A 57093-nucleotide genomic window follows, 5' to 3' on the forward strand; every position below is an offset into this window, starting at 1 on the left:
TACATCGAGGACCTCGCGTCCGACCTCCCGGACCCGGGAGAGGGACTCGCCGTCCAGACGGATCTCGCCGACGTCGAGCAGATCCGCGAGGGTTTCGAGGCAATCCGTGCGGAATTCGGCCCGGTCGACGTCCTCGTCAATCACGCCAGCGCCGCCTCCTGGACGGGCCTCATGGACACGACCGTCGAGGCGTTCGAGAACGCGTGGGCGGTCAACGGCCGCGGCGCGTTCGTCTGCTCGCAGGAGGCCGTCGGGGACATGCTCGAAACCGGTGGCGGCACAGTGTTGTTCACCGGCGCGACCTCCGCGGTGCGAAGTCTCGGCGGGGCCATCGGCTTCACGGCCGCGAAGTTCGCGGCCCGCGGGATGGCGATGGACATCGCCCAGGAGTTCGGTCCCGAGGGGATCCACGTCGCCCACGTCGTCATCGACGGGCAGATCGACACGCCGGGTGTCAAAGAGCGGTATCCCGACCGCGATCCCGACACCTTCCTCGACCCTGACGAGATGGCCGAGACCTACTGGCACCTCGTCGAACAGGACGACCTCAGCACCCAGCCCTTCGAAGTCCACATAACCAACGGGCCACAGAACACCGAGTTCCTCTAACTCGGACGAGCGATCACAACTCGTGCCCGCAGGCGCACTTTCCGAGACAGTAGGTCGTCTCGCTTGGTTCGTCTTCCAGGCCGACGCGGGCCATCCGGGCCTCGATCGAGGACGCCGAATCCGTCTCCGGGCGGACCTGCGCCGCCGTCGCGCCGTAGGGACTCGACTCGACGGCGATCCGCTCGACGATCCGGCGCTGGTCGTGATCGATCACCGCGACCTCGTCGCTCGTCTGAACCGGGACGTAGAGCTTGGTCCGGGCGGGGTTCCAGGTTCCGACGAACGCCGATCCGCCCAGATCGAGTCGGTCGGTCACGGCCGCCTCGGCGAGGTCGACGACGGTCACGTCGTTCGAGCCGGGCGTGAACACGTAGCCGATCTCGGAGTCGGGCCCGATCTCGCTGGTCAGTGGTCGGCTCCCGAGATTATCGGCTGCAGTCAGCCGCGCCGTCTCTGTCGGCGCGGCTGGATCACTAAGGTCCCAGACACTCTCGGTTCCCGTCTCGCCCTCGTTGTGTTCGACTAACAGTGTCTGGCCGTCGGGCGCGGCGGTGCCCATCCACGGCGCTGCCGGGCCGTCGCCGACGGGCTCGACGTCGATCTGGGTGACGATCTCGAAGGGTTCGATCGACAGGACCGTCAGCGTGTCGCCGAACAGGTCGGGGACGTAGGCGTACGCACCCTCGGGGTGGATCGTCACGTCACACGGGCCGGGACCGTCGTTGCTCCCGCGGCCGCCCTCCGCGGTGCGATCGAGTTCGCCCGTAATCTCGCCGAACGTCTCCGAGTCGGGATCGGCGTCGAGTCGGAACTGCGTGTGAGCGGGCTCGCGGGCGCTGACGAGGAGGTGCTGGCCGTCGGGCGTCTGTTCGAGCCAGTTGGCACCCGACCCCGTCTCGACCGACGCCGTCTCCGAGAGCGATCCGACTTCGAGCGCGCGCACGCCGCGTCCGACGTTGAGCCACAGGGAGTCCGTCGACGCGTCGGTCAGCTCTGGGGTGTACTGGTTCGAGGGGAACGACGAGGACAGCCCCAGCGACTGGGTCGCGACCACGCTGTCGCTACCCGGATCGAGCAGGCTGACCGTCCCGTCACCGGTGTTGAACACGAAGACGGTGGCGCCGTCGCTGTCTGGTTCTCGGTTGTCGTCATCGCCGTCGTCTGCACCGGTGCAACCAGCGGTCGCGGCAGCGCCGGCGGTCGCACCGCTTGCGAGCAACAGCCTGCGGGAGACCCCCCTGGGGCCACCGTCAGCGTCGGACTCGTTCGGATAGAGCATCGGGTCGGGGTCCTGGGTCACGGGCTAGCGTTCGGGCCGGGCCCCATAATCAGTACCGCCTCGATGGTCGGCCGGGGTTCCACTGGCCCGGCCGGACCACGTTCGCGTCCTCGGCCGGGGCGGGTAAGCTCACAGTAACACGGTTTCTCCGGCGTTAGCAACGCGTATACGGGCTGGTTTCGCACTCGTTCGTATGCTGCGTGACCGTTCCTGAGTGTTCCTATGTCCCCGTCACCCCACAGCGTACTCGTCACGATCGTCGAGCGGACCCGAGAGACTGGCGAGGCGGTGACGGCGCGGGAGATCGCGCTGGCGATCGACGCCTCCGAGGCGGCGCTGGATGAACCGATCGACGCGCTCTGTGCGTGTGACCTCCTCGAAGCGACCGCACGGGGATATCGGCCGACGGTCACTGCCCACGAACTGCTCGCGCTGGACGTCGACTTCGAGGACGTCCTCGTCGTGGACGTCGTCGAGGAGTGACTCGAAGTTTCAAGTCCCTGCCCGCTGTATGATACGCCGTGAAGCGGACTGTCCTCTCCCATCAAAACCATGACTGACCACGCCGCAGACGCCGCCGGTCGCTCGATACAACCGGCGGACCGTGACGACGAGCGCCGCCAGATCGATCTGACCGATCGTGAGTACGCTATCTATCGCTGTATCGACTGCAACAACGTCGTACTCACGATGCAGGACTGCGACGGCGGGATGACATGCCACGACGAACCGATGGAACGAGTCACCGAGACGGGACTCGACGTCAGACCGCCCGACATCCGGCAGGTGTTGCTCGACGCCTTCGGCCTGCCCAAGCCGGGTCTGGACATCTGTCTGTGTGTCATCGGTGACGGTCCGCTCTCACCCAGCGAACTGGCCGACCGGCTCGATTACGATACGAGCACCGTCCGGACCTACCTCAACGAACTCGTCGAGTTCGGCCTGCTGGAAAAGTCACAGCTCAATCGCGAGTCCGGCGGCTTCGTCAACGTCTATCACTCGATCGACCTCGAGGAGATGCGCGAGGAAACGCTCGTGGGATTCTACGCGTGGGCGGGCGAAGCCGCCTCGCTCATCGAGGAGGCCAATCTCACCAAAGCGGACTACCGAGACGCGAACACCGAGGACGGACTGAACGAAGTGTTCTGGGAGCGCTTTCAGGACGGCCGCCCGACCGAGTGAACTTATATCTGGCGGTGATGCGGGAGCGTACTCCCGTCCAGAGGGGCCTTAACTATCCATTCGAGTCTCTGTTGAATCAGCATATGAGTTCAGACTCGAGCGCGGTTTCCTGGCAGCGATCGACTACTGAGACCGAGACGCCGCTGTTCGTCGACCCCTCTGAGGTCTTCGACAGCGTCCAGGACGTGCTGGGCCGGAAGTGGCACCTTCGGATCGTCTACCAGTTGCTGGAGCACGGCACCCTCGGGTTCAGCGGGTTGAAGAGCGAGGTCGAGGGGGTCTCCTCGAAGATGCTCTCGGAGAGCCTCACCAATCTGGAAGACGGGGGAATCGTCGATCGCGAGATCGTCAACGATCAGCCCGTTCGCGTCGAGTACTCACTGACTGAACGCGGCCAGGCCTTGGATGGCGTGGTTTCGGAACTGGTCAACTGGGGCAGCGAGCACGGGCTGGAGGACCGAGACGGATGACCCACTACGACGTCCTCGTGGTCGGCGGCGGTACCGGCAACAACGTCGCGGCGGCCGCGGCCGACGCTGGACTCGATACCGCGCTGATCGAGAAGGGGCCGCTCGGGGGCACGTGTCTCAACCGGGGTTGTAACCCCTCGAAGATGCTCATCCAGGCGGCGACCGCTGCCAACCACGTCCGGGACGCCGGGACGTTCTTCATGGAATCGGCTCTCGGCCACGTCGATTACGAAGCGATCATCGACGACATGGACGAGACGCTCTCGCCCATCGCCGAGGGGATGGAAGAACGCTACCGCGAGAAGGACCACCTCACGCTGTACAAGGACGAGGCGGTCTTCGTCGACGACCGCACCGTCGAGGTCGGTGGCGAGAAAGTGAGCGCCGAGAAGGTCGTCGTCGCCGCCGGCTCGCGGCCCCTGGTCCCGCCCATCGAGGGGCTGGACGAGGTCGAGTACATGACCAGCCAGGAGGCGCTGTATCGTCGCGACCAGCCCGAATCACTGGTCATCCTGGGCGGGGGCTACATCGCCGTCGAACTGGGCTACTTCTTCGAGTCGCTCGGGACGGACGTGACGATCGTCGAGATGATGGACACGCTCGTGCCCCGCGAGGACCCTGACATCGCCGAGGCGTTCACCGAGATCGCCGCGGAGCGCCACGAGGTGTACACGGGCCACCGCGCCACGCGGGTCGAGGCAGACGGCGGCGGCGTCACCGTCCACGCCGAGACCGAGGCTGGCGATACCGTTGCGGCACATGGCGATGACCTGCTGGTCGCGCTTGGCCGTCGGCCCAACACGGACACGCTCGACGTGGAGGCAGCGGGCATCGAGACCGACGACAACGGCTTCATCGTCACGAACGACCGTCTGGAGACCTCCGCGGAGAGCGTCTGGGCCCAGGGCGACATCGCCGACAACGCGATGTTCAAACACTCCGGGGACTACGAGACGGGGGTCACGATCGACAACGTCGTCCACGGGAACGCCAGCGAGGCCGACTTTACGGCGATGCCCCACGCCATCTTCACCGAGCCACAGATGGCCGGCGTCGGGAAGACCGAGGCCGAACTGAAAGCGGAGGGCCGCGAGTACGTCGTCGGGCGCGAGGACCTCCCGGGGACGCCGATGGGCCGGGCGAAGAAACTCGAGCACGGCTTCGTGAAGGTGCTGGCGGCCTCCGACGGCGAGATCCTGGGCTGTCACATGCTCGGCTACGAGGCCTCGACGATGCTCCACGAGGTCGTCGTCGCGATGCGCTCCGGATCAGGGTACGTCTCGGACATCACCGACACGATCCACGCCCATCCGACGCTCAACAAGGTCGTCGAGTACGCCTTCGACGACGTAGACATCCAGTAATGATGATCGAAAACGAATGGAGTGGCACGCGGAAAACGGACGATGAGCGCGTCAGTCGCCGAAGTTCTCCTCGTAGGCGTCGGGGTGGTTCTCTTTGGCATGCTCTTTCAGTTGATCGAGTGTCTCGAACGTGGCACCACAGTCACAGGCGTGGACGTCTTCGTCGGACATTACCTCTGATAATTGGCCATCAACGATTAAATATCTCTGTCGTTTGTGTACGCATAGCACACAGTTGGTCCTGCGGCAGTCCCCCCAAATACACCGACAATGTCTGAAGAGACCGGAACCACTGGAATCGAATCGGATCGCCTCGATAGTCTCACTCGCAATCACGCCCAGTTGCTCTCGGTGATCGGGACCGAACTCAGCGAGTCCAGCGACGTCATCGAGACGCTGTCGCGCAACGCCGCGGAGGCCAACCAGTCGAGTACCGAGACCGTCGAGCGTGCCGAGACGGCTCAGCAGTCGGCCCACGAGGCCCACGAAGACGTCGGCGAGGCCCGGCGAGCGGCGACGGAGGCCCACGACCGACTGGAGCAACTCCAGGACGCGGTCGGCGAGATCGACGAGATCACGGCGATGCTCGACGAGATCGCCGACCAGACCAACATGCTGGCGCTGAACGCCTCCATCGAGGCGGCCCGCGTCGGCGCGGAGGGCGACGGCTTCGCCGTCGTCGCCGACGAGGTCAAGACGCTGGCCGAGGAGGCCCAGCAACAGGCCACGGAGATCGAAGCCATCGTCGACGAAGTGCGGGCCGACGCCGAGGACACCATCGCCGAGATCGAGGCCGTCGACGAGAAGACCGAGGCGGCCGCGGGTTCGATCACCGAGACCGTCAGCGACCTGGACGATATCGCCACGAGCGCCGTCGAGACCTCAGCCAGCGTCGACGAAGTCGCCGATACGACCCAGGCCTTCGCCGACGACGTCGACGGTCTCGCCAGCAAGGTCATCGACGCGATCAACCAGGCAAACGAACTTGACGAGCTGGTCGGGCAACGCTGATTCTCGCTCCACTGGCCTGCCGTCTGGGCGGCCATCTCCGTCCACTTCCAGTTGCGCGACTTCCCGCGGAAACCGGAAGAGATCGACGACTTCGGATCGGTTCGCTCGGAGGAAGTGCCGGGGATTCCGGACGCCCTGCTCGAACAGGCCGTGGACTTTCACACCTACGAGTAGAGAGCGTCGTCGATATCTCTGGCACTCATCTTCTCACCCTCGTAGGTTTCTGCGTCCCAGAACCTATCGTCCGGTGAGACATACCGGGAAATATACTCCCGATCGGTATGCTCGGGCTGAAAGTACCCGCGCTCGCCCCGGTTGTTCTCGCCCATAATAGGGTGTATCAACGGGACTCACTTCACTTTTTGTTACACATTGACATCCTCCCCGCCCTAAAGGACGAGGATTCCCCGATGGGGATATTCAGGTTGCGCGTTTCCTCGGTTCTCTAGTACGCTTTCGCGTGGAACGTCGAAGGTCGCCACCGAGTTGTGACCAACGGTGTGCTTTCCAGCGCGTGTAGCCCTGTCAATGGGGCCTTCCCCCCTGCATACAGCAGGCGTCAAAGACGACTGGTTGTTCAGCCAGTGAGGTAGCACGGTTCGCGTCAGCCGGACTGCTACGCCGTGCATGGTTCTCCCTCCCGTTGTGCGATATTCTCCGAAGCGTTCAGGTCAGCGTGGCGTCCCCGGTCACACTCCGAACACGAAAAGTGGTCGCCATCACGGGTTCCCATCGAACCACACGCCGAACACCGCTGGCTGGTATGGTACGCATCAACTTTCTCGACGCGGATACCAGCGCGTTCGGCTTTGTATGTGATGAACTGTTGGAGTTGGTGGAAATGCCACGAGTGGATCCCCGACCACGAGCTGTTCTCACGAATACCTTCGAGGTCTTCCATCCGAATGACGGGGTTCTCGAACTGTTCGGCGAACGTGATGAGGCGACGGGAGAGTTTGTGGTTCAAGTCCGTGATTCGACGCTGTTCTTTGTCACCCACACGGTTACGTGCGCGAAGCGCACCCGCTTCCGAGAGCGAATCGCGTAGGGAACGATATTTGCGCCGAACGTACTTCGCCTCACCACCTGACACCAGCATTGACTCGTCTTCGCCGTAGGCGGTCACGGCGAGGATATGCCGTTCGCCAATATCGACACCGATGGGTGTCTCACCCGACGTGTCGGTGTCGTACTCGATGTTGAACGTACAGTACCAGTCGTCTCCGCGACGGTAGACCTGTAGGCGAGTCTTGTCGGCGTCTCCATCAACCAGTCGGTCTACGGGGTCGGCAATGTCGTCGTACACCTCTATCGGAGTGTACCACCATTGGGAGACGCATGGGAAACCAACGACGACCGTGCTGTTCTTGGTCGTGTCGAGTTCCCAGTTCTGGTTGTTGACGGCGAACGGTTGACTCTCTCGGTAGCGAACCGCTCCATCCTTGCTGTGGTCAGATTTGGCCTCTCGGATGGCTTGGTTCTGAATAGCCGAGTAGAGGTCGTTGTCAATACTGGCCGTGGTCACGGACTTGTCGAAGTCGCCGTTCTCCCATCCGTCGATACAGAACTGCTTGGTATCACGGTAGAGTCGGGTGGCGTGTTGCCACTCTTTGCGCCGTGAGAGGGATGGGTTGTGGAACTTCGCGGTGACAGTCACCGTGACCATTACAATTGTAATTAGGTAGGCTGTGGTAAGTATTTGTTGGAATATCGGGCCGTGCTGTCAACGGTGGTTTGTGTCGTGGGGTATCGGATTCTTCCCCGCGCTAAAGCACGGGGCTTTCTCCTTGATTCTCCGTAACCCGGAGAACGGACTTCGACGTTCAGCTTCCGTCCCGGTCGTCGAGAAACGCCCTCGCACGCTCAGCCCCGAGATTACGGAGTTCGTCCAGAAACTCAGGGTCGCGATCCACTTTCGTCGAGCAGTGGAACCGCTTGCCCATGTTGATTCGTTGGATCTCCGTCCGCTGAAACTCGTCCCCTGGCAACGTCCCGTCCTCGACCCAGTCGTTGACCTGCTCGATGAATCCCAACTCTTGGTTGAGCGAGATATTGCCCGAGAGTTCGTTCCGGCGGTCGGCGATGACCTCGGAGGTGGTCGGCTCGCCCTCGAACTCCTGGGGGTTGATCTGGATGATCCACAGCTCCTCGGGCTTGCGCTCGGGCGGCTGGTGCATGAGGTCGCTCACCGGCGGGTTCTGGGAGAACAGGCCGTCCCAGTGCAGATGGCCGTGAATCTCGACGGCCTCGAAGAGGTTGGGAACGGCCGCCGAAGCCAGCACTGCGTCGACGGTCACGTCTTCGTTGGTGAACGTCTCGAAGACGCCGGCGTTGATGTCGACCGTGCCGACGACGAGCTCCGGCGCGTCGGTGCCACAGAGGTCCGGGATCGTCTCGAAGTCGATGTGGGCTTCGAGCACCTCACGGATGCGCTGCTTGCCCGCTTCCGGGCCGGGGATCTGGTAGGGACTGACGACCGGCAGCGGGAACCCGGCGCTCTCCATGCGCGAGAGGCTCGTCACCATCGAGTTGACCCAGCGGTCCTGCACGCCGGAGACGGCGAGGTCGTCCCAGAGGCTCCCGACGACCTCGCGGGCCGTCTCGGGACCGTCGGTGACCAGCCCGTACCACACCGCCAGTGCGTTGAACGCGCCGCCGGAGGTACCGGAGATCCCGACGAGCTCGTAGTCGTCGTCCCACGACTCGAGTAGCTCCCGGAGCACGCCGCAGGTGAAGGCGGTGTGACTGCCCCCGCCCTGACAGGCGATCGCGACGCGCGTCGGATCGTCGATGTCCGCAGTCGCGCCGTCGGCTTGCGTGTCACTCATACGTGTGCGTGTAACCCCCGTCGAACAGCAGATCACCGCCGTTGAGGTGTTTCGCGTGGCTGGAGAACCCGAAGACGAAGAGGTTGGCCACCTCGACGGGCGTCATCATCTCCTTCGTGCGGGCCTGGCCGAGCATCACGTCCTCGATGACCTCCCGTTTCGAGATGCCGCGCTCGTCGGCGGTGTCCTCGATCTGGTCGACCATCAGCGGGGTCAGGACGTACCCCACACTGACGGTGAAACTCCGCAACGTGCCCTCGCCCTCGGCGGCGATCGACCGGGTGAGCCCGGTCAGCCCGTGCTTGGCGGTGATGTAGGCCGGCTTGTCCTTCGTGGCGTAGTGGCCGTGGACCGAGGACATGTTGGCGATGGCGCCGACGCCGTCACCGGACTGCGTCCGGTTGCCCGAGGCGTCGTCCGACGCCTCGCTGTCCTCGGTCTCACGGATGTGTGGCATCGCGGCCTGAGCCATCTTGAACGGCGACCGGAGCATGATGTCGGTCAGCAGATCGTATTTCTCCATCGGGAAGTCGGGGATCGAGGCGATGTGTTGCATCCCGGCGATGTTCGCGACGAACCGCAACTGGCCTTCCTCCGCCGCGGCCTCGACGACCGTCTCGACGTCGTCGTCGTCGGTCAGGTCCGTCGGCACGCCCACGAACCAGCCCTCGACGTCGTGGTCTTCGACGATGTCGCCCGTCTCGGTCAGGCCGTCCTCGTCGATATCGGCCCCGACGACGGTGAGGCCGTTCGTCGCGAGGGCGACGGCCGTCGCACGACCGATTCCCGAAGCCGCGCCGGTCACGATCGCGACGGTCTCGGTCGTAAAGTACGGGTCGTCGATACGGAGCACGTCCTCGGGCGTCAGTTCCGGCGCACTGAGATCGAGTTCGGAATCACTCATTGGCAGTCACGTTCGACGTATGGACCGCTGCCCGCTTAACTGCCCCTCACAGTCGGGTAACCCCCGAGGCAGGCGGTTACCGGACCGTGAGCTACGGTTAATGGCTGCCGATCCGATGTTCGGGTATGACGCGCCTGGAGTTACTTTCGAGAGACGAAATCCCCGAACAGTACCACTATCTCTTCACCGACGACTACCTCGGCGACCGACACATCTTCCGGGTGTGGGCGCACAACCCCGAAGTGCTCGAAGCGACCCTCGAATATCTCGAGACGCTGTACGACCAGTTGACCCCGCGGACGAAGGAACTGGTCATTCTCACCGTCGCCAGGGCCCGCAGCGCGCGCTACGAGTGGCACCAGCACGTCGACATCGCGCGGGGCAAGGGGGTCGAGACCGACGAGATTCGCGCGATCGGCGGCCGGGACTTCTCTGGCTTTGCCGACGCGGAGTTCGTCCTGTTGCAGTACGCCGAGGCGGTCGCGACCGGCGAGGTCACCGACCAGATCCACGACGCGCTCGCACGGGCTTACTCGCCCGCCGAAATCGTCGCAGTCGGCCTGCTCGTCGACTTCTACGTCGGGCTGTGTAACTACGTCGCCTCGGTCGAGATACCCTTCGAGGGCGGGAAGTTCGTCGGCTGGACGCCCGACGAGGAGACTATCGCCGAACTGTTCGAATGAGACGGAGCGCTATCGGCTTCCTGCTCGGGATCGTCGGGGTCGTCGTGCTCGTCGAGCCGGCGACCGGTGGCGTCTCCGCCGCCGGCGAGCGCGTCGGATCGCCGCTGACAGCCGCCATCGTCGGACAGCTCGACGGACTCTTCGGACCCTCGTTCACGGGGCAGTTCCTCGAACACTGGTGGGTGTTCCCCGCGTCGATCGTCTTTTCCGGGATCGCACTGGCATCGGGCGTCTCCGGGGCGCTGTTCTTCAGCCCCTTTTTCATGCTAGTCGTCGGGCTCACGCCCTCGCAGGCGATCGGTGCCGGCCTCCTGACGGAGGTGTTCGGGATGGGCAACGGCCTGCGCTCGTACGTCAAACAGCGCGTCGTCGACTTTCAGACTGCGAAGTGGCTGCTGCTGGGCGCCGTCCCGGCGGTCGTCGTCGGTGCGCTTGCCGCCCACTACGTTCCGACGACGATCCTGAAAGGGATCTTCGGCGTCGGACTCGTCGTGCTGGGGGCGTTTCTCGTCTACTACGAGTCGCCCGAGAACTGCGAGCCCGGCGAGTGCGAGGGCGACTATCTCCGCGAAAAGAACACCGGCCGGGGGACGACGACGATCGAGGCCGCCGACGGTGAGGTCTTCACCTACGACACCTGCTGGCGAGCGCCCGGCGTGACCCTCTCGACGATCGGCGGCTTCGTGACGGGACTGATCAGCGCCGGCCTCCCCGAGATCGTGACGACCCAGCTGATCGTCCGCTGTCGGATCCCGCCCCGGGTCGCCGTCGCGACGAGCGTGTTCGTCCTCGCCATCGCGGCGACGGCCGGCGCGCTCGTGCACGCCCTGACCGCGACCCCGGTCTGGTACGTCGTCGCGTGGTCGATCCCCGGCGTCGTCGTCGGCGGGACCGTCGGGACCCGCGTCGGCAAGTACGTCCCGAGCGAACTCATGGAGACCGGACTGGGCGTCGTCTTCGGCCTCGTCGGCCTCGTCGTTCTCGTGACCGAGTTCGTCGTCGCGTGATCGACTCGATTTCACTTGTGTATTGCACACAACCGACATACCCTTATCTGAGATGAGCGCGTACGTGATGTATGGGAGATTCACTGACCTGCCCGGAGTGCGGCGCGGAAGTCGACTCGATGGACCAACTCGAAGCCGACCACGAGGTTCACGAGATCGAAGCCCAAGAGGATGGCTCGTTCACGCTCTACGGGAATCGAGACCTCTTCCTCTGCAAGAACTGCAAGAGTCACCTCGGCGTCTCGCGCTCGAAACGCGGTGAGTGACTCACACGGTCTTTCGACGGTGACCAGCACGTAATCCCGTGAGCCGTTGCTTCCCGAGTTACCATAACGTTACGGAATTCTGATATGATGGTCGGACATTCGATGACGTATGTCGAGTCACCAACTCGAGCGCGGGGATATCGCACCGGAGTTCGAACTACCGAACGCGGGGAACGGGCCGGACCCACTGTCACTGGGTCGCGTCGTCGAGCAGGTGGATTTCGCGGTGCTGCTCTTGCTCCGTGACTATCACTGCCCGAAGTGCAAGAACCAGGTGCAGACCCTGGCCGAGCACGCGCGGGAGTTCGCCGAGCTGAACGCGGTCGTGTTGCCGGTGTTGCCCGAGCCGGTCGACCGAGCACAACAGTGGCAAGAACAGTTCGACCTGCCGTTCCCGTTGCTGGCAGACCCCGAGAAGAACGTCGCCGAGAAGTACGACCAGCCGACCCAGTACGGAAAACTCGGCGAACTTCACGACCTGATCGGGCGGCTCCCCGAGAGCGTCGTCCTCGATACGCGGGCCGACGAGGCCGAGATCGTCTTCACCTACGAAGGGGACTCCCCCGGGGATCGACCGGAGATATCGACGCTACTCGACGAGATCGACTCGCTGCAGGAGACGTTCGTCTACGACTGTTCGCTGGTCGATTGCTGAACGAATTCCGCGACGATTATAGTAGCCCGAGCTGGAGCCAGACGCCCAGGACGCCGCCGTAGACGAGGTGAAAGAACAGGAACATCGCGACCATCGGCGGTTCCGCGTCGATATCGAGGACGATCTTCATCCAGAAGATCGCCGCGCCGACGAACAGGACGAACCCGTAGGCGAGCCCGACGCCGGCCGCGACCGCCATCGAACTAACGCTGACGCCGATCGCCGGGAGCGCGAGCACCAACACGACGCCCGCGCCGATGCCGTACAGCATGTGCAAGACCATCCCCTGCATCATGTACGCCTCAGGCCCCTCGCCACCGATATACTGCGACCAGAACAGCGCCGTCGGCGGCGGCGAGTCGTCGCCCAGTGTCAGCATGAATATCGTCATGACGATCGTCGCGACCAATCCACCTGCGAGTCCGTTGAGTATCGTGAGTTCTGCCATTGTTGGAGTCTCCAGTTGTACGTAACCCTTTGAAACTGGGTTACCTATTGTAATCCTCGTCGGGAGGGGGTGTAAGTGTCTGCTGATGGGGGCGAAACCGGGTTACATGTGCGTTATCTGCCGACTTTGGAAACAGCTGTGTCCGACAGTCCATCACCTCGGGTATCCGTCACGTACCCGAAAGCCCTAATCGGGTGTGCGTCCAATTTCGTGTCGAACTGGTCGGCCGCGCCGCGGTCGACCGCTACACATGAGCGAGGGCGAAACCAAACTCTACGACGATCGCGGGCAGTATCTCCTGGCCCAGAAAGACGGCCGGGAGATCCGCGACGCCAGCTGGAACGCCTGTCGGGTGGTCCTGACCACCCAGCGGGTCGTGATGATCGCCGACGAGAAGCACACGGTGGCGATCGACGCCCTCGAACAGGTCAACGATCGTTTCGACGTCAACCAGGCCGCCGCTGGCGAGGGCAGCTACACTGCCGTTCGGACCGACGAGACGGTCTATCTGGTCTCGGTGCCCGAGCAGGACGAGTTCGAGACGGCGCTGTACAAGGCCTCGCTGAACAACGGTATTCTGTTCGTCCAGCACCCGGCCGTCGAGGGCGGGGTCGTCCAGAGCGTCGAGTGGACCAAAGCCAAGGTCAAGATTTCGGCAGAAGCGATCAACCTCGCGATGGCCGACGGCCAGAAGGTGACGATCGACCGGAACGACATCGGCGACGTTGGCACCGACGAGCGCACGATCAAGGGCGAAGAGCGGACCGTCTACGAGGTCGAACACACCGACGCGGAGGGACGCAGCGTCGAGACTCACGTCACGGGCGAGTCCCACCACACCGCAGTTTTGGGGGCGCTTCTGGAGGAAGGCGTCGAGCGCCACCGTGCGAACCTCGATCTCAGCGGGACGGAAAAACAGGTCATCATGGCCCTCCACTCCGGTGTCTCGCCGTTCGACCTCCCCGAGTTCGTCGGGATGGACGTCGAGAAAGTCGAGGCGATCTTCGACGAACTCGTCGAGTACGACGTCATCGAGGTCGAGCGCGAACGCACCGAGGTCGCGCTCACGCCGCAGGGTCGACAGGCCGCCGGCGAGACGATCGGCGATCGGTAGTCTCGTCGACGACTGCACGGCTCGCAACACTCGCCAGCCTCCAGAAGACTTTCCTCACCGCTGGCCCTCCATTCGCCCATGGTCTACACTGCTGTCGTCCTCGCCGCCGGCGAAGGGATGCGGTTGCGCCCGCTGACGCGCAACCGTCCCAAACCGATGTTGCCCGCGGCGAACCGGCCGATCCTCGAATACGTCCTCGACGCGCTGATCGAGGCCGGGACCGAGGAGATCGTGATGGTCGTCGGCTACAAGCACGACCGCGTCCAGAACCACTTCGGCCCGACCTATCGGGACGTCCCGATCACCTACGCTCGCCAGGAAAAGCAGTTAGGAACGGGTCACGCCCTCCTGCAGGCCCGCGAGCACGTCGACGAGCCGATGCTCGTGGTCAACGGCGACTGCCTCATCGAGAGCAGTCTCGTCGAGGACGTCTGTGACACCTACGACGAGGGCGACGGCGAGCCAACCCTCTCCGTTCTCGCGGGACCTGACGCCCGGCAGTACGGCGCGGTCGTCCTCCGGGACGGGTTCGTCGAGGACATCATCGAGAAGCCGACGACCGACGAGTATCGGCTGATCAACGCCGGGATCTACGCCTTCGACACCGACATCTTCGCGGCGATCGACGACACCCCCCGACAGGAGGGCGAACTCGCGCTGACGGATACGCTGTCACGCGAACTCGAAACCAGGCGGGTTCGCGGCGTCGAGACGGGCGGCCTCTGGGTCGACGCGACCTATCCGTGGGACCTCCTCACTGTGGCTCGCGAGGTGCTGGCCCACGACCTGACGGACGAACCCGAAGTCGAGGAGGGAATCTGGATCGACGAGACGGCCATCGTCCACGAGGACGCCACGCTACAAGCGCCCGTCGTCGTCGGCCCGGACTGTGAGGTCGGCCCCGGCGCGGTCGTCGGCCCGCAGACGGCGCTCGGCCGAAACGTCACGGTCGGCGCGAACTCGACCGTGATCAACACGGTCCTGGACGTCGACACGCGCGTCGACCCCGGCTCGACGTTGCTGGAGACAGTGACGGGCCAGCACGTCCGGTTCGGTCCCAGCACCGTGGTTTCAGGTGGGCCGGCCGACGTCCGGGTCGGCAACGAGATCTTCGAGGACGAACGCCTCGGCGCTGTCGTGGCTGATCGCGTCCGGGCAGACGGTAACGTCAGCTTCGCACCCGGCTCGCTCGTCGGGCCGAGCGCGCACCTTCACACCGGCGTGACGATCGACGGCCAGATCCGGGAGAACACGGAGGTGCGTCGCTGATGTGCGGAATCATCGGCGCGGTCGGCCGCGGTTCGGACACGCTGGACGTGCTCGTCCACGGCCTCTCGAAGCTCGAATATCGCGGGTACGACTCGGCGGGAGTCGCACTCGCCAGTGACTCCATCGATGTCTGCAAGAAAGCCGGCGAACTCGACGAACTCCGCACGGCCCTGGAAGGCCGTAGCGTCGCCGGGAGCGTCGGGATCGGCCACACTCGCTGGTCGACCCACGGGCCGCCGACCGACGCCAACGCCCACCCCCACCAGGACTGCTCGGGCGACGTCGCCGTCGTCCACAACGGGATCATCGAGAACTACCAGGAGTTGCGTGACGAACTCGCCTCGGCGGGCCACACCTTCCGCAGCGACACCGACACCGAGGTCGTCCCCCACCTCGTCGAGGACGAACTCCGCGGCGGTGCCGACCCCGAAGCCGCCGTCCGGGCCGCGCTCAGTCGTCTGGAGGGGAGTTACGCCGTCGCCGTCGTGATCGCGGGCGTCGAACGGATCTTCGCCGCACGTAACGACTCGCCGCTGGTGCTCGGAATCAGCGACGACGCGTACTACCTCGCGAGTGACGTCCCTGCCTTCCGGGATCACACCGACCGCGTGGTCTACATGAACGACGGTGAGTTCGCCGCGCTCGATGCCGGCGGCTGGACCGTCACGACGCTGGATGGCGAGCCAGTCGAGAAACCGGTCGACACCGTCGACTGGGACCCCGAGGAAACAGGAAAAAGCGGCTACGACCACTACATGCTCAAGGAGATCCACGAGCAACCCCGCTCGCTCCGACAGTGTCTCTCCGAGCGCGTCGACGAACTCGCCGGCACCGTCGATATCGACGACCTCGCGGATCTCAATCCACGCGGCGTGCAGTTCGTCGCCTGTGGGACGTCCTATCACGCGGCGCTCTACGGCGCAGAGCTGTTCCAGCAGGCCGGGATCCCGGCCCAGGCCTTCCTGGCGAGTGAGTACGCCTCCTCGCCGCCGCCGATCGGCGACGCGCTGGTGATCGGCGTCACCCAGAGCGGCGAGACTGCAGATACGCTCTCGGCGCTGCGGGAAGCCGACCGTCGCGGGGCGCGGACACTCGGCGTGACCAACGTCGTCGGGTCGACGGTCGCTCGCGAGTGCGATCACGTCTTCTACATCCGGGCCGGCCCGGAGATCGGCGTGGCCGCGACCAAGACCTTCGCCTCCCAGCTGGCCGCGTTGAACCTGCTGGCGCTCGGGATGGCCGGCGGCGACGACACCCGCGAGCTGATCGGCGCGCTACGGGACTTGCCCGGGCAGGTCCAGGAAGTGCTGGACGAGTCCGGTGCGCGCGCGGTCGCCGAGACCTATCTGGAGTCGGACGCGTACTTCTTCATCGGCCGGGGACTCAACTTCCCCGTCGCGCTGGAGGGGGCGCTGAAGATGAAAGAGATCACGTACAAACACGCCGAGGGCTTCGCTGCCGGCGAATTGAAACACGGTCCGCTGGCGCTGGTGACCGATCAAACGCCCGTGTTCGCGGTCGTGACTGGCGACGGAGAGCAAGCGCGCAAGACCATCGGCAACGTCAAAGAAGTCGAGGCCCGCGATGCACCCGTGATCGCCGTCACAGACGGTCAGAGCGACGTGGAACGGTACGCCGACCACGTCCTGCGCGTGCCCGAAACCCATCCGCGGACGGCGGCCGTGCTGGCGAACGTCCAGTTGCAGTTGGTCTCCTATCACACCGCGGCAGAACTGGGGCGATCGATCGACAAGCCGCGGAACCTGGCGAAGAGCGTGACCGTGGAATGACTACCATTCCTGCGTGTCGATCGCCGTTTGCTGTTTCAGATACACTTTCTTCTCCGAGCGACAGTGCTGCAGAGAGATCACTCCGATGACGCTGTCGATGCGTACACTGGGATGGTAACAACAGTAGCCACTTTCAGTAGCCTTTGTTTGCATTCAGATCCAACAAATACATCCGAACAGGGGCTATAGCCATCAGTACGTGCATGAGGGACGGTGAGATCGAAGAGAGCGCGCCTGGTGAACTCGTCTCCTACGGGCGGGAGTCGTATTATCGACCGGATCCACTCCCGCCGTCGGGTGATATCGAGCTGGAGACAGACCTGTCTCATCTACTGGCAGACGCCACGTTCTGGCTCGGGAAACTCAGCGGGATCAGTCTCGAACTCGACTTCCCACCGGTTCTGTACACGTCACTCCTCCGAAAAGAGGCGATGGAATCGGCCCAGATCGAGGGCGCGGACGTCGATTACAATGCCCTCTATAGCCTCGAAACACGCAGACTCGGTGCAAGTGACGATGGCCAACCTGGCTCCGAGACGGGCGTGTCTGGGACCAAAGACACGCAGGAAGTCCTCAACTACGAGCGGGCTATCGAGGACGGGATCGCGACGCTCGACAGTGGTGGCGAACTGTCCGTTTCGCTTCTTCACACGCTCCACGAAGCGCTTCTCACGAACGTGCCGGACGAGCGTGTCGAAACCGAGACGATCGGTGCGTACAAGACGGTCCCGAATCACCTCGGGGATTTCCTCCCGCCGGTACCGGGTGAGGTCGATGGGCTGATGGACGCGCTGATGACGTATTATCGGACTGGCGGCCGGTATCACGCGCTCGTAGATATCGCGCTGTTTCACTACCAGTTCGAGACGATCCATCCGTACGGTGACGGCAATGGGCGTCTCGGCCGTCTACTGCTCACGCTCCAATTGTACGACAACGACTTTCTGGAACGGCCCAATCTCTATCTCAGCGAGTACTTCAATCGGAACAAAGCCACGTACGTCGATCGCCTGGAAGCTGTTCGCGCTCGCGGTGACTGGAACGCGTGGGTGTCGTTCTTCCTTACCGGTGTCGCCCAGCAAGCCCGCGAATCGGTCGATCGGACGCTGGCGCTCGATTCGTTGCGACGTCGGTACGAGGAGGAGTACGGCGGTGTCCAGTATGCCAAAAACCGGCTCGCATGCACGCTCTTCGAGCAGCCCTATGTGACCACCAGATCAGTTGCAGACAGACTCGATGTCGAGCGTTCGACAGCCTACCGTGCGATCGACGCCCTGGTCGAGGCGGATGTTCTGGAAGAAGTCACGGGTAACGACCGGAACAAGGAGTATCGTGCGACGGAAATCTTCGAGATTCTGGAGCAGCCACCGCAGACCTACGGAACCTGGCCAAGAGCGTGACTGTGGAGTAGACGACGAGGGACGACTCGGAGTAGTCCAGCAGTGTTTCTCGGCCGGAAACACTGCGAGCGTGGTTTTGTCCGGCGAGACGATACACTCATCGAGAGATGACGGAACAGAATGCTGCTGGCGCGACCACCCGCTCCACTCTCGTGGATGTCTTCGGCGTGGTCACGGACGCACAGACGTATCGGAACCTGCTGTATCTCGTGGTTGCGTTCCCGCTCGGGCTGTTCTACTACACGGTTCTGGTACTGGGATTCACCCTGGGACTCGGGCTGTCGATACTGCTCGTCGGACTGGGAATCCTGCTGGCGACTGTGGTCGGACTGCGATACGTCGCCGCCTTCGAGCGTCGACTCGCCAACAGGCTGCTCGGGACGGCGATCGCCGATCCGGACGATCTCGAACGGGAGGGCGAGGGGATCGTCGCAGCCGTGAAAGCGTATCTCGGGGCGTCATCAACGTGGCGGGGACTGGGGTTCGTACTGGTGAAGTTCTGGCTCGGTATCCTCGCGTTCGTCCTCCTCGTGTCCGTTCTCGGGACGGGGATCGAACTCGCCGTGCTACCGCTGTCTCCCGAGGGCGTGTTCAACGTTCAGGTGGCGGGGTGGCGAGTCGCCGACAGCGTCGGGACGCCGATCCAGCGCGCGGTTGCCGTGCCCGTGGGACTCGTGCTCGTGCTCGTGGCCTTGCACGTCCAGAACGCCGTCGCGCGCGTGAACGCTTCGATCGCGTCGTCTCTGCTTGGGCCCGACACGGACGAACAGGGTGAGACAGAATGAACGGGGAAATCAGCGGGATCCCGGTCGAGATATCCCGAGTACGGGCTGTCTTGCTGCTGGTCGGGCTGGCAGTGACCGCCTATGGCGGGTACGACTACGTACAACAAACGTCTGCGATCGACGACGCCGAGCCCGTCGAGGCGACGATCGAGGAGATGTCTATCTCCGAGACGGACGGGCGCCGAAGCCACTACTACAGCGCATCGGTGACGTTCACCTACGCGTATCAGGGTACGACCTACACGAGCGACGACCTGTATCCGGGGACTCTCGACGCGACGTTCGATACGAGATCGGAAGCCGAATCTGCGCTCGAACCGTACGAGGAAAACGCCACGGCGACGGCGTACGTCGAGCCCGCCACTCCCGGGGAGGGATTCCTGAAACGCCAGACGACGCAGGGCCCGCTCAAGATGCTCGCGGGCGGCGCACTTCTAGTGCTGGTGCTCACGCTCGACGCGGTCGGCGCGCGAAAACCCGGACAGGGGACGGAACTGCAGCCGGTCGACGACCGCGAGCCGAGACGGTATCAGACGCTGTTCGGGATCGACCGTGACACGGTCAACGACACCAGCAAGCGACTGATCAAGCTGGCCGTTATTGTCGTTCCGCTCTCGCTAATCGGCGTCGCAGTGTTGCTGTTCGCCACGGAGACGGGCGCTCGCGAGGAGCCGACGCAGGTCGGGCTGACTGATCCGATCGGCTTCCTGCTCGGGACGGCGTTTCTCGCGATCGTCGTGTTGATCGCCTCGATCTTCCTCTATGGAATCTGGTCGTACACCGAGTATCGACGCCTCCGGGCACGAATCCCGGAACCGAGACCGCCGAGCCCGTTCACGCGGCCCACGCGCCTCGTCTCCATCCTGTTCACGAACGACGGTCTCGATCCCTACGGGACGCGCGTCAAGCGAACCGGCTTCGCGTTCGTGGTGGCGCTGTTCCTCTGTGGCGTGCTCTTCGAGATCCTCGTCCTGTGATCAGTTCCCCTGGATGGCGTCGATGACCATCGCGGCGGCGACGATCGGCTCTTTCGGGACGTCGCTGGTGTCGTCGACGGCGATGTCGTAGCGGTCTTTCAGCGAGAGCTGGCCCGAGATGTTCCCGACGTGGTCGCCGTCGAGATCGGTGATCTCGTACTTGTGGGGGATCAGACCGCCGACGATCGGAATGAGGTTTCGCGCGAGGGTCGTGGCTGCACCGCGGGAGTTGATCTCGGCGATCTTCGCTTCCGTCCGGGGGTGGCGGAGCTTCCAGGTGTCCTGGAGGATCGAGTAGTCGTTGTCGAGGATGACGATCTCCTCGCCGGTCTGGGCGTCGCTGAGGACGTAGTCACCGGCGACGTCGACGATCCCGCCCGCTTTGACGGTGAAGACTTCCTCGCCATCGCTGTCGACGAACGGAAACTCCTCTTTCATCTTGAGCATCTTCTGCTTGCCGCGCAGGACGACGTTGCCCGCCGAATCCTCGGCGCGGTACTTGTTGCGGATCAGCGACTGGACCACGGTGTAGTGGTCGTCCGTGAGTTCGATACCTTCGATCGTGTCGAGTTCTGCTGTCGACATCGTGAGTAGAACGTCGGTCCCCTGAAAGGTGTATCCGGAGGCCGTGTTTCCGGGACAGAAACAGACGGCCCCCTCTTCAGCAATCGAATGTCAGTGTTCGAAAGACGAACGAAACGGGGCTTTCGGTGTGCGATCGAACCGGTAAATCGCTACAGCGAAGATATCAGAGGGAGACAGTCTCGTCGAACCAGCTGTCGAGCAACTGTATCAACACCGTTGCAAACCCGGATTCGCGGCTCCAGATGGCCGCTTCAGAGCTAGTAGAACACTCCGCATCGTCGTACCCGAGAATGCTGAGCAGCACGGCTTCTTGATCGACGATCAGGACCCGGCCACTGTATCTCTCGGTCGTCTCGTCGCTATCGACGAGGAACGTGCGGACGTTCGTCAGTGCGTCGAACTGGTCTACGACTGTCGGATTCGCGCTCAGTCCAGTGACAGTCGGCCCTTCTGTCGCCTTCTCTTCGAGGGCCACGGCAGTGGACTCGGTAAGTCGGTCGGGCGCTCGGACGCCGTAGACGACCGAATCGTCTGCCTCGTCGATCAGTGCCTGGATCCGGTGCTCGACGTTCTCACGCCCGCGAATCGTCCAGACGTCAGCCGAGGATTCGGCGTCGTCGACGCGAGTCGACCGGACGGCTTCGAGAAATTCGAAGGCTTTCGCTTCCGCATCCTCGTATCGTGCCTGAAACCGGGCGCGTGCTTCCGAGAGATCGACGGAATGGTATCGGCGTGGCTCGGACTGTTGCTCTTCGACGAGGCCCTGCTCGGCGAGGCTGGCAGCGGTCTCGTAGACTTGCGAGCGAGGGACATCCGAAACCGCTGCGATCTCACTCGCTGTCCCGGTCTGGAGTCGCTGCAACGCGACGAAGACGCGCGTCTCGTAGGTGGTCAACCCGAGATACTCGAACGCGTCGGTCGGGATCTCCTCGCTCATCTCAATCCTCCGCCGCGGCGGCAGTCGCGGCTGGGGTATCCTCGACACTAGCGTGATCGGGTCCGAAGAACCGCGTCCAGACGACGAGCAGACTCGGCAGAACGAGTACGCTCGCGAGGAACGCGTAGATGATCGTCATGCCGGTGATGATGCCGAACTGCTGGAGCGGCGGCAAGATCGCGAATGCAAGCACGCCGAAGCCGCCGACGGTCGTCGCGGCACTGCCCAGCAGTGCGCCACCGGTCCCGGTGACCGCCGTCTCCATGGCCTCCCACATAGTGTCGGCCCGTTCGAGTTCCTGATTGTACCGCTCGGAGAGGTGGATACTGTAGGCGACGCCGAGTCCCACAGTGAGACTCGTGATCATCCCCGTGAGGATGTTGAACGGAATCCCCAGCAAGAACATCGTCCCCAGGATCCAGGTCACGCTCAACACGACCGGCATGAGCGTGAACGCCCCCAGTGACGCGCTCCCCTCGGTGATGCGGTAGGTAAACATCAGGAAGGCGAACACGGCGACGAGCGTGATGAGCAGACTCTCGATCACCGTGTCGAGCAACTGGTCCTGGATGATCTTGAACAGAATCGTCTGCCCGGTGGCTGTCGCGGTGAACGTCTCACCGTCGACCGTCCCCGCGATGTCCCGCATCTGGGACGTCACCGCACTGCCAGAGGCGCCACCCTCGACGGAGATGACCATCCGGACGGCCTCGTAGGAACCACTCTCAGTGCGGTGGATCACGCCGGCTGCCTCACCAGGAGCGGTGGCGAACAGCGAGTCGTAGACCGCTTCGACGTTCTGGTCAGGTACGCCGTCGCCGTTCGTATCCGCCTGTTGGAAGGTGGCGTTGAACGACTCGTTTTCGGCTGCGACTGACTCCATGACCGACAGCGGGCTCCGGATGTCGGGGTTGCCGTCAGAGAGGACCTGCACGTTCGGTGCGACCGAATCGTTCCCGGCGGCTGTCCGGGCCGCCTGTAACTCGGTCATCCCCTCGGTAGTGGCGACTGGCCCTTCGATCAGGACCTGTGCCTGGGAGTCCTGGCGCAGGAAGTTCTCGTTGACGTACTCGAGGTTTTCCTTCGCGGAGTAGTCCCCGGGCTTGAACGGCTCGGGTAGATTCTTCGTCCAGTCCGGCGGGTCTTCGGCGAGGAAGTCCTCCTGATTGAAGCTGGTATCGACCTGCGAACCGCCGACGGCACCGACCGCGCTGATCAAGACTGCCCCGAGGATGACGACGTACGGCGCTTTCCGAGCAGCGGTCGAACCCGCGCTCAGCAACGAGCTGAAGCGGCCGCCCCCGGTCCCGAAGGCGGTCTTCTTGCGGTCGATCCCTCGACCTTCGAGGAACTCGTCGATCTCGACTTTCAGTGCCGGAATCAGGACGCCGAACACGGCCAGGGCCGCGAGGATACCGACGGCACTGACGATCCCGAAGTCCTGGATCGGCGGGACTGGGCTCGTCAGGTTCGAGAGGAAGCCGATGGCGGTCGTCGCTGTCACCCAGATCAGGGCGACGCCGACGCCAGCTAGTCCTACGCGCATGGCACCGCGGACGTCACTGGCGGTGTACTCGTTGTGTCGCTCCTCGCGGTGGCGCATGAAGGTGTGGATCGCGTAGTCGATACTGAGCCCGATCAACAGGACGGGCACGGCGACGAACATCTGGTTGAACGGAATCTCGGCCCAGCCCATGAACCCGAACGTCATGACGAGGACCGCACCGATTCCGACGATTCCCAGCAAGATATCCAGCAGATCTCGGTAGGCGACCACGAGCGCGAGGACGACGAACAGCAACGCGAGCGGTCCGACGATCGCCAGTGAGTCGGCCATCGAACGGTTGATCTCGTCGGAGATCTTGCCAGTCCCGAAGACCAGGGCATCGTCGTTCTCCTCAGCCGCCGCCGAGACCACCGTCTCCATGGCGAGCTGAGAATTCACCAAGCGATCGCTGGCAGCACCCGTCGCCAGCTCACCCTCGGTCGTCTGGGTGACGATCCACATCGTGGCGCTGGCGTCGGTGCTGCCCGGGTCGTAATCGGTCGGCATGAACGCGAACGCCTGGCCGCCGCCACCGTTCTGGCTCAGAACCTGCGTGATGGTGGCGTCGATCTGAGACTCGTTCATCGAGTCCAACTGCTCACGCTGGGCAGCTAGCGAGGCCGAGCTTGCGTTTTCCAGGCGCGATTGCAACCGCTGGAGCTCCGCACCGAGCGACTGGAGACGGTTGGCCTTCGACTCCAGTTCATTGCCACGGTCTTCGAGTGTTGCTCGATCACGCTGGAGCTGCTGATACTCACTCTGGAGGACACCGCGCGTCCCGAGTCTGAAAGCCGCCTCGACCTGGGACTGGTTCGTCGCGGCCCGGAGCCGCTGGACCGACTGATTGAACGTCGCAAAGTCCTCGGCGTCCAGTTCGACACTCGTGTTCGCCGAGACCTGCTCGAACTGCGTGCGGGCGTCCACGCTAGATTGCTGTTGTATCGTCTGCAAGGCACGTTCGAGTCGGTCGGCAGTCTCGTTCAGCGTCGCTGCACGCTGCTCGAGCCTGGCCGTCTGCTGTTGGATGGCCGAACGCTCACTTGTGACGGTGGCGTTCAATCGCTCGAACTCGGCCGCAGTCGGCTCCAGTTCGCGGGCGATCTCACCCTGGATCCCCGCAGTCGCGACGATGTTCGGGATGCCGACGATGGCGTTCTGTCCGGCGAGTGTCCCGTTTACCGACTCGTTCGCACGGAGCTCCGCCTGCATCTCCAGCATCTCCGTCAACGACTCCTTGTCGAGGACGTTCTCGTCTCTGACGATCACCTGGACCGTCGTCGTGTTCTCCTGTCCGGTCGAGAAGTTGCCCTCGATGTAGCTGAGCTTCTCTGACTCGGTCGTCTCGCTCTGGAACTGATCGAGCGAAGACGACTGTGACACCTGCGTCGCCCCGGCACCGACTGCCAGCGTCAGTACCAGCATCACGGCGATGGCGATCTTGCTGTGTTTCGTCACCTGCTCGAAGGCGTCTTCTATCAGTCCCACTGTCCGACCTCCGTCCCTGTTTGTAGTCGCATACTTACTAACCTCTGTAGCTGACTAAACGTTCAGTTTATATAACCGTGGCGATTTCCTGACCGCTCATTCAGGGAATCTTTCCTCAGCAAGATGGGAGTCGAAAGACGGAGAAGAACCGGCCAATAAGTGAGTAATCGAATCGGCGCGCAGTACGGTCGACGACCGGCTCGAGCTCGGTTTCACTTGGTACCTTAGAGAGTGTCCCCTGTTGTATCGCCTGAGTCAACCTGCACAGTAGAAATTCCGTTGCGTCCATTGCGGTGTCTTCGTCGGCCGTCTGAACCACGATCTGGTCTTCGGATCGACCACTGCTCACTGACAGCGTGTACGTCACGGACCCCGAATCGGACGCCGCACCTCGCAACGTCACGTCCAGAGACTGACTCGCTTCTGTTGCGTACGTGAACTGAAAATCCGTGTCGTCGTATCGGCCGACTGCGGTCTCTATGTTCCACTGCTCGGGGACAGTAATCGACGTTGCCATCGTGGCTGACTAACTATTCAGTCAGTATAGGTGTTTCGCTCGTTCCAGCGACTTGAAAGACCGTCACTACGCGTAGAGCCAACGCTTTTGACCGTCGGCGCTGAATCTTCAGTCAGGAAATGAGCGATTCAGACGGGGAAGGCGACACGAAAGTCGCGATGATGGAGGCGACCTATCGAGCGTTGTGTCAACACGGGTATTCCGATACGAGTATCTCGAAGATCGCCGCTGAATTCGAGAAGAGCAAATCGCTCCTCTATTATCACTACGATGACAAAGAAGAGCTACTCGAAGACTTTCTCCACTACATTCTTGATCAACTAGAAACTGATCTCGAGTCGATCGAGGCGGAGACCGCTCACGAGGAACTCCTCTCGATCGTTGATCGGTTGCTTCCTGAAGACATCGACGGCGAACAGATGCGATTCCGGCGAGCGGTGCTGGAGTTGCGGGCGCAGGCACCGTACCACGACGCGTACCGCGAGCAGTTCGCTCGTTCCGACGAACTGATCCTCTCGACGTTGGTCGATGTTATCGAGCGCGGTATCGAAAACGGTGAATTCAGATCCGTCAATTCGAGAGAGAAAGCAGAATTCGTCTACTCCCTCACTTACGGGGCGATGGAGCGAGGGATTCCACTCGACGATCCAGGGGTCGTCAACTCCACACGTGAGATTGTCGTGTCCCACCTCGAATCGCAACTGGTGAAATTTGCATAGCTCGTTTTCAGTCAGCGATGGAATTAAGGTGACTGAATGGTTAGTCAGTAATGCTGGTAGTAACCAGCATAGATGTCAGAGGCAATCGGGATTTTGGCGCTCCTCCTCTGGCTCCCGACTCCATCCCCCTCTTTCGAATGTTGTGCGAAGGATTAATACTGACTGAATGTTCAGTACAACTATGGGACGTCAACACTCGAACCGGCGCCCAGTGATCGCTGTACTCCTGGCAGCAGTGCTGACTGGGTTGGGACATCTCTATTTGGGGCGGCACAAACGAGCATTCGGTTGGGTCGCTCTATCACTGTCGGTGGTAGCACTCTCGATACCTGACCCGCCACCGGCATCGGTGGTAGCGCTGCTGCCAGCACTGTTTGTGTTCACTCTGAGTGTCCTCGACGCCTTCTGGATCGCTGTACGAGATCGCGGCAACAACGGATTGCAGAGAGATTCGTGGTCGTCTCACTCTCCTGGAGAGTGTCCCGTCTGTGGGGAGGATCTCGATCCCGAACTGGACTTCTGTCCGTGGTGTACTAGCCGACTCGACCGGCAGACGGAGACGGCAGAGGAGTGACGTATCGGTGTCTGGTATCCTGTACCCGGTTGCAGACGATCTCGAACTCATCCGGATACTCGTTGGTGAGCATCGAGCGATCCGAGGAGGAAACGCGTGAGTGAGACTGATCGGTCGGTCGACGTGACCGATGGCGACCTCCTGAAACCACTGGTCGTCCTCTCGCTGCCGATCGTGCTCTCACAGTTGTTGCAGGTCGGCTACAACCTCGCGGATACGTTCTGGGTGGGCCGACTCGGACAGGAGGCGGTCTCGGCGTTGTCGTACTCCTGGCCGCTGGTCTTCCTGATGATCTCGGTCGCAGGTGGATTCACAGTCGCCGGGACTGTCCTCGTAGCACAGAACAAGGGCGCGGGCAAAGAGGACCGTGTCGACTACGCCGCGGGCCAGACTATCGCCTTCGTCGGCCTCGTAGCCGCTGTCTTCTCTGTGCTGGGATACGCCTTGACTCCTTGGCTGGTCAATCTCATCGGTGCGACGCCCGGTACCGCAGAGTACCGACTCTCTGTCGCATATACCCAAACGATCTTTGTCGGGGTCGTCTTCATGTTCGGGTTTTTCGTCTTCCAGGCGCTGCTCCGCGGTTGGGGTGATACGCGAACGCCGCTGTACCTGATGGCACTCGGTGTCGCACTGAACGTCGTCCTCGACCCGTTCTTGATCCTCGGATTCCAGGAGAACGTGCTATTGAGCGGACTGGGTCTCGACGGCCTCCAGGCGTGGTTATATGCGGTTACCGGATTCGAGGGCTACGGTGTCCAGGGAGCCGCGATTGCGACAGTCCTCTCACGGGGGCTGGGTGCAGTGCTAGGTCTGGTATGGCTGTTCTCCGGGCGGATTGGGATCCACATCTCGCTGTCTGACCTACGGCCCGATCCCACGATGGTTCGTCGGATCGTCTCAATTGGGGCCCCATCGTCGATCGAACAGTCCACACGAGCACTGGGTATCGTCGTCCTCACCGCACTTGTCGCGTTCGCCGGGGACGACGCCGTCGCGGCACTCGGTATCGGCAACCGGATCAACTCCTTGGTGTTCCTCCCGGCAATGGGGCTAGCCCGGGGTACCGAGACTGTCGTCGGGCAGAACCTCGGCTCCGACCAATCGGGACGGGCCAAGCGTGCTGTCGGCTACAGTGCGGGTATCGTCGCCACCGTTCTCGCGGTCATTGGCGTCGTCGCCTACGCCTTCGCTGAACCCATCACAGCCGTGTTTATACCGGGTGCAGAAGACGTTATCTCGATCGGCGCCGACTACCTCCGGATCATCGGTCCGACGTTCCTGTTCATCGGCGTCTTCCAAGTCGTCCAGGGGGCCTTCCGCGGCAGCGGATCTACGAGGGTCGCGATGGTCTTCGCAATCCTCTCGCTGTGGGTGTTCCGTCTTCCGCCCGCCTACGTATTCATGGAGTGGGTCGGACTCGGCGCGACCGGCGTCTGGTTCGCTATCGCGCTCTCGAACGTGCTCTCGATGGTCGCGGCGACGCTCTGGTTCCTTCGTGGAACCTGGACTGAGTCCGTGATCGAGGACCGCCCTACGCCAATGGTCGAGGACGACGCCTGATGTTTCCACCGAGATTATGATAAGTAATATCACAGTATCGCCTGATACGGACTGCTGTACGTCTGTTTCGCATTGACCGCACGACTGTGCTCGTCACGGTACATCGCTACAGCGGTCCGTATGATACGTCCACGGTGGTGGGGAGCGCCATCCGAAGTCGACTGATCAGACCCTCCACGAGACGATGTACGCCAGGAACCCGAGCCCGAACAGCCCGATCCCGAGAGGGACAGTACTCGCCTCGGGAACTCCGGCCACGACGTCGAGTCCACCGACGAGTCCCGCCGCGATCGCGAGGCCAGCAGGGAACGGAACCGCGTCACGACCGAGCGATCGACCGGCAGTAACGGACTCGAACAGACGCGAGGCGACGGCCAGCCCCATCGCACCTCCGAGGACGACTGCGATCGTCGACAGCGTCGAGAGGAAGATTCCCGCGAACACTGTCAGGATGCCGCCCACGGCTACCCCTGAGGCAACCCCACCGAGCAGCCGGCCGACCGTCCAGGATCGGTTGTCGACGGTATCGTCTGGCTCCGTCTCCGTGGCTGTCTGGTCCAGCTGGTCGGCCTGGCTGACGCGCTGGCCGACGTGGACGTACTGTCGCTCCTCCTCGGTGTCGGGAGCCGTCCAGTCGGCGGTCTTCGTGACGTCGGTACCCGGCGTCTCGACCTCGATGTCGTCGAAGGCGATCGGGAGCCCGGCAGCGAGTTCGAACGCAGGGTGGTCCTGCATCTGAAAGTGCAGGTGTGGCTCCGCGGAGTTGCCCGAGTGGCCACAGCGCCCGATCTGTTCGCCCCGCTCGACGCGGTCGCCGGGTTCGACCGCGATACTGCCGGGGACGAGGTGGACGAGCGTGCTGTACTCCGACTCGGCGTGGCGGATCGTCACGGAGTTGCCGACGACCGAGCGCTTGAGCGGGTGGGAGAAGCCGCCGCCACGGGGAAACTCGGGGTCGCCGTCGCCCACTGCGACGACGGTGCCGTCCGCGGGCGCGACCACGGGCGCGTCGTAACAGTAGTAGTTCTCGATGGACGTGTCCGCGTCTTCAGGTCGAGTCCGGCCTTCCTCGTCGGTGATCACGAAGTCGTAGGCGTAGCGCTGGGTCGCGGGGAACCAGGAGTGCGAATAGTCCTTGATCGGGCTGCCGTTGACGACGGCCCAGTCCCCTTCGACGGGCAGTCGGTAGGACGCCGACTGGGCGTACGTCTCCGGACTGGGGAGCGATCCGCGGTGGCGGACGATGGCGACGACGCTTCCCAGCAGTTGCATCACGTCCTGGCGGAGCACGAGCGGGTTGAGAAACGTCGGGATCAGACTCCCGAGGAAGGCGAGCGTCGGTCGCAAGCCGTCGTCCATCACGAGCCAGTCGCGCGGATCAGTCTCGTCGGCCTCGTCAGTCTGCTCCTCGTCGCTGAACGCGTCTCGTACGGCGCTCACCAGCATCGCGGCGAACGGCCAGAACGCGAACAGGCCGAACAGGTAAAACAGTTTGAATATCTCCAGCGATGGGAACTGGTCTCCAACGAAACCCAGCGGGCCGAGCAGGGCGAGCGAAAACGGGCTGATCGACGTGAGTCGATCCAGCACCCGCGAGTGAACCGGTGGGGGATCCGATTCGGCAGCGGGGTCCGATTCGGTGGCGGTTTCAGTCATAGTCGATGACACGGCCGAGCGATAGTTAGGTATTCTGCGAACTCGAATTCACAAGAAGTTCTAGCACACCAGTCGGGAGATTCAATGTCGTGCCCGAGAAACGATGGATATGGCCGACGAGGGCGATCCCAGTACCTCTGACGACGAGCAGGTCGTCTCGAACGCGGCGTTCGCGCTGCTCGGCCACCAGGTTCGCCTGGACATCTTGCGGGCCTTTTTCGATTCCTACGACCCCGTCGACCCGGACTCGAGGGACGACGTCCGAGCCGACCGAACGCGGTCGTACTCCGAGCTGATGGCTAGCGTCGGCTTGCGAGACAGCGGGAAGTTCAACTACCACCTGGAGAAGCTTCGCGGGGTCTACGTCGAACAAGTCGAGGACGGCTACGTCCCGACGGCGAGCGCGGTCGCGCTGTATCAGGCCGTCGTCGCGAACCGGCCGACCGAGTCCGTCGCGGTCGACGTCGATATCGACACCCCGTGCCCCGCCTGTGGGGCCGACCTGACGTGGGGATACGAGCAGGAGTATCTCACCATCGAGTGTGAATCGTGCGAGCAGTTCTGGGGACTCACCTATCGCTTTCCCAAGAACGGACTGCTCACGCAGGACGCCGAGGACGTCTACGAGGCGCTGTACGACCGGCTGATGCACCACGTCGGGCTGGCGCGAACGGGCCAGTGCCCGGCCTGTGCCGGCGTTGTCGAGCGAACGATTCCCCCGTCCCGGCTGGACGGCTCGGCGACGCCCACGGTCGAACTCGACTGCGGGACCTGCTCGTGGCACGCCACGGTCGATATCGTGAGTGCCCTGCAGTTCGAACCTCGCGTCATGCGGGCGCTGTTCGAGCTCGGGATCCCGCTCGACAGCGGGACGCAGGCCACGGAGGAAGTCTTGCCGACGGTGACCGGCCGGGAAGCCGAGGAGTCGACTCACGCGACCATCGAGATCGCGACCGACGAGGGGACGGCGACTGTCATCGTCGACGAGACGCTTGGTGTCGAGAGAGTCGAGGTAGACGGAGAGACCGGCTCATCAGCGCGGTGATTCTTCACGGCCGATCCCTTCGAAGCGGTCGAGGACGGTTTCGTCTCTGAGGAGTCGGCGGGCGCGATTACGAAGCCGATCCGCTCGCTCGACGACCGCCGCATAGCCGTCGTGATCCTCCCGGTGGTGCTCGCTGGTCTGGGCGTCGACGACGGCCCGTTTCGACTCGGCGCTGAAGTACGCACCGAGCACCTCGTAGGCGAGGATCTGGCGCTGCTGGTCGATCACTGTACGCAGATCTTCGCGTTCGACCGGCTTGCAGAGGTAGTCGTCGAACGGGAGTTCGAGCACGTCGAAGTCCGGGTCGACCGCAGTCACCATGACGACGCGACCGTCGTACTCCCGGTCTGTGAGTTCGGCGAGGACCTCGTCGCCCGACAGCCCGGGCATGTGCCGATCCAGGAGGACGATGTCGATCTCTTCGTCGTCGATCGTCGCCAGTGCCTCCTGACCGCTGTAGGCCGTCTCGACGTCACAGAACCCTCTCAGACGAAGTGCATAGGCGTCTGCGACCTCGCGCTCGTCGTCGACGACGAGCACGCGAAGAGCCTCGTGTGGATCGACAGCAGACATGACTGGACGGCGAGTATCCGTGTGTCGGTGCTGGCGCTACATAATAGCTCCCGTAGCGCCCCAGCGCGGGCCACCGCTCTCGCCGCTGCCTCGATGTCTGCATAGCTAGAGTGTCGTGCACCCAATCGTCTGGATAGCTAGCCATTCGTTCCAGTACGGAAGGGGGTGATCACACTAGTATGTCTGCCCACCCCTCCACGTCGAAGCGCGCAGTCGAACGAGACGACGCGACAGACCTGTCTGCCAGCGAGTTTCTCGATCTGTTCGGCGACGAGTACACGCGGCAGGTGTTCGAAGTCGTCGCCGAACAACCCCGAAGTGGTCGTGCCGTCGCCGAGGCGGCCGACATCTCTCGCACGACTGCTTACCGTCGCCTCAACGATCTCCGTGACGTCGGCCTCGTCCGCAGTGAGATCACGCTCTGTCGCGACGGCCACCACAGAGAACAGTTCGAGGCTGTCAGCACGTCGTTCTCGATCTCGCTCGACGGCGACGGCATCGAGACGCGTGTCCGTGACGGTGGCCGATCGTGAGAGACGGTATTGCTCTGACGCCGTGTCTGCCCACACTGGACGCCGCCCGTGGGGGCCACCGTTTAGGGGCCCGCGGTTCGAGTCCCGCATAGCCAGTCGATATCGACGCATGGCACGGAATAGACTGTCAGGATTCGGTTCCAGGGTTCGCCGATGAGTTCCGCGACGTCGATGGCCGGACTGTTCGGCAGCGTCACAGCGGTAGTCGCGAGTGCGGCGTTTCTGTCGGCCGTTCTCCGCTCTCGCCGACAGCCGACGGCACGACCGCTGCTGGCCGTTGCTGCCGTCCTGGTCGCTGGCGCGGTCGCACACCTCCTGCTGGTCGAACTCGCGCCGTTCCGAGCGGCGTTCGGACTCGCTGCCAACTCTGCGACGAGCGGTGGTCTCTGGCTGCTCGTGGCGGTCGACGTAGCCGCGCTCGCGAGTGTGGCGTGGTTCGTATTCGCGCTCCAGTACACCGGCCGGGACGATCGGGCGTCCTCGATCGCGGCTGTCGCCGTCGCGGTCGTGGTCGTCCCGTTGCTCGTCCCGCACGCCGTCCTGACAGTGTCGGGATCCGTCGTCGGGTTCGAGACGGCGACGCCGAATCTGGTGCTCGGCGCTGCGGTCGTCCTCGCCGAGGCGCTGGCGCTCGTCGGCGTCTTTCTCGTGGTCGACGCGACCTTCCAGCACAAGGCCTTCTCGGCGTCTCAGACCCTCCTTCAGGTCGTGGCAGTCGGCTGCATACTCCTGCTACCGTTCGTAGCGACGACCGTACGACGCCCCGTGGCGACGCCGCTTCTGATCGCCGTCGCGAGCGCGCTCTTTGCCGGACTGGTGTCCCGATATCGGCTCTTCGAGACGCTGCCCGTCGTCTCGGTCGTCGGCCGCGACCGCGTCATCGAGGAGATGACCGACGGCGTCGTCGTCGTCGGCGACGACGGGCGACTTCGTGATCTGAATCCCCGTGCAGAGTCGCTGTTCGACGTCGACCGGTCGACAGCGATCGGCGAGCGCCTCGCGGCGGTCGCGCCAGCCCTCGCGGAGGTCTCGACGACGGGCGAATCCCCCAGCGACGTGCGACTCGACTCCGGTCGGACGGTGTCGGTCAGCACCGAGACGATCCCCGACCGTCGGGGTCGCGTCCTGGGACGGCTGCTCGTCTGTCGTGACGTGACCGAGCAGCGACGCCAGGCCCAGCGTCTCGGCGTGCTCACGCGTGCCCTCTCGGGGGTGACGAGCGAGCAGCTGCGGAGCGTCACCGACGTGACCACGGCGATCGCTGCCGACGAACTCGATCCAGAAGACGGCGGCGACCGCGTGCGCGAGGCGGCGACAGAGACGGCCACGCTGGTCGCCAGCGTGCGGGAGATCGAACGCGCGCTCTCGACGCTCGATCCGGCTGCTGATGGCCCCGGGCGGCGCTCGTCGACCGATCTCGACGCCCTCCTGGACTCGCTGTCGGTTCCCGAAGAGGCGGACCTGCTAGCCGAGACGGCCGACCAGCCAGGCCAGATTGTGGCAGACACGACTCTGGCACGAGCGACGCTCGAAACGCTGGCTGCCGGGCCGGACGAACCGACGATACGGGTGGCAGACGACGCGGATGCGATCACGATTTCGATCGCGCCGTTCGACCCCACGGGAACGGACGCTCTCGAGTCTCACGCCCTCCGGATCGCCGAGCGTGCCGCAGCGAACACGCCGTGGGACCTCGACGTCGAGGCGGATTCGACGCCACCGAGAGTCCGGCTTCGCTTCCAGCGGCCCGCCGGCGAGACGCCGTCGCCGGGTGGTGACGCTGGATGAGTGTCACACTGCTCGCGATCGATCTCGCGACCGTCGGGACGGTGTGTCTGCTGGCGGTCGTCGGACTGCGTGAACGGGATCGGCCGGGCGCGCTCGTCGCGAGTGGGCTGTGGCTCGTCCTCGCGGTCGTCGCCGCGGGAGCCGTTACCGCCCGACTGGGGCTTCTGCCGATTCGACTGGCGCTCGCTCTCGCACTCGGTGGCTGGCTCGTCGCCGTCCCCCTGTGGGCCGGATTCGTCTTCGCCTACACCAGTCGCGGGCCGGCGCTCACTCGTCGAAGTGCCCTGCTCGCAGTGGGATACGTCGCCGTGCTGGGACTCGGACTGCTGTGGAGTTCGACGGCCGGGGAGACGGCCGGCGGATTCGTCCAGGTCGTGATCGCCGCCTTACAGACGCTGTTGCTCGGTGTCGGGCTGTTCGGCGTGTTTCTGGTCGTCCGTGCCTGGCGGATCGACACCGGGCTCTCGGGCGGCCAGGCACTCGGACTCTCACTGGGCGGGATCTGCCTGACGCTGTTGCTGTTCACCGTCAGCACGCTCGACACGCTGGCCGCCGAGACGATTCCCCCGACGCTGTCGGCTGTCCTCGCGACGGCCGCATTCGGATTCGCGACCTCGACGGTCGGCGCAGCGCTGTTCGAGGACGCGCCAGCGACCGGACCGCTGGCGCGACAATCCGTCCTGGAGACGATGCGCGAGGCGGTCGTCGTCACCGATCGTGAGGGGCGGCTGGTCGACGCGAACGCGGCCGCCGAACGGACGTTCGGGATCGCGCTCGGTTCGGACGCCGGACGGGCGGCGTCCGCAGTCGTCGGCCACGATCTCGACGACCTCACCGACGAGACGGTGACGATAGCGACGCCCGGCGGCACTCGTGAGTTCGACGTCGGTCGATCGGTGCTGACCGACCGCCGGGGCGAGACGATCGGCCGGTCCTATCGGTTTCGAGACGTGACCGACCGCCAGACCAGACGCCAGCGGCTGGAAGTGCTCGAACGCGTCCTGCGACACAATCTCCGCAACGATCTCGACGCGATCCGCGGGTTCGCCGAAGCGCTCTCCGACGGCGTCACCGACGATCCAGACACTGTTACCGACCGGATCGACGCGATCGCGACCGATCTCGTCGAGATCGGCGAGACCGTCGCGCGCGCCGAGCAAGTCATGGCGCGCAACTCGCTGGAATGCGAACTCGTCGACCTCGAAGTGCTCGCCGCCGAGGTTCTCACCGGGACCGACAACGAGGCAGTCGAGTCGACGATCACAGTCACGGGTCGGAAACGGCCGCTCCGGACGGATCGAGAAATCCTCCGGACGGCGCTCAGGGAAGTGGTCGCGAACGCCGTCGAGCATAGCTCGCCGAGCCCGACCGTGGCGATCGACATAGAGAGACGTGACGAGGGGGCCCGGATCGCCGTCCGTGACGACGGGCCGGGCATCCCAGCGCGCGAACGGCGCGTCCTGCTCGATGGCGAGGAAAACCCGCTTCGACACGGGTCGGGCGTCGGCCTCTGGTTCGTCTCGTGGGCGGTGACGCGTCTCGGCGGCGACCTCGCGGTACGGACGCCCGACGAGGGCGGGAGCGAAGTGATTCTGACGATCCCCGATCGCAGTGAGTCGGGCCGATAGGGGCGTTTCACTCCCGAAAGAACGTCTCTAGCAGTTTTCGCTGGCCGGCCCGGAGGTGATACAGCAGCGTCGAGCCGGTGATGTCCAGCGACGCTGCCACTTCCTCTGCCGAACTGCCCCGCGGCGACTCGAAGTAGTCGGCGAGATACGCGGTGTGGAGGACGGTCTCCTGGCGGTCGGTGAGACGGTCGGCGAGTTCGTCGCGGAACTCCCGGGCGGTCGTCACCGACCGCTCGCGGTCGTGTTTGGCGCGGACGTCGACGTCGAACTCGCTCGTCACGGTCGAGACGATCCGTCGCACGTCGCTCTCGGGCGGGAGGTCGACGACGAGCTGGCCGCCGTCCGGCTCGTAGGTCGCTCGCCTGACAGTCCCGCCGAGCGAGCTGACGGCGAGCAAGGGCGTCGAACCTCGAATTTCGACCTCGACAGCTCCGCTTTCGTCGATTTTTCTCACGTGGACTACCTCGGGGCTGTCGGCCGCTGCGTCTGCGACGGCGTCGAGACCCGCTTCCTCGGGCGTCAGGTAACACAGGATTGCGTCGTTCTCGTGGGGGACGAGCCCGCCGAGCGCGAGCGTCGTCTCTAGGGTCGCGGCTACGTCTCGAAGTGGCGAATCCGGGCCGACGCCGAAGGTCACTTCCGTGACGGTGTCCGAGAGGAGGAGATTCCGGTTTCTGGCGGCCGTGACGGCGAAGCCGGCGACCTCGCCGAGCGTCTCGAAACTCGCCCGCTCGCGTTCGGAGAAGGCGTCGGTCCGGCCGGCGTAGACACCGACGACGCCGTCGGCGGTCGAGCCGTACGACAGCGGGATCGCCAGCATCGACTGGACACCGTCGCCGAACGCTGCCAATCGGACACGTTCGGGTACGGCCGAATCTTCGGCGATCGGCTGTGCGACCTGGACGCTCGCCTGTTCGATGGCACGCTCTTCGGGCGTCGTCGCCGGTCCGTCGATGGCCTCGCGGATGGCCTCGAAGGTTTCGCCAGTCCTGCCCGCGACCGACCGGACGGCGAGCCCGTCCACGTCGAGTCTCCGTTCGCCGACCCAGGCGAACGTCCAGAGATCGCGCTCGCCGAGTTCGCGAGCGAGGGTCTCCTCGATCTCCGCTCGTGACGAGGAGGCGACGAGCTCCCGCAGGACCGCCGACCGCGTCTCGTCGACGATGGCAGTTCGACGACGCTCCGCCCTGAGTTCCGCGACGGTTTTCTCGGCCCGTCGACGAGCGGTGACGTCCCGCAAGTACACTGTCGCCCCCGTCTCGGCAGGGACGACCGACACGTCGAGCCACCGTTCGATCGGTGGATAGTACTCCTCAAAAGACGTCTCGGAGACGCTCGACCCTTCGAGTGCCGACAGCAGCGAGTCCTCGACGGAGTGGGGGACGACCTCGGCGACGGCAATTCCCGTCGGATCGCTGTCGACGTCGAGCAACTCCCGGGCGACGTCGTTGCACTCGGTGAGAGCGCCGTCGCTCGACACTGCGAGCACGCCGAACGGAGCCGCCTGGAGTCGATCGTCCATGTCTGTGCCTCTCGGTGTTCAGGTATCGGTCTGGTGGTCGAAACGGATCTCGAAGCGAGCGCCGCCGCGCTCGGCGTCGGTAAGCCTGATATCCCAGCCGTGGGCCTCGACGATCCGCTCGACGATCGCCAACCCCAGTCCAGTCCCGCGGTCGTGGGTGGTGTATCCGGCCTCGAAGACGGCGTCGCGTTCCTCGCGCGGGATGCCCGGGCCGTCGTCGGCGACTGCGAACCCGTCTTCGAGCGCCTCGACGACGACTGCGACCGTGTCGTCTGCTGGGTCGGCGTCTCCTGCGCTCGGAGAACCGTGCTCGACTGCATTCCGAAACAGGTTCTCGAAGAGCCGACGGAGCCGGTCTGGGTCGGCCGTCGTCTCGGCGAGTCCGCTCGCGACGGTCAGCGACGCCCCTTCTGTGTCGACGGACTGCCAGGCGTCTTCGGCCGCACGCTCTATCGAGACACCCCTCGCGGGATCGATCACTGCCTCGCCACGGGCCAGCGTCAGCACGTCACTGATGATGGCTTCCATCCGGTCGTGCGCGTCGGCCATCGCCTCGAAGTGCTCGCTATCGCCGGTCTCTGCGGCTGCTCGGCGATGCGCTTTGGCGACGTCGAGTGGGTTGCGGAGGTCGTGGCTGACGATACTGGCGACGTGGTCGATCCCGACCGGCTCGATGGGTGGCGTCTCCGCCAGCGACGTGAAGACGAGCGTTCCCGAGTCATCGTCCGACCGAACGTGTCGCACGGCGTACGAACCGGGTGGCCCGTCGAGGGCGATCCCGACCGAGTCACCACGAACGATGGCTGCTCGGGCGTCGCGCTCGCCGGTCGATTCGACGCGGTCGAAGCGCTCGAAGAGACCCGAGATCGACTCGGGTAGCGGTGCGTCGACGGCCGCTTCGAACGCCTCGTTGACGTCCGTGACGACTGCGGCGTCGTCTTCGAGGGTGTAGGCGAGCGCCGGGTCAGGGTATGAATCGAACGGGATCGCCGGTCGGTGATCGTCTGTCATTGGTGGTCGGTTCCGGTTATTCGATCGCTCGCGAACACGCGCGAGCGGCGGCCATACAGAACCCTGTGACGGATTCGGGTTTAGTGTTGTGCCCGCGTTGCTGGCGGAGAAACACTGCGACTCGGGGCTGCCCGCGAGGCGCGACTCTCCATGCTCATCCGTACGGGTTAGCCGTTAGTACGCGTGGTCGTCACGTTTTCGAGATCGGAGAACTCGTCGATGACGGTGACGAACACGCCGCCGCTACCGTCTTCGACGCCGATCGCGACGACGATGTGCTGCTCGGACGGGTCGGTCACCTCGACGGTTCGTTCGGCAGTGATCGCAGCGTCGGTCCCGGGACCCTCGTCGAGCGTGACCGACACGGTGTACGTGCCGCCTCCAGTGAAGACGCCGCCGTAGGTGGTCGCCGAGTCCTCGCTCTCGGCGTCTTTCTCCGGCGGGATGTCGAACGTCGTATCGAGCCCGGTTTCGCTTGCGGGGTTCGTGACTGTGATCGATCCCGTGACTCGGTGGTTCGTGGTGTTGAACACGTTCACGTCTTCGAGGACGAGTTCGCCGAAAAAGTCCAGAATCTCCGAACAGCCGGCCAGCAGGAGGGTGGTCGTTCCGCCTGCGGCGGTGAGAAAACGGCGGCGATCGATCGGTCGGTCGGCGAGACGATCCAGGGCGGACTGGTGGAGGGTGTCCATACGAGAGCGATGGCGCGCTCGAGATATCAACCCGCAGCGCGTGTTTCGCGTCGAGCAACACGCACCCTCGACCGGGTAGTGGGGAGCGGCCGGGTCACAGTTCGGTCCGCGCGACGATGCCCGAGGCGTCGTCGACGGTAGCGATCACGACGACTTCCTCGTCGTCCGACGCGACCTGCACGTTCACGAAATTCATATTCTCCGGCGTCGACGTCGAGATCTCGCCCCCGGAGGGTCTGGCTCTGATCGTCACGCTATCGGCCGCGACCGTTCCGTGAAACTCGACGCGGACGTGCCCCTCGTCTAGTCTGGGTTCGAACGCGAACGTCACGTCTTCGACAGCCTCGGTGACTTTCTCGGGAACGTCCTCCCCGGAGGGGACGGGCGTCCCTTCGGGCGCGCCGGGTTCGGCGAATCCGATGTCGAGGACGTCGTCGGTGTAGGTCCCTTCGAGGGACAGTCGGTTCTCCTCGATCGACAGCGACGTGTCGCCGGCTGCGGAGCCGAACCGGTTCTCGATCCGGTCGGTGTGGTCGTCGTCCAGAGACGAGTCTTCGAGCGCGAGCGTCGCGGTGAGTTCGCCGTCTTCGGGCGCGAACGAGAGCGTCGAGAGGACGTGGTCGTGCTCGGCGAGCAGTTCCGTCGACTGACTCATCGACTGGTCACCCCAGAACTGTTCCGCGAGGTCGACCGAATCCACCCAGCCGACCGAGAGATTGCCCGTGCCTGCGGTGTCGAACAACCACCCCGCTGTCTCGTCGGTCTCGGCGAGTCTGTCGTGGTCGCCGCGTCGCGTCTCGATCGCTGTTCTGACCGTAGATTCTGTGTCGGCGATGACGACGGCGTCGGAGCTGAGCCCGAGGATTTCGCCGTCTTCGGTGCCCGCCTCGTACAGCGTGTACCCGCCGATGTCGTCTGTCGGCGTGAACTTGATCTCGCCGAGGATTCCGTCCGTGCCGGCTCGCAGCGATTCGTCGGCCGCTTCGACGTCGATGTCGCCGACGCCAATGGTGGTGTCGTTCGTCACGTAGAGTTCGGTCACGCCCTGGGTCGGCCGGTCGGGATCGACCAGACGACCCAGTCCGCTGGCTGCGATCGCCAGTGCGCCGCCGGCGATCACCTGCCCGCCGACCGCGAGCGGGGTTCGGACGAGCGGGTCATCGAGTTCCTCGGCTCCGGGGAGGTCCGGAACGTACTCCGTGGAATCTGATCCCCCGTCTGAGGGCAGAAACAGCGGGATGACTGGGTCGACGCCGGTGTTTTGCGACGTGACCGTCAGATCGAGGTAGGCCATCAGGAACGGCGTCGCGTCTGCCGGGAACCACTCGGTATTCGGGTCCGATCTCGGCTCGCCCAGACAGCCCGCGAGTGAGAGTCCCGCGGCTCCGACTCCAAATTCGAGCAGTCGACGGCGGGTGAGTTCGACCATCGCTGTGGAGGGGCGGTGCGTGTACAGACATCCTCGTTCCCGCGATAAAGAAATTCCGGACGGACGCGTCTGCGAGCCTGCCGGCGACTGTTGCTGTATCTGCAACACTGCCTCGTCGTTGAATACCGTACAGGCCCACCGAACGAGTATGACGGTCAGCAAGACCCGACTCGCCGGTATCGTCCTCACGATCGCGCTCGCGTACAGCCTGTTGCGCTACCGCACTGCCGACCCCGAGGAGGTCAGCAGCTACGTCGACTAGCGGCGTCGGCAGTGCAGTCGTGACAGATGGCGGATCAGCGTACGATCTCGCGAAACACACGCTGTTCGACTTTTCGGAGGTGTTCACCGGCTGTCCCGGGAGCGATCCCGACGGCCTCGCCGACGGCTTCGAGTGACGCCCGGCGAGGGTCGTTGTAGTAGCCCAACTCGACCGCCGCTTCGAGCACTTCCTCCTGGCGAGTGGTGAGCAGTCTGCCGAACGTCGAGTCGTCGGCCTCGTACTCGCCCATCTCGAGAACCTCGACTGTCATCGAGTCCAGCTCCTCGACGTACCCCGACAGCGCCTGGAACGTCTCGTCGGTCCCGATGTACGTCACCGTGAGATCGTCGTCGTCGGTGAAGCGAATCGGCGTGTCGACGACCAGTAACGATTCACGCTGGAGTGTCAGCGCCCGACGAACCTCCTCCGTCGGCTCGAAGTGGCTCACGGCCATCCAGCGGTCCTCGCCAGCGGTCAAGTAGTTGCGAACGTGTGGGGACGCTGCCATGATCTGTCTGTACCGCTCCTGGCTGCCACTGGCTTCGGCGAGCAGCAGAACAGTATCGTCAGCGAGCAGATCGACGTGATGGATGGCCCGCCGCTCGATAGCCTGCTCGTCGGTCAGTTGTCTCCCGAGTGGATGAAACGCGCCATCCCCCTCGGGTTTGACGACCACCGTGAGATACCGCATAGGCTTCCCCTGGGACGCGTGGGAGTAAATTGTCACGAAGCGTTGCCAGTGATCGCTGTCGCGACGTACCGCGACGACCGCACGAGTGGGTGCGGTCGATGTGGAACGACCCCCATCGATAACCCTCCTCACGAACGCAATCGCAGAGAACCGGACGAACGGGACGAACGCCAGGGGGACTCGGACGGGATCAGTTCTCCTGAATCGCGTCGATGACAACTGTGGCCGCCACGATCGGACCGACCGGGACTGAACTGCGATCGCGAATCGTGACCTCGTATCGGTCGAACACTGCGAACCCGCTCTCGACGGTCCCGACGGAGGACCCTTCCGGATCAGCGATCTCGAACGAATGGCCGATCCACTGGCCCGCTGGCAACAGCTTTCGCGCCAGCGTGTAGAGCGCGCCTCGCGAGTTGATCGTGGCCAGGATCGATTCGTCCTCCGCGTCGCGGATTCGCCAGGTGTCCTGCAGGAGCGAAACGTCGTTGTCGAGCACGACGAGATCCTCTCCCGTCTGACCGTCTGTGAGCAGGTAGTCCCCGGCGATGTCCCAGTTTCCAGTGGCCTCGACAGTGAACAGTTCAGTGCCGTCGGTATCGACGAAGGGGAACGTATCGTTGCCCTCGTACATCTCGTGAGTACAGCGGAAGATCGTCTCTCCCGTGACGTCTCTGACCTCGTATTCCGGTCGAAAGTTCTTGTCTGTCCCCGTCTGCTCGACAGTGTACTCGGTCCCGGAAAGTCCGAGTGCGCTGATTTCGTATCGCTGAGGGTCCCGCATCATGTGAGACGGTAGGTCGATCATCCAGGTAAATCCAGCACGACTGTTTCACCGCGAGCAACAGACTGGTGGGATCCGTACCGATAGATGAACGTTCGCACTCTGCTCGCGTCGACACGGTCGCCACGGATCGAATCCGCTGTGTCTCCACGCGCTCTCACTTAAATAACAGCGCTGGTGAGGCAGCGCGCCTACCGCTGTCCGTCGGCTACCATTGCTCGTGAACGATGCAACGTCAGCGACAGTCGACCGTCGACGAAGACGTGGCGAAAGCGGTCACGACTCTCCACGACGGCGCCGTCGTCGGCCGTGACTCACACGAGAATGCCTCCGCGGTCGTGATCCGGGCCGATCGCGTCCAGCAGGTGCTTTCGACGCTTCGCTCGGAGCTGGGGTTCGATCACTGCTCCTGCGTGACAGCTCAGGAGTACGCAGACCGCTTCGAGACGGTGTATCACCTCACCAGCTACGACGACCGGACGCGCGAGTTCTCGGTCGTCGTTCCGACGGCGAAAACCGACCCCGTAAGCGAGTCGGCCGCGCCGGTCTATCCGACGGCCGAGTGGCACGAACGGGAGGCCTACGATCTGGTCGGGATCGAGTACGCCGACCATCCGGATCTGCGGCGAATTCTCTTGCCCGAGACCTGGCAGGGCCATCCGCTCAGAGAGGACTACGACCAGAACCGGCCGCAGATCGTGCCGCTGCGTGAGCACGCCAACCCGCTTCAGGACGACCACCGCGAGGGTGGGACGGACACGATGTTCCTCAACATCGGGCCACATCACCCGTCGACCCACGGCGTGCTCCATCTGGAGGTGACGCTGGACGGCGAGCAGGTGGCCGACGTCGAGCCGGACATTGGGTACATCCACCGCTGTGAGGAGCAGATGTGCCAGCAGTGTACCTATCGCCACCAGATCATGCCCTATCCCGATCGGTGGGACTGGGGCGGCGCGGGCCTGTGCAACGAGTGGGCTTACGCCCGCGTCATCGAGGACCTGGCCGACGTCGAGGTTCCCGAGTACGCCCAGGTCATTCGGACGATGTGCACCGAGTTGTCGCGCATGCTCAGCCACTTCCTGTTCACCGCGATGTACGGGCTGGACGTCAGCGGCGAGTTCACGGCCACGTTCATGTACGGCTACCGGGATCGGGAGGTAATTCAGGACATCCTGGAGGACCTGACCGGCCAGCGGCTCATGTTCAACTACTTCCGGGTCGGCGGCGTCGCCTGGGACGTTCCAGAACCCCGTGCGGAGTTCTTCGAGAAGGTGCGCGCGTTCACGAGCGACCTCCCGCGAAAACTCGAAGAGTATCACGCCCTGCTGACGGGCAACGAGGTCTTCCAGCTCCGCTGTGTCGACACCGGCGAACTCTCGCCCGACGTTGCCAGAGCCTACGGGGTCACGGGGCCGGCTGCTCGCGGGTCGGGTATCGACTACGACCTCCGGCGAGACGACCCCTACGGCTACTACGACGAACTCGACTGGAACGTCGTCACCGAAGACGGCTGTGACAACTTCTCGCGGGTGCTCGTCCGACTTCGGGAGATCGAGGAGTCGGCGGCGATCGTCGAGCAGTGTGTCGATCTGCTCGAAGCGTGGCCGGCAGACGAGCGCGCCCTCCAGGCCAACGTGCCGCGGACGCTCAAACCCACTGGTGAGTGCTATCGGGCCGTCGAGGGTGCCAAGGGCGAACTCGGGATCTACATCCGTGCGGACGGAACGGACACCCCTGCGCGATTCAAGATTCGTGGGCCGTCGTTCTCGAATCTGTCCGTGTTGCCGGAGATGGCGGAGGGAGAGTCCGTGGCCGACCTCGTGGCGACGCTCGGGAGTCTCGACGCGATCATGGGCGAGGTGGACCGATGACCCCCACGGAGTTGTGGAGCGCCGACACCGACCAGCAGGTGACCTGTCTCGCCTGTGGCCAGACGCTCGACCGTGAGGAGGCTCGCGAGTACGACAAATACGGCGACCGCTGGGATCGCGATGGCAAGACCTTCGAGTATCTCTGCAAGCCCTGTGACCGTGATCGCTGTCACCAGCCTCGCGACGGACTCGAAGCGACGCTCGTCGCGGCCGACGCCGGCCGAACCGATCGCGAATCGTTCCTCAGACGGTACTGCGAACTCGACGCCGGCGATACCGAGTCGGCCCGGAGGCGCTCCTGACGAGCGATTACGACAGTGACAGGTTCACGCTGTCGAGAACGCGTCCCTGAGACGGCCGATCCCGTCGACGACCGCCCGCAGTACGTCCCGCAGCCCGGGCACGCCGTCGTGAATCCACAGCGCGACGGCGAGGACGAACAGCAGGATCTCGAACCCGCTGGTGAGCGTAACTTCGAACGCGAGGAAGTGTTCGACGATCCCCGCAGACTCCGAGGGATATTCGATCGGCTCGATCAGCGGCCAGCCCAGGAAGCCGACGTAGTACCACTCGCCGGTCAGTGCGGGATAGAGCGCGTCCGTCCCGAGGTGGGTCAGGTAGCCCGTCGCCAGCGCTGCCGCGACTCGGCGTCTCCGTCCGTCTAACACCACGATGAGGCCGACCAGCAGCGGGAGGGCGAGGACCAGCGAGTGCCCCAGCGAGCGCCCGTTCGGGAGTAGCGGGATCGTCCACGCGAAGGGCTTGTCGATCAGATCCGGCAGTTGCGTCCCGAGCGCCAGCGCGAGCAGCGAGACCGTCGATCGCGCCCCGTTCGAATCGAGCGCGCGATAGACGAGATAGCCGGCGGCGAGATGTCCCCAGGGCCACATGACTCGCTCTGGGACGCGGGGACACTTACGCGTTCCAGTTTTGGTTCTGTCGGCGGCGATGTCGACACATTCTAAGGCGATTCAGCGCAAACTGGATGTGAATGGCGACACCGAGGCGGCAGCGATTCGTCCACGGCCAGGCAGCCTGGATGCTGACGGCACTCGTCGTGTTAGCGGTGCTCGACGCGCTGTCGCTGTCGTTGTTCTTCGTCGTGTCGTTCGTCGGCTTTCTCGTCTTGGTCGAACTCACGGCTCCGTTTCAGGTGACGCCGCGGTGGCGATCACGACTGAAGTGGCTGATACTCGCCGGATTGATCGTCTTCGTGGCGATCGTGATTCGGCGGATTCTGTCGATTCTCCCACCGGGGGTGCTCTGAGTGGTCGACTGGCAGGTCGTCGGACCGCGTGCGGTCGTACTGGTCGTCCTGCTCGTCGCCAATGTCGCACTGGTCGGGGCGATGAGCGCCTCGGACACGCCCTATGGAACGTACAACGGCGACTGGGACGGGACGGCGGATCTCCGGGAGACGGTCGAGGAAGCGGGTCTCGAGACGACGGTCGCGATCGGCGCGGCCGCCTACGAGGACGTCTCAGCGGGCGAGGCGACGGCGTTCGTCGTCGCGCCACAGCGCGAGTACGGTCCCGTGGCGACCGCCCAGCTCCGGCAGTTCCTCTCGCAGGGTGGCACGCTCGTCGTCGCGGCCGAGTCAGAACGGACGAACGGGCTTCTGTCGGCACTCGATGCGAAGGCGCGGATCGGAAACGGGACGATCCGTGACGAGCAGTCGAACTACCGTTCGACGGCGTTGCCGGTCGCGACGAACGTCTCCGAGCACGCGCTCACCGACGGCGTCGAGCAAGTGACGCTCAACTACGCCAGCCCGCTCGTCCCGAACAACGCGAGCGTCCTGGTCTCGACTGCGCCGACCGCCTACGTCGACCGCAACGGGAACGCGACGCTCGATCCCGACGAGTCGATCGGTACCGTCCCGGTCGCGAGCGTCGAGCGCCTGGGATCGGGGCGGCTCGTCCTCGTGAGCGACGCGAGCGTGTTCACGAACGCGCTGCTCGAACGCGAGGGCAACGAGGCGTTCGTCCGCGCACTGCTCGACAATTCGAGTGCTGCCCTGTTCGACCAGTCACACGGCGGTCCGGTCCCGCCGCTGCAGTACGGACTGCTCGTCCTCCGGACGACGCCGGCAGTCCAGTTCGGCCTCGGGCTGGTGGCGTTCGGGCTCCTCGGGTTCGTCGCGATGGGCGGGCCGGGCCTGCTCGCACGGCGAGTCCGGGCGCTTCGTGCGGACCAGCGGCCACGTCGTGTCGAACTGAACGACGCAGAGATCAGGGCCTACGTCGCGAGCCAGCACCCCGACTGGGAGCAGGATCGGGTGCGCCGTGTGACGGAAGCGATTATACGTCGCCGGGAGATACCGGAGAACGATGACTGATCCGTCGGCACTCTACGAGCGCGTCCAGTCGGAGGTCGGGACCGTCCTCATCGGCAAGGACGAGCTCGTCGAGGCACTCACCGTCTCGCTTCTGACCCGGGGGCACATCCTCCTCGAAGGCGTGCCCGGCGTCGCGAAGACGACGCTCGCGAATCTGTTCGCCCGGGCGACCGGCCTGGAGTACAACCGGATTCAGATGACGCCCGACATCCTCCCTGCGGACATCACCGGGACGTACATTTACCGCGAACAGGAGGGCTCGTTCGAACTCCAGCGCGGGCCCGTCTTCGCGAACCTGATCGTCGCCGACGAGATCAACCGTGCGACCCCGAAGACCCAGTCCGCGCTGCTGGAGGCCATGCAAGAACGCCACGTCACCATCGAAGGCAATACCCTGGAGTTGCCCGACCCGTTCATGGTGATCGCGACCCAGAACCCTATCGAGATGGAGGGGACCTTCGAACTGCCCGAAGCCCAGCGCGACCGCTTCCAGGTCAAGCTTTCTGTCGATCTACCCGACCGCGAGGAAGAGGGCGAGCTGCTCGAACGGTTCGACGCCGACCCGACGCTCGGCCCCGACGGCGTCGAGCGCGTGGTGACGATCGAGGAGCTTCAGGAAGCACGCGAGGTCGTCCAGAGCGTCCACGTCGCCGACGCCGTCCGCGAGTACATCCTCGATATCGTCGCGGCAACGCGATCGAACCCCGATATCGACCACGGTGCGTCGCCGCGGGCGTCGATCGCTTTTCTCAACACCGCGAAAGCCCGGGCGGCGATCCACGGCCGCGAGTACGTCATCCCGGACGACGTGAAGACGATGGCCGCGCCCATCCTCTCACATCGACTCGTGTTGAGCACGGACGCCGAACTCGGGAACGTCTCCCGCAGCCAGGTCGTCGAGGACGTCCTCTCGACCGTCGAGACGCCGAGTTCGAAGGCCGTCGCCGAAGCGGCGCCTTATAGGGAGTAAATCAGGCATGACGTTTAATTATTGAAAACAACTATAAAGTATGGAATTTACAATCTAACAATAAGTGGTGTAATCTGGGGAGAGTGTACCCATCTATCGTGATGTATGGGCAAGAGGATTAGTCGATGCTATTAACTTCATCGCATAGGTTTGACTGTTTTAATGACAGATCTCCGTTCGATACGATACGGGCAAACAAAAGATGGCCGTATTGGGGGAACAGATCCTAACTACCCAGACCTAGCACAGTGGTATTATGAACCTGTTTCTTTTTATGGAGAGAAGGGGGATAAAGTCAAACTAACTATTTCTAGTGATATCTTCACTCCGATAGTAGAGATAGTACTACCGGATGGCTCAAAAGAACCGTTCGGTACTTTGGTTAATCCTCCATTTGAAGATCCGCCTCTAGAAAGGCAGGAAACTGAAATCCTTGAGCAAACCGGCACGCACACACTTTGGATAAGTCATGAAAGATATACTAGGCTGGGGCCTTATCAACTCACTCTCGAAGCAATTGAGACACCTAATCTCAATGCGAGGTTCGACTATAGCCCTCTGTCTACATCGCCTTCAAGCGACGTAACTTTCGATGCAAGTCCATCTGACGGGACGATTGACGAATTCGTCTGGGAATTTGGAGACGGTACAGAAGCTCAGGGTACTCAAGTCACCCACCACTATGATACTTCGGGAGAGTATAAAGTTCAGTTACATGCCAAATCGAGTGTAGACAGTATTAATATTGAGGATATAGCCAGCGCGACCGTACGAGTTGAAGCGGACGGCAACGACTTGGTAAGTGGCTTTAGCATCAACAATACTGTACCACAGACCAACGATACAGTGCAGTTCGATTCGGGGCTCACTGAAGATGAACTTGAGAATGAAGACATAACGCTCACGTGGGAATTTGGAGATGGCTCAACTGCAAAGGGGCCACGTGTCAGCCACACATACGCCACATCAGGCACGTACACCATTACCTTGACTGCCGATGGAGAGACGTTCACCCGTGAACTCACTGTCGGTACCCCACCCGTTGAAATTACCGGCCTCGACCGTGACATCGGTGGCACACTGCTTCCACAACTCGGCATCGACGAAAGTGTCGAGGCCACTGTCGAAGTACCCGAAACTAGTGATATTGAACAAGTCCAATTCGAGTTCGCTGGCCAGCAATCGATTGCCACTAACCCTCCCTACGATGCTTCTCTCACCATCGGTGATGTCGTTGCTCCCGCTACCCCACTAATTGTCCAGGCAGTCACCTCCACTGGTGCAACGCGGGAAATCGAACATGAAATCCCCATCCAACGTCTACCCGAGTGGCTCGAATTTCTCCTCAAGAGCACCGATACTCTCGGTGTCGAACTGACTGACGGGGAGATTGAGATTACTTATAGTCCGCTAGCAGATCTCGACGTCGGGTTCGATATTCCGAAAGACGTCCTCAGTGGTGACGATCGTCCCGACGAGGGTGGCAATGGTACGTACGACTTCGATGTCGGCATGGGTGGTATCTACGATCCACTAGTTAACGAAGCGGAACTTACCGCAGCCGGTACCATTGCTGCCGAAGTCATGGCCTTGGCCTTCGAGATTAAGGTCGCTCTCACCGGAACGGTCCAATCAACCACCTTGGCGTTAGAGAGCGCTCAAGCCGATATTGACAGCCAGCTCGAATTTGATATTGAACCGCCAACAGTCCCTATCCCGGTGAGTATCCCTATCCCTGGCACCAATAGTGCCATCGGTATCGTCCCGACTGTAATCGTCTCTGCGGACGGCACCTTTGATTTTAACGCTGACTTCTCGTTTGATGCTGGGACTGTCAAACCTGGGATCGAACTGGAAGTCTCGATCGGTATTGATCTTGAACTACCGTTGTTACCGGATGGCGAACTCAAAGGTGTTCCAAGTGGGGGAATCGACGGAGAGTTTGATGTCGGCACTGACGACTGGAACCTCCGGGCCACTTTTTTCCTCGCTGGAAAAGTCGTGCTCGACATCCCTGGCACTGAGATTGTTCTTGAACAGGACCCCATCTGGGATCAACCACTCACCGGTGACGGTGCGAGCGGATCTAGCCAAGTGACGGCCTCATCGCTCTCTGATCCGCGTGTGCGCCAGACCTCCACAGGAGGACCACAACCACTCCCGGAGATTGACAGTGTCCAGACTGCCTCTCTGAGCACACAAAGTATCTCACCACGGGAGTCATTCCGGTTAACTGACCGCCCCTACGAAGACATCCAACCAGCACTGGCCAGCCCAACCGACAGCAAGCAACTGGTCGTCTGGAGCCAGCAGGACGAAGACAAGTCCGCCAAAGCCGGGAACGATCTCGTCGCGCAATGGTACGAAAACGGCTCTTGGAGCGACCAGTTCGTGATCACTGACAGCACCTATGCCGACGCTGATCCGGTCTGTGCTGCGATCGAGACTGGTGAGATACTCGTAGCCTGGAAACGCTTCCCTGAAGATCGTACTACCAGCAGTGACCTCGAAACTCTCTCAGATGTCAATGATACACGCAATAAGACTGAAATCGCCTACAGTATCTACGATGGGAGTTCCTGGTCAAACCCGACACTCCTTACATCGACGAGTATCACCCAGCGACGCCCGACGGTAGCGACAGCTGACGGCGAGTGGTACCTCGCCTGGGAGGCCTTCGACCGCGAGGTCGGCACCTCGACGGTCCGCTCGACAGTCGTGTCCCCGGACGGGTCGACGACATCGATCACCGACCAGGGTGGGGCCGCTAGCCCAGATCTCGGAAGCCGCGACGATGGTACCGTCGACCTCGCATATCTCGTAATGGACAATGGGCAAGTTACGGATATTACGCATAGAGTCCGCGATGGGACCTCGACTATCTCTGAGCAGACCTACAGTGCCCCGGAAGCGGCGACGGTCGTTGTCGCGAACGGTCGAGTCGTCTGGGCAACCAATATCGACCGAAACCCGACATTAGTCGAGGCCGCTGACAGCTCGACGACAGAGCTCTCACTTCGAGAGGATGTCATCGAAGTGCGGGAATTATCGCTGTCGGCACGGGCCGACCAAGCTATCCTGTCGTACGTTTCGATCCTGGAAGGAGGATCGACTCGAGACCTAGTATATCGGTTAGATAGGGGCAACGGATGGATTTTCGATCGCAGTATCACCGAGGACATTCAGGACGGTATCCGCGTTCGATACACGGACTTGGTGTTTACCGGCCCTGCCTCGTTCTTATCGGGGTATTCAGTTCGAGATCCGGGAACTGACACCGTTAGCGACGTGTTTGCGACTACTCAAGAGTTCGGGCCAGCCTATGCCATTGATGGCAGTGTCGACAGTGGTGTCGCTGGCGACCAGACAACTTTGTCGTACGAACTGGAGAATCGAGGTGACATCGACGGCTCTGAGCAGGTCACGGTCAAAATTCTGCGCGATGGAACAGAGATCGATTCGATCACTCATGATCCAGTGAATAGTGGAGGTACTCTGACTCGCGACCGTGACGTTACCATTGGTGACGGTGGGGAGTTCACCATCACAGTGGACGTGCCCGAACCATCGCTAGAGACCGAACCACGGGATATCTCGCTGGTGGCTGCTCGAGCGAAGTTACGGGTCGACGAAGTCTCCGCACAGCGCCCAGGTCCCAACGAAGCGGTGGTCCAGATAGCATTGACGAACAACGGTGGCGCAGTAGCTGACAAAGTTCCGGTGGTGTTGAACGACGCCGCAGAGACAGTGGCAGCACCAACAATTAGTCAAATCGGGGCGAAATCGACGACGACAATCGAGACGACCCTTGACCCACAGGCACTGGACAACTCCGATACTCACGAAGTCCGTATCGATCCTGATGGGACGCTCCCCTCGCAAGCCGAAACGACGCCGTTGCGACAAACATATCTAGTTCGTCCGGAGTTGCGCGTTGAAGACGTGCGCTATCGAGAAGACAACGACCGATTTGTTCGAGTACTGGTTTCGAATCATGGTCCCGGTGTGGGAATGGCGACAGTGACCGTCAGAGATGGGACCGATAACGAATTGAACACGACGCAGGTGTCGGTACCTCCCGCGGAACTGGACAACGGTCAAGTAGTCTCAGTACACCGAACGATTGACATCTCGACCCCCTCGTTGGTAGAGGGTCAAGCGGTGGCTGTCGAGATTGATCCAGAGGTGAGTAATCGTCGTCAAGAGGGCCTGACGACAGTTCAGAACGTTGAGACTGTCTTGCCCAGTGAATATCAAGGCACTGTCGGTGACGTGGTCGTATCTGCGACTGGAAGCTCCCTCCCGGTCGGCGGTCAGGGAACTGTCGATATTACAGCCGAGAATGCTAGTCAGGTGACACTCGAAGGCCTTTGGACCGACTGGGGTGTCGAGGTCGATGTGCCGAGCGAAATTCTTGAAGTGGACATTGCAGAGTCAGGAACAGTGACACTGAATTGGGGGGCTGCACAATCCTCAGTAACACCGACAGTCACGATATTGATACCAGACCGTTATGTCGGTGGCGAATATCTCGTCAATATCGTAGCTTCGAACGATAATGGGGCTGTTGAAGCAACTGCAACACTGACAATCGAGTAGTATCACGCAGTGAAATAAGTGGATATCTATTTTACAGGTTATCACATATACACGTGTGGGTCGTTCCCACACGGCTCGCAGAACAGTGGTGACCCAGGACGTGGCCCACGATCAGCAACAACGAGAGGCGTATTGTCCAGTGTGCGACCAGGAGGCGGTCGTCGAGATAACGGTTCCCTGGCAGGACGACATCTGTACGAACTGTCGGAACTCGATTCCCGAGTCGGGCGACGCCTAGGCGTCGTCAGATTCGAGGTCGTCCCATCGACAGACAACCAGCGCGTCGGCCTGGCGGTCGGGCGAGCGCTCGACGCTCACCGAGATGGGGCGGTCGAGTCCGCGTGCCAGGCCGGTAGCCAGCAGTGACGGGACGGGGTGGTCGAAGCTGTCGATCGGTCCGTAGGAACCCCCGGAGACGGCGACCGCGACTCGGTCTTCCTGAGCTTCGACGTCGGTCGCGTCGAGCACTTCGAACTGTTCGACGAGCGCGCCGGCCAGCTGGGTCGCGATCGACTCGGCGTCACCCTCGAACGAGCCAGATTTCGTCTCCGCGAAGCGTTCGAACAGCGTCTCACCCGTGGGATAGGTCGCGAACCCACGCTGGCGGTCGCTCTCGCCGAGGACGAACGCGTCCGAGAGCGCGTCGTCGTCGGGCACGTCGAAGGTGGTATGCTGGGGGACGAACAGCCGGACTGACTGCTCGCCCGCAGCGTCGATCGGGACGTAGAGCCGCTCCTCGGTGAGTCCGAGTTCCGCGGTGATCGACGTCTGGGTCCGCGCCATCGCGCGGTAGACTGCCTGCCCGACGCTCGCGGGCTGGAGTCGCTCGGGCGTGAGATAGTAGGTCAATACGCCGACGAACACGCCGGTCCCGCCCAGAGCGAACAACACCGTCTGTGCACTCGTGAGGAGGACGCCCCCGAGGCCGCTCAGGAGGCCCGCTCCGATGAGCACGAGTGCCGCCCGTCGATACTCACTCTGTCGTGCCCGGGCGTACTCCGCACGGAGCCGTCGATTCTCCTCGCGGAGGACCTCGATCTCGGCTCGGAGCGCCGCTTCGTCGTCCGATTCTGCCGTCGATTCCTCAGAGATGTGTTCGTTCATGGCGTCGCCTCCTCGGCGATGTGTTCGGTCATCGTGTCTCCTCCAGCAGCCCCATCGTCAGGAGTTCGTAGCGGTGGATCGCATAGCCCGTGATCGTCGCGAGGACTGCCCCGCCGATCGCGACAAGCCACAACTGGGCCTGGGTCGTGGCGAGCCACGTCGCGGTCGCGCCGGCCGCGCTCGCGACGCCCGTCGCCAGCGCCCACGGCCAGTCTTCGCCGCCCGCGAGCAACCCACCCGCGACGACGATTCCGACCACTCCTTCGAGTGCGACCAGGGGGAGGAGCGCCTCTTCTATCAGGACGAGCGCCAGGAGATGAATCACGACGAGCAGCGTGACGCCGCCAGCGAGGCCGAGCCACGCTCGCGTGAGCGGATCGTCGTCGGTCGATCCGTCTTCGCTCACACTCATACGCGCTCCCTCCGTCGAGTAGCCAGCAGCGCGTCGATCCGGTCGGCCGGCCCGACCTCGTAGGCCGTGACGCCGGGCAGTCGATCGAGATCGCGTCGAAAATTCTCGAAGTCGCGATAGCGCTCGTACGCCGATTCGAGGTCGCTCAGGCCGCCGGGTTCGAACAGGACGCGCGGCGTCACGAACACGAGGACGTGGCCCGGGCCGCGACGCGCCAGATCGACTGTCTCTCGCAGTTCCGCCCGGTCGATGTCGTCGGTGAGGACGACCGACCAGACGCTTCCCTCAAGGTGCGCTCGCTGGGTTTTCACTGTTCGGAAGAGCGGCTTCTCGGTGAGCTGTGTCAGATACTCCGTCCGCGACGAAAAGTACGGTCGCAGCGTCCCCTCGAAGGCCGAGGTGCCGTCCAGGCTGGCCGCCCGTCGGGTCGCCGCCGCGGGACCGAGGGCGTCTGTCTCTGCCGCGGGACCGAGACTGTCCACGTCGACGCTCGCGTCACGCTCACTCGTCGGACCGAGATCGAGGAGTTGCGAGCGGATCCGTTCGTAGTGGCGCGGGTTCGTGCTCGGGGCGAACTCCGCGGTCGTCCCCCCGTCACCGACGGTGTACAGCCCGAGCGGGTCGTCGAGATCGCGTGCGGTCGCGGTCAGCGCGAGGGCGACCTCCCGGAGGTACGCGAGCATCGTTTCACCCTCGCTGTCGCGCCCGAGTGAGTGACGATGGTCGACGAACAGCAGCGTTCGTCGGTCGGTCTCGACCTCGTACTCCCGGACGTGGGGATCGCCCAGCCGTGCCGTCGCTTTCCAGTCGATGTCCCTGACGGTGTCGCCGGGGACGTACTCTCTGAGTTCCGCAGGATCGATCCCCTGGCCGAGCTGGCCCGAGCGATGGCCGCCCAGCGTCGAGGTCGTCCGCTCGCCACCCTGGCCGACGTGGACCGCCCGCGGTTGGGTCGGTTCGACGGTGATCGTCGTCGGCTCGCCCCGCGTGACGGTCTCGTGAAACAGGCCGTAGCGATCCTCGACGGCGATCTCGACGCCGTCGATGGTGCTCGTCCCGGCGACGGGAAAAGTGAGTTCGGCTGTAGTCTGCCCGTCGTGTTCCGCTCGATCGAGACTGATCTGGATCGGCGTCTCCTCGGCCGAGACCGACGGCGGGAGGTCGACCGTCGCGGTGAGTGGCCCCGGGTACTCGGCTCCCGCAATCGACAGCGTGAGCGGCGCGGTTTCGTTCGTCCGGACGTTCGTCCGGCCGACGCCGACCTCGACGGCTAGCCGGTCGTCCAGGGCTCGCAACTGCCCGAGAAACCGAAGCTGGACGGCGAGGACGAGGACGGCCGTCGCGGCCCCTCCGGCCAGCAGGAGCGGGCGCTCGGTGAGGACAGCGAGCACTGCCAGCAGCCCGCTCGTCGCGCCCAGCCACTGGAGCCGCCGGGTCGCTCTCATTACATTCTCGGAGTGCGCTCCGGCAGTTGAAGCTATTGATCCCACGGCCAGAGTGATCACGACCGGGGGGTCGGAGCGAGCGCGATCCGGGCCTGGAGAGAAGACGTTATATCCGCGGCTGGGCTTGTCGTGAGTGTGTTCGGCCCTGACGACGCCCTCTCCAGCCGGCTCTCGACGCTGTTGCTCGTCAGCGCCGTGTGCGTCCTCCTCGCCGGCCTCGTCCTCGGAAGCGTCGCTGCCGGTGCTGTCGGCCCCGGAATCCTGGATCGTGGGTCAGACAGTACCGAGGGGCTCACCCAGGAAGATCCGGCGGGCCTCCAGTCTGAGCGCGATCTCAGTGCGTTCGAGCGCCAGCTCGCCCAGCGCATCCAGGGGCAGGTCGAGAGCGGCGCGATCAATCTCAGCCAGGGCCAGTACGGCGACGTTCGCGAGCGACTCGACTCCTCGGAGTACGAAGAGTTACTCGACTCCTATCGATCAGTCTCCGAGGAGACCGGCAACACCGAGCGCGCCCGGAACGTGACGGCGTTCCGCCGGGCGCTGGCCAACTACACGGGGCTGGCAGAACGCTACTCCCAGACCTACAGCACCTACCGACTCGTCCAGTCGAGTCGTGACCTTCGCTTCGGCGAGACCTGGGCGGGGTCGACGGGCCACGACGACGTCACGCGGTCGGTCGCCCGACGGCTCGAACGGATCGAGTCAGCCCTCGAAACGAACGCGTCCAGAGTCGCCGCGGTCGCCCGGACGTTCGACGGCGATGTCCAGCTCGATTTCGATCGCACAGTCGAATCAGTACAGGCCAGTTTCTCGAACATCTCGGCTCGACAGGCCGAGGTCCGGGCGGACGCGTTCGTCCAGACTGAACTCGCTCTCGACGTTCGGTCGACGAACGCCTCCTTCCGGGAGCCGCTGACCGTCTCGGGGCGACTTCGGCTGGCGAACGGGACGGCCGTCACGAATCGCTCGATCCGTTTCGAGGTGGGCGAGCAGACGATCACGACTCGGACCGACGCCGCCGGTGCGTTCTCCTTCGCGTATCGGCCCGTCACGCTCCCGGTCGACACCGAGGAACTGTCGATCCGGTACGTCCCTGACGAGATGGAGCCGTATCTCGGCGCCAACGCGACGGTCGACATTTCGGTCGCGTCGGTCGAGCCGACGGTCGATGTCTCGGTTGCCTCCGAACCGACGGTCGAGGTCTCCCCAGCGCCGGCTCGCGTCGGATATAGCGACACAGTCGGAGTGTTCGGTCGCGTCTCCGTCGACGATGTGGGTGTCCCCGATGCGCCGGTGCTCGTCTTCGCCGACGGGCGATTGCTCGCCAATGCGACGACCGGGAGCGACGGCACGTTCGAGCGTAACGTCTCGATCCCGGCGACTCTCGAACCCGGCAATCGCTCGCTGCAGGCTCGGCTCGCGCTGCAAGGCCGATCGATCCAGTCTGCCGACGGGTCGACGACGATCAGCGTCCGCGAGCGCTCGACTGAGCTCTCGCTCACCACTACCGCTCTCGACGATCGCACTGCCCGGGTGACTGGGCGATTGACCGCTGCGGACGGTCGAGCGATCCCGAACCAGACGGTCACGATCACGGCTGACGGGGAGCAGGTGGCGACCGTCTCGACCAACGCTTCCGGGTGGATCGACACGACGGTCCTCGTGCCCTCGGGCGCGGTGTCGGACGGGCGCGCGGAGCTCGTGGCCTCCTTCGACGGGCGCGGGCTGAACCTCGGTTCCTCGGACGCGCGGGCAACGGTCTCAGTCTCTGCGTCTGGCTTGCCGCTGTGGCTTCTCGGTGGTGGGCTCCTCGTCGTCGCGGTCGCTGGCGTCGGGATCGGCGGGTTCGTCTGGCGACGCTCGCGATCGGAGTCCAGCGAGCCCGAGGCAAGCCCGGACGTCATCGAAGACGACGCTGTGGCCGACGATTCTACCGATAGTGGTCTCGATCCCGAGGCGCTGTTGGCGGCTGCACGCGAGTCCGCGCCCCAGGTGGCTGTCCGACTCGCGTACGCGGCGGTGCGCGTCTCGCTCGACGGACCACGTGACGGGACGCACTGGGAGTTCTATCGGGCGTGTACCGCTGACGCCGACGACGCGGAGCTCGCCTCGACGTTGCGGACGGTCACCGAGGGCTACGAGCGAACGAATTTCGCGGGAGATTCGGTCTCGGAGTCGGAAGCAGAACGAATCGTGTCGGCCGCCGATTCCCTCGTCCGGTGAGAGACGGCGCGGGCGGTGTACCGTACGCCTTATGCCCGGGCTTCGCCAACGTCCGTCGTAATGGCCGCCGGCCGGACACTCTGGCTGCTCCTCCCGCGACAGCTCCGGGAGTTGCCAGCCGATCTCGCCGCTATCGCGGTACTCGTGGTACTGGCGAATCTCTCGGTGTTCGCCCCAGTCCTCGCAGACACGCCGCTTCGGATCGGCCTCGGGTTCGCGTTCGTCCTGTTCGCTCCTGGATATACGTTCGTGGCGGCGCTGTTTCCCGAGCGTGGTGAACCGCCCGAGAGTGACGACGACGGCGGGATCGACGGGATCGAACGACTGGCGCTTTCGTTCGGGCTGAGTATCGCGATCGTTCCACTGATTGGGTTAGTATTGAACTTCACGCCGTGGGGGATCCGCCTCGGCCCGATCATGGTCGCGACCTCTGGAGTGACGCTCGGGTTCATCGCTCTGGCTACCGTTCGACGCTGGGACTTGCCGGAAGCCGAGCGATTCCGAGTCCCGTATCGGTCGTGGCTCGCAGACGCTCGCGCGGAGTTGT

General features: G+C 63.5%; 52 protein-coding genes and 1 pseudogene (2 of these 53 cut by a window edge). 32 read left to right on the forward strand and 21 right to left on the reverse strand.

Annotation, left to right across the window (positions count from 1 at the left end):
* On the forward strand, positions 1-609 hold the 3' portion of the coding sequence (locus DV733_RS10665; protein ID WP_049994710.1) for an SDR family NAD(P)-dependent oxidoreductase. It extends 111 nt beyond the left edge of the window; only the last 609 of its 720 coding nucleotides appear in the window; the start codon falls outside the window, past its left edge; its stop codon occupies positions 607-609.
* 13 nt (positions 610-622) lie between these two features.
* Here the strand turns inward: DV733_RS10665 and DV733_RS10670 are convergent, their stop codons facing one another.
* A complete protein-coding gene (locus tag DV733_RS10670; RefSeq protein WP_202594302.1) occupies positions 623-1909 on the reverse strand; it encodes a hypothetical protein in 1287 nt (428 codons plus the stop codon).
* A 201-nt stretch (positions 1910-2110) separates the two neighbouring features.
* Here DV733_RS10670 and DV733_RS10675 point away from each other — a divergent pair, with 201 nt between their 5' ends.
* The 6 genes and pseudogenes from DV733_RS10675 to DV733_RS10700 all read left to right on the forward strand — a co-directional run.
* Entirely contained in the window at positions 2111-2371 is a 261-nt protein-coding gene (locus tag DV733_RS10675) for a helix-turn-helix domain-containing protein (protein WP_049994709.1), read from the forward strand.
* Positions 2372-2440: 69 nt separating this feature from the next.
* The gene (locus DV733_RS10680) at positions 2441-3070 is read left to right on the forward strand and encodes a helix-turn-helix domain-containing protein (protein ID WP_049994708.1); all 630 of its coding nucleotides are present in this window, start codon (positions 2441-2443) and stop codon (positions 3068-3070) included.
* Positions 3071-3153: 83 nt separating this feature from the next.
* Entirely contained in the window at positions 3154-3540 is a 387-nt protein-coding gene (locus DV733_RS10685; RefSeq protein ID WP_049994707.1) for a winged helix-turn-helix transcriptional regulator, read from the forward strand.
* Positions 3537-4904 carry a dihydrolipoyl dehydrogenase family protein gene (locus DV733_RS10690; RefSeq protein ID WP_049994706.1) on the forward strand — a complete coding sequence of 456 codons (1368 nt, stop codon included), beginning with the start codon at positions 3537-3539 and terminating at the stop codon, positions 4902-4904. Before DV733_RS10685 ends, DV733_RS10690 begins: the two co-directional genes overlap by 4 nt.
* 270 nt (positions 4905-5174) lie before the next feature.
* Positions 5175-5915 (forward strand): methyl-accepting chemotaxis protein, encoded by a 741-nt coding sequence (locus tag DV733_RS10695; protein WP_049994705.1) that lies wholly within the window; start codon positions 5175-5177, stop codon positions 5913-5915.
* 27 nt (positions 5916-5942) lie between these two features.
* Positions 5943-6089 (forward strand): annotated as a pseudogene (locus DV733_RS10700) (NAD(P)/FAD-dependent oxidoreductase); the annotation flags it as partial.
* Here the strand turns inward: DV733_RS10700 and DV733_RS17345 are convergent.
* From DV733_RS17345 to DV733_RS10715, 4 genes are all read right to left on the reverse strand, one after another.
* A complete protein-coding gene (locus DV733_RS17345) occupies positions 6080-6244 on the reverse strand; it encodes a hypothetical protein (RefSeq protein WP_170178701.1) in 165 nt (54 codons plus the stop codon). The pseudogene DV733_RS10700 and the gene DV733_RS17345 overlap by 10 nt on opposite strands.
* Positions 6245-6531: 287 nt before the next feature.
* Entirely contained in the window at positions 6532-7581 is a 1050-nt protein-coding gene (locus tag DV733_RS10705) for an RNA-guided endonuclease TnpB family protein (RefSeq protein ID WP_049994704.1), read from the reverse strand.
* Positions 7582-7738: 157 nt separating this feature from the next.
* Positions 7739-8743 (reverse strand): patatin-like phospholipase family protein, encoded by a 1005-nt coding sequence (locus DV733_RS10710; RefSeq protein WP_049994703.1) that lies wholly within the window; start codon positions 8741-8743, stop codon positions 7739-7741.
* Positions 8736-9647 carry an SDR family oxidoreductase gene (locus DV733_RS10715; protein WP_049994702.1) on the reverse strand — a complete coding sequence of 304 codons (912 nt, stop codon included), beginning with the start codon at positions 9645-9647 and terminating at the stop codon, positions 8736-8738. Before DV733_RS10715 ends, DV733_RS10710 begins: the two co-directional genes overlap by 8 nt.
* Positions 9648-9772: 125 nt before the next feature.
* Here DV733_RS10715 and DV733_RS10720 point away from each other — a divergent pair, with 125 nt between their 5' ends.
* From DV733_RS10720 to DV733_RS10735, 4 genes are all read left to right on the forward strand, one after another.
* Positions 9773-10330, forward strand: a complete 558-nt coding sequence (locus tag DV733_RS10720; RefSeq protein WP_049994701.1) for a carboxymuconolactone decarboxylase family protein — start codon at positions 9773-9775, stop codon at positions 10328-10330.
* Positions 10327-11337, forward strand: a complete 1011-nt coding sequence (locus DV733_RS10725) for a sulfite exporter TauE/SafE family protein (RefSeq protein WP_079979510.1) — start codon at positions 10327-10329, stop codon at positions 11335-11337. Before DV733_RS10720 ends, DV733_RS10725 begins: the two co-directional genes overlap by 4 nt.
* Positions 11338-11408: 71 nt before the next feature.
* The gene (locus tag DV733_RS10730; protein ID WP_049994700.1) at positions 11409-11603 is read left to right on the forward strand and encodes a hypothetical protein; all 195 of its coding nucleotides are present in this window, start codon (positions 11409-11411) and stop codon (positions 11601-11603) included.
* Between the two features lie 109 nt (positions 11604-11712).
* Entirely contained in the window at positions 11713-12258 is a 546-nt protein-coding gene (locus DV733_RS10735; protein WP_049994699.1) for a peroxiredoxin family protein, read from the forward strand.
* Positions 12259-12274: 16 nt separating this feature from the next.
* Here the strand turns inward: DV733_RS10735 and DV733_RS10740 are convergent, their stop codons facing one another.
* The gene (locus DV733_RS10740) at positions 12275-12706 is read right to left on the reverse strand and encodes a hypothetical protein (protein WP_049994698.1); all 432 of its coding nucleotides are present in this window, start codon (positions 12704-12706) and stop codon (positions 12275-12277) included.
* A 250-nt stretch (positions 12707-12956) separates the two neighbouring features.
* On the opposite strand from DV733_RS10740, the gene DV733_RS10745 reads away from it, so the two are divergent.
* The 6 genes from DV733_RS10745 (at position 12957) to DV733_RS10770 (ending at position 20041) form a co-directional block, all read left to right on the forward strand.
* On the forward strand, positions 12957-13820 hold the full coding sequence (locus DV733_RS10745) for a CheF family chemotaxis protein (RefSeq protein WP_049994697.1): 864 nt from the start codon (positions 12957-12959) through the stop codon (positions 13818-13820).
* A gap of 78 nt (positions 13821-13898) precedes the next feature.
* Positions 13899-15089, forward strand: a complete 1191-nt coding sequence (glmU, locus tag DV733_RS10750; RefSeq protein WP_049994696.1) for a bifunctional sugar-1-phosphate nucleotidylyltransferase/acetyltransferase — start codon at positions 13899-13901, stop codon at positions 15087-15089.
* Positions 15089-16879 (forward strand): glutamine--fructose-6-phosphate transaminase (isomerizing), encoded by a 1791-nt coding sequence (gene glmS / locus DV733_RS10755; protein ID WP_049994695.1) that lies wholly within the window; start codon positions 15089-15091, stop codon positions 16877-16879. The genes glmU and glmS overlap by 1 nt, the downstream gene beginning before the upstream one ends.
* Positions 16880-17082: 203 nt before the next feature.
* Positions 17083-18279 carry a Fic family protein gene (locus DV733_RS10760; protein ID WP_079979509.1) on the forward strand — a complete coding sequence of 399 codons (1197 nt, stop codon included), beginning with the start codon at positions 17083-17085 and terminating at the stop codon, positions 18277-18279.
* Between the two features lie 107 nt (positions 18280-18386).
* Complete coding sequence (locus DV733_RS10765; protein ID WP_049994694.1) at positions 18387-19064, forward strand: sensor domain-containing protein; 678 nt, start codon at positions 18387-18389, stop codon at positions 19062-19064.
* Positions 19061-20041 (forward strand): DUF3592 domain-containing protein, encoded by a 981-nt coding sequence (locus DV733_RS10770; protein ID WP_049994693.1) that lies wholly within the window; start codon positions 19061-19063, stop codon positions 20039-20041. Before DV733_RS10765 ends, DV733_RS10770 begins: the two co-directional genes overlap by 4 nt.
* Here DV733_RS10770 and DV733_RS10775 read toward each other — a convergent pair whose 3' ends face one another.
* From DV733_RS10775 to DV733_RS10785, 3 genes are all read right to left on the reverse strand, one after another.
* Positions 20042-20626: an LURP-one-related/scramblase family protein gene (locus tag DV733_RS10775; RefSeq protein WP_049994692.1), complete on the reverse strand. Its 585-nt coding sequence runs from the start codon at positions 20624-20626 to the stop codon at positions 20042-20044.
* 163 nt (positions 20627-20789) lie between these two features.
* Positions 20790-21563: a TrmB family transcriptional regulator gene (locus DV733_RS10780; protein ID WP_049994691.1), complete on the reverse strand. Its 774-nt coding sequence runs from the start codon at positions 21561-21563 to the stop codon at positions 20790-20792.
* A 1-nt stretch (position 21564) separates the two neighbouring features.
* Positions 21565-24594 carry an MMPL family transporter gene (locus DV733_RS10785; protein WP_049994690.1) on the reverse strand — a complete coding sequence of 1010 codons (3030 nt, stop codon included), beginning with the start codon at positions 24592-24594 and terminating at the stop codon, positions 21565-21567.
* A gap of 636 nt (positions 24595-25230) precedes the next feature.
* On the opposite strand from DV733_RS10785, the gene DV733_RS10790 reads away from it, so the two are divergent.
* The 3 genes from DV733_RS10790 (at position 25231) to DV733_RS10800 (ending at position 27967) form a co-directional block, all read left to right on the forward strand.
* On the forward strand, positions 25231-25830 hold the full coding sequence (locus tag DV733_RS10790) for a TetR/AcrR family transcriptional regulator (RefSeq protein WP_049994688.1): 600 nt from the start codon (positions 25231-25233) through the stop codon (positions 25828-25830).
* Between the two features lie 181 nt (positions 25831-26011).
* Positions 26012-26404, forward strand: a complete 393-nt coding sequence (locus DV733_RS17925; protein ID WP_079979554.1) for a zinc ribbon domain-containing protein — start codon at positions 26012-26014, stop codon at positions 26402-26404.
* A gap of 96 nt (positions 26405-26500) precedes the next feature.
* Positions 26501-27967: an MATE family efflux transporter gene (locus DV733_RS10800; RefSeq protein ID WP_049994686.1), complete on the forward strand. Its 1467-nt coding sequence runs from the start codon at positions 26501-26503 to the stop codon at positions 27965-27967.
* A gap of 165 nt (positions 27968-28132) precedes the next feature.
* Here DV733_RS10800 and DV733_RS10805 read toward each other — a convergent pair whose 3' ends face one another.
* Positions 28133-29623 carry a M23 family metallopeptidase gene (locus DV733_RS10805; protein ID WP_049994685.1) on the reverse strand — a complete coding sequence of 497 codons (1491 nt, stop codon included), beginning with the start codon at positions 29621-29623 and terminating at the stop codon, positions 28133-28135.
* A 109-nt stretch (positions 29624-29732) separates the two neighbouring features.
* Between DV733_RS10805 and DV733_RS10810 the strand changes: the two genes are divergently transcribed.
* Positions 29733-30668, forward strand: coding sequence for a DUF7351 domain-containing protein (locus DV733_RS10810; RefSeq protein ID WP_049994684.1), 936 nt, complete (start codon positions 29733-29735; stop codon positions 30666-30668).
* Here the strand turns inward: DV733_RS10810 and DV733_RS10815 are convergent.
* On the reverse strand, positions 30657-31241 hold the full coding sequence (locus DV733_RS10815) for a response regulator transcription factor (RefSeq protein ID WP_049994683.1): 585 nt from the start codon (positions 31239-31241) through the stop codon (positions 30657-30659). The genes DV733_RS10810 and DV733_RS10815 overlap by 12 nt on opposite strands.
* A gap of 179 nt (positions 31242-31420) precedes the next feature.
* Between DV733_RS10815 and DV733_RS10820 the strand changes: the two genes are divergently transcribed.
* From DV733_RS10820 to DV733_RS10830, 3 genes are all read left to right on the forward strand, one after another.
* A complete protein-coding gene (locus tag DV733_RS10820; protein WP_049994682.1) occupies positions 31421-31774 on the forward strand; it encodes a winged helix-turn-helix domain-containing protein in 354 nt (117 codons plus the stop codon).
* A 153-nt stretch (positions 31775-31927) separates the two neighbouring features.
* Entirely contained in the window at positions 31928-33562 is a 1635-nt protein-coding gene (locus DV733_RS10825; protein WP_049994681.1) for a PAS domain-containing protein, read from the forward strand.
* Positions 33559-35190 (forward strand): ATP-binding protein, encoded by a 1632-nt coding sequence (locus DV733_RS10830; protein ID WP_049994680.1) that lies wholly within the window; start codon positions 33559-33561, stop codon positions 35188-35190. The genes DV733_RS10825 and DV733_RS10830 overlap by 4 nt, the downstream gene beginning before the upstream one ends.
* Before the next feature lie 7 nt (positions 35191-35197).
* On the opposite strand, the gene DV733_RS10835 is transcribed toward DV733_RS10830, so the two are convergent.
* The 6 genes from DV733_RS10835 to DV733_RS10860 form a co-directional block, all read right to left on the reverse strand.
* Entirely contained in the window at positions 35198-36712 is a 1515-nt protein-coding gene (locus DV733_RS10835) for a bacterio-opsin activator domain-containing protein (RefSeq protein ID WP_049994679.1), read from the reverse strand.
* 18 nt (positions 36713-36730) lie between these two features.
* A complete protein-coding gene (locus DV733_RS10840) occupies positions 36731-37723 on the reverse strand; it encodes a sensor histidine kinase (protein WP_049994678.1) in 993 nt (330 codons plus the stop codon).
* Positions 37724-37890: 167 nt separating this feature from the next.
* Complete coding sequence (locus DV733_RS10845) at positions 37891-38415, reverse strand: hypothetical protein (protein WP_049994677.1); 525 nt, start codon at positions 38413-38415, stop codon at positions 37891-37893.
* A gap of 94 nt (positions 38416-38509) precedes the next feature.
* Positions 38510-39844, reverse strand: coding sequence for a hypothetical protein (locus tag DV733_RS10850; RefSeq protein WP_049994676.1), 1335 nt, complete (start codon positions 39842-39844; stop codon positions 38510-38512).
* 296 nt (positions 39845-40140) lie between these two features.
* The gene (locus DV733_RS10855) at positions 40141-40797 is read right to left on the reverse strand and encodes a helix-turn-helix domain-containing protein (RefSeq protein WP_049994675.1); all 657 of its coding nucleotides are present in this window, start codon (positions 40795-40797) and stop codon (positions 40141-40143) included.
* A gap of 190 nt (positions 40798-40987) precedes the next feature.
* The gene (locus DV733_RS10860; protein ID WP_049995334.1) at positions 40988-41581 is read right to left on the reverse strand and encodes an LURP-one-related/scramblase family protein; all 594 of its coding nucleotides are present in this window, start codon (positions 41579-41581) and stop codon (positions 40988-40990) included.
* Between the two features lie 227 nt (positions 41582-41808).
* Here DV733_RS10860 and DV733_RS10865 point away from each other — a divergent pair, with 227 nt between their 5' ends.
* Together DV733_RS10865 and DV733_RS10870 are read left to right on the forward strand one after the other, a co-directional pair.
* On the forward strand, positions 41809-43455 hold the full coding sequence (locus tag DV733_RS10865; RefSeq protein ID WP_049994674.1) for an NADH-quinone oxidoreductase subunit D: 1647 nt from the start codon (positions 41809-41811) through the stop codon (positions 43453-43455).
* Positions 43452-43757 (forward strand): DUF7562 family protein, encoded by a 306-nt coding sequence (locus DV733_RS10870; protein WP_049994673.1) that lies wholly within the window; start codon positions 43452-43454, stop codon positions 43755-43757. The genes DV733_RS10865 and DV733_RS10870 overlap by 4 nt, the downstream gene beginning before the upstream one ends.
* Positions 43758-43781: 24 nt before the next feature.
* Here the strand turns inward: DV733_RS10870 and DV733_RS10875 are convergent, their stop codons facing one another.
* A complete protein-coding gene (locus tag DV733_RS10875) occupies positions 43782-44345 on the reverse strand; it encodes a metal-dependent hydrolase (protein ID WP_049994672.1) in 564 nt (187 codons plus the stop codon).
* A 101-nt stretch (positions 44346-44446) separates the two neighbouring features.
* Here DV733_RS10875 and DV733_RS10880 point away from each other — a divergent pair, with 101 nt between their 5' ends.
* The 4 genes from DV733_RS10880 to DV733_RS10895 all read left to right on the forward strand — a co-directional run bounded on the left by DV733_RS10880 (position 44447) and on the right by DV733_RS10895 (position 51362).
* The gene (locus tag DV733_RS10880) at positions 44447-44722 is read left to right on the forward strand and encodes a hypothetical protein (protein ID WP_049994671.1); all 276 of its coding nucleotides are present in this window, start codon (positions 44447-44449) and stop codon (positions 44720-44722) included.
* Entirely contained in the window at positions 44723-45793 is a 1071-nt protein-coding gene (locus DV733_RS10885; RefSeq protein WP_049994670.1) for a DUF4350 domain-containing protein, read from the forward strand.
* The gene (locus tag DV733_RS10890; protein ID WP_049994669.1) at positions 45786-46763 is read left to right on the forward strand and encodes an AAA family ATPase; all 978 of its coding nucleotides are present in this window, start codon (positions 45786-45788) and stop codon (positions 46761-46763) included. The genes DV733_RS10885 and DV733_RS10890 overlap by 8 nt, the downstream gene beginning before the upstream one ends.
* Before the next feature lie 162 nt (positions 46764-46925).
* Positions 46926-51362 (forward strand): PKD domain-containing protein, encoded by a 4437-nt coding sequence (locus tag DV733_RS10895; RefSeq protein ID WP_079979508.1) that lies wholly within the window; start codon positions 46926-46928, stop codon positions 51360-51362.
* Positions 51363-51596: 234 nt separating this feature from the next.
* Here the strand turns inward: DV733_RS10895 and DV733_RS10900 are convergent, their stop codons facing one another.
* Genes DV733_RS10900 through DV733_RS10910 form a run of 3 tightly spaced genes read right to left on the reverse strand, consistent with a single transcriptional unit; the run spans position 51597 to position 54323 of the window.
* Complete coding sequence (locus tag DV733_RS10900) at positions 51597-52466, reverse strand: hypothetical protein (RefSeq protein ID WP_049994667.1); 870 nt, start codon at positions 52464-52466, stop codon at positions 51597-51599.
* Between the two features lie 28 nt (positions 52467-52494).
* Complete coding sequence (locus DV733_RS10905) at positions 52495-52878, reverse strand: hypothetical protein (RefSeq protein ID WP_049994666.1); 384 nt, start codon at positions 52876-52878, stop codon at positions 52495-52497.
* Positions 52875-54323, reverse strand: coding sequence for a DUF58 domain-containing protein (locus tag DV733_RS10910; RefSeq protein WP_049994665.1), 1449 nt, complete (start codon positions 54321-54323; stop codon positions 52875-52877). The genes DV733_RS10905 and DV733_RS10910 overlap by 4 nt, the downstream gene beginning before the upstream one ends.
* A gap of 135 nt (positions 54324-54458) precedes the next feature.
* On the opposite strand from DV733_RS10910, the gene DV733_RS10915 reads away from it, so the two are divergent.
* Complete coding sequence (locus DV733_RS10915) at positions 54459-56546, forward strand: hypothetical protein (RefSeq protein WP_049994664.1); 2088 nt, start codon at positions 54459-54461, stop codon at positions 56544-56546.
* 60 nt (positions 56547-56606) lie between these two features.
* Positions 56607-57093 carry the beginning of a DUF1616 domain-containing protein gene (locus DV733_RS10920; RefSeq protein WP_049994663.1) on the forward strand. The gene runs 509 nt beyond the window's last position, so only the first 487 of its 996 coding nucleotides appear in the window; its start codon is at positions 56607-56609; its stop codon lies beyond the right edge, outside the window.

The organism is Halapricum salinum (assembly GCF_004799665.1).
In the GTDB taxonomy this organism is placed as follows: domain Archaea; phylum Halobacteriota; class Halobacteria; order Halobacteriales; family Haloarculaceae; genus Halapricum; species Halapricum salinum.

Excerpts from the sequence above, each read along its gene's own strand:
- DV733_RS10675 (WP_049994709.1), top strand. The coding sequence starts at position 2,111 with ATGTCCCCGTCACCCCACAGCGTACTCGTCACGATCGTCGAGCGGACC.
- DV733_RS10680 (WP_049994708.1), top strand. The coding sequence starts at position 2,441 with ATGACTGACCACGCCGCAGACGCCGCCGGTCGCTCGATACAACCGGCG.
- DV733_RS10685 (WP_049994707.1), top strand. The coding sequence starts at position 3,154 with ATGAGTTCAGACTCGAGCGCGGTTTCCTGGCAGCGATCGACTACTGAG.
- DV733_RS10690 (WP_049994706.1), top strand. The coding sequence starts at position 3,537 with ATGACCCACTACGACGTCCTCGTGGTCGGCGGCGGTACCGGCAACAAC.
- DV733_RS10695 (WP_049994705.1), top strand. The coding sequence starts at position 5,175 with ATGTCTGAAGAGACCGGAACCACTGGAATCGAATCGGATCGCCTCGAT.
- DV733_RS17345 (WP_170178701.1), bottom strand. The coding sequence starts at position 6,244 with ATGGGCGAGAACAACCGGGGCGAGCGCGGGTACTTTCAGCCCGAGCAT.
- DV733_RS10705 (WP_049994704.1), bottom strand. The coding sequence starts at position 7,581 with ATGGTCACGGTGACTGTCACCGCGAAGTTCCACAACCCATCCCTCTCA.
- DV733_RS10710 (WP_049994703.1), bottom strand. The coding sequence starts at position 8,743 with ATGAGTGACACGCAAGCCGACGGCGCGACTGCGGACATCGACGATCCG.
- DV733_RS10715 (WP_049994702.1), bottom strand. The coding sequence starts at position 9,647 with ATGAGTGATTCCGAACTCGATCTCAGTGCGCCGGAACTGACGCCCGAG.
- DV733_RS10720 (WP_049994701.1), top strand. The coding sequence starts at position 9,773 with ATGACGCGCCTGGAGTTACTTTCGAGAGACGAAATCCCCGAACAGTAC.
- DV733_RS10725 (WP_079979510.1), top strand. The coding sequence starts at position 10,327 with ATGAGACGGAGCGCTATCGGCTTCCTGCTCGGGATCGTCGGGGTCGTC.
- DV733_RS10730 (WP_049994700.1), top strand. The coding sequence starts at position 11,409 with ATGGGAGATTCACTGACCTGCCCGGAGTGCGGCGCGGAAGTCGACTCG.
- DV733_RS10735 (WP_049994699.1), top strand. The coding sequence starts at position 11,713 with ATGTCGAGTCACCAACTCGAGCGCGGGGATATCGCACCGGAGTTCGAA.
- DV733_RS10740 (WP_049994698.1), bottom strand. The coding sequence starts at position 12,706 with ATGGCAGAACTCACGATACTCAACGGACTCGCAGGTGGATTGGTCGCG.
- DV733_RS10745 (WP_049994697.1), top strand. The coding sequence starts at position 12,957 with ATGAGCGAGGGCGAAACCAAACTCTACGACGATCGCGGGCAGTATCTC.
- glmU (WP_049994696.1), top strand. The coding sequence starts at position 13,899 with ATGGTCTACACTGCTGTCGTCCTCGCCGCCGGCGAAGGGATGCGGTTG.
- glmS (WP_049994695.1), top strand. The coding sequence starts at position 15,089 with ATGTGCGGAATCATCGGCGCGGTCGGCCGCGGTTCGGACACGCTGGAC.
- DV733_RS10760 (WP_079979509.1), top strand. The coding sequence starts at position 17,083 with ATGAGGGACGGTGAGATCGAAGAGAGCGCGCCTGGTGAACTCGTCTCC.
- DV733_RS10765 (WP_049994694.1), top strand. The coding sequence starts at position 18,387 with ATGACGGAACAGAATGCTGCTGGCGCGACCACCCGCTCCACTCTCGTG.
- DV733_RS10770 (WP_049994693.1), top strand. The coding sequence starts at position 19,061 with ATGAACGGGGAAATCAGCGGGATCCCGGTCGAGATATCCCGAGTACGG.
- DV733_RS10775 (WP_049994692.1), bottom strand. The coding sequence starts at position 20,626 with ATGTCGACAGCAGAACTCGACACGATCGAAGGTATCGAACTCACGGAC.
- DV733_RS10780 (WP_049994691.1), bottom strand. The coding sequence starts at position 21,563 with ATGAGCGAGGAGATCCCGACCGACGCGTTCGAGTATCTCGGGTTGACC.
- DV733_RS10790 (WP_049994688.1), top strand. The coding sequence starts at position 25,231 with ATGAGCGATTCAGACGGGGAAGGCGACACGAAAGTCGCGATGATGGAG.
- DV733_RS17925 (WP_079979554.1), top strand. The coding sequence starts at position 26,012 with ATGGGACGTCAACACTCGAACCGGCGCCCAGTGATCGCTGTACTCCTG.
- DV733_RS10805 (WP_049994685.1), bottom strand. The coding sequence starts at position 29,623 with ATGACTGAAACCGCCACCGAATCGGACCCCGCTGCCGAATCGGATCCC.
- DV733_RS10810 (WP_049994684.1), top strand. The coding sequence starts at position 29,733 with ATGGCCGACGAGGGCGATCCCAGTACCTCTGACGACGAGCAGGTCGTC.
- DV733_RS10815 (WP_049994683.1), bottom strand. The coding sequence starts at position 31,241 with ATGTCTGCTGTCGATCCACACGAGGCTCTTCGCGTGCTCGTCGTCGAC.
- DV733_RS10820 (WP_049994682.1), top strand. The coding sequence starts at position 31,421 with ATGTCTGCCCACCCCTCCACGTCGAAGCGCGCAGTCGAACGAGACGAC.
- DV733_RS10825 (WP_049994681.1), top strand. The coding sequence starts at position 31,928 with ATGAGTTCCGCGACGTCGATGGCCGGACTGTTCGGCAGCGTCACAGCG.
- DV733_RS10830 (WP_049994680.1), top strand. The coding sequence starts at position 33,559 with ATGAGTGTCACACTGCTCGCGATCGATCTCGCGACCGTCGGGACGGTG.
- DV733_RS10835 (WP_049994679.1), bottom strand. The coding sequence starts at position 36,712 with ATGGACGATCGACTCCAGGCGGCTCCGTTCGGCGTGCTCGCAGTGTCG.
- DV733_RS10840 (WP_049994678.1), bottom strand. The coding sequence starts at position 37,723 with ATGACAGACGATCACCGACCGGCGATCCCGTTCGATTCATACCCTGAC.
- DV733_RS10845 (WP_049994677.1), bottom strand. The coding sequence starts at position 38,415 with ATGGACACCCTCCACCAGTCCGCCCTGGATCGTCTCGCCGACCGACCG.
- DV733_RS10850 (WP_049994676.1), bottom strand. The coding sequence starts at position 39,844 with ATGGTCGAACTCACCCGCCGTCGACTGCTCGAATTTGGAGTCGGAGCC.
- DV733_RS10855 (WP_049994675.1), bottom strand. The coding sequence starts at position 40,797 with ATGCGGTATCTCACGGTGGTCGTCAAACCCGAGGGGGATGGCGCGTTT.
- DV733_RS10860 (WP_049995334.1), bottom strand. The coding sequence starts at position 41,581 with ATGCGGGACCCTCAGCGATACGAAATCAGCGCACTCGGACTTTCCGGG.
- DV733_RS10865 (WP_049994674.1), top strand. The coding sequence starts at position 41,809 with ATGCAACGTCAGCGACAGTCGACCGTCGACGAAGACGTGGCGAAAGCG.
- DV733_RS10870 (WP_049994673.1), top strand. The coding sequence starts at position 43,452 with ATGACCCCCACGGAGTTGTGGAGCGCCGACACCGACCAGCAGGTGACC.
- DV733_RS10875 (WP_049994672.1), bottom strand. The coding sequence starts at position 44,345 with ATGTGGCCCTGGGGACATCTCGCCGCCGGCTATCTCGTCTATCGCGCG.
- DV733_RS10880 (WP_049994671.1), top strand. The coding sequence starts at position 44,447 with ATGGCGACACCGAGGCGGCAGCGATTCGTCCACGGCCAGGCAGCCTGG.
- DV733_RS10890 (WP_049994669.1), top strand. The coding sequence starts at position 45,786 with ATGACTGATCCGTCGGCACTCTACGAGCGCGTCCAGTCGGAGGTCGGG.
- DV733_RS10895 (WP_079979508.1), top strand. The coding sequence starts at position 46,926 with ATGACAGATCTCCGTTCGATACGATACGGGCAAACAAAAGATGGCCGT.
- DV733_RS10900 (WP_049994667.1), bottom strand. The coding sequence starts at position 52,466 with ATGAACGAACACATCTCTGAGGAATCGACGGCAGAATCGGACGACGAA.
- DV733_RS10905 (WP_049994666.1), bottom strand. The coding sequence starts at position 52,878 with ATGAGTGTGAGCGAAGACGGATCGACCGACGACGATCCGCTCACGCGA.
- DV733_RS10910 (WP_049994665.1), bottom strand. The coding sequence starts at position 54,323 with ATGAGAGCGACCCGGCGGCTCCAGTGGCTGGGCGCGACGAGCGGGCTG.